This window comes from Streptomyces luteoverticillatus (genome assembly GCF_003970715.1).
Taxonomy (GTDB): domain Bacteria; phylum Actinomycetota; class Actinomycetes; order Streptomycetales; family Streptomycetaceae; genus Streptomyces; species Streptomyces abikoensis.
The window spans coordinates 113,289-170,959 of record NZ_CP034587.1; the positions used below are offsets into that span (position 1 = coordinate 113,289).

Genomic DNA, 57,671 nt, shown 5'->3' on the forward strand with positions numbered 1-57,671 from the left:
GCCCGACACGGCCATGCCCTTCGCGTTCCCCCCGCCCACACCGCCCACACCGTCGACGCCGCCTGGCGAAGCCGTCGAGGGAACGCGCACCCCGGCTCCACAGCCGCCCACCCCACCCCCCGGCGACGCCGTCAAAGGGACGCGCACCCCGCACCCCGGCCGCCCGCCACGCCCCCCGCCCCTCCCCCGCCGGACGCCTTCGCCGTCGCGCGGGAAGTGGCCCTGCGGCACGCCGGGCTGCTGGCCGAGGCCGTGCTCCCCGCGTTGGAGCCGGTGCGGCGGACGCGCCGGGTCCGTCCCCGGCCGCAGTGGCCGCCGCGGGCCGAGCCGCCGCCGGACGGTGGGGCGTGGGGAAGCACCGTCCCCCGATGAACGACCGCCGCCCGACGACCGACCCCGGAGTGTCCGTCCATGGCCGACCAGCCGTTCGCCGTCAGTTCCCACTTCCAGTTGTCCATCGGCATCCACGCCCTCGGTTCGTTCACGGCGTGCGAGGGGCTGGGCTGTGCCATGGAGGTGGAGGAGCGGGTGGAGGGCGGGACGAACGGGCACGTGTGGCAGCTGCCGACGCGGCTGCGCTACACCAACGTCGTGCTCAGCAGGCCGCTGACGCGGGAGACCGTGCTCGTGTGGGCGTGGATGCAGCAGCAGATGGTCGAGCCCATGCGGCTTCCCGGGCAGCTCGTGGCGCTCGGCCCGGACCGGAGACCGCTCGTGCGGTGGCTGCTCGACGGGGTGCTGCCGGTGCGCTGGAGCGGTCCGGGGTTCGACGTCGAGCAGTCCCAAGCGGCCCGCGAAACCTTGGAGATCGCCCACAACGGGTTCCTCGGCATCACCGTCTGACGACAGGTCGGCCAAGCCCGGTCGGAGAGGAACGCATGCTGTCCGAGTTGCTCGGCGGCGCACCCGTGCGCGCCGCCCTCGTGATCTACGATCCCCCGACGGGTGCGGGGACCTCCCCGGGGCCCGAGCGCGGCCGGGTCAAGCTGCAGTTCAACCCGGAGCGGGTGCGGGTCGGCAAGCAGGCCGTCTGGGACCGCAGCCGGGCGCCGTCCAACGGGGAGGCGGCGCGGGCGCAGTTCGTGGGGGCGCAGCCGCGGACGATGACGCTGGACGTGTTCCTGGACGCCTCCGGTCCGGGCCCGAGCGTGCAGGACCAGGTGGAGAAGCTGCTCGACTGCTGTGCTCCGACCGCGCGGAGCACGGCGTCGAAGCCGGCTTCCGCACCATGGGTGCGGCTGGCGTGGGGGCATGCGCGGACGACGGCGTTTCTCGCCCTGGTGACGCGGGTGGACGCGGAGTACACGCGGTTCGGGCACGACGGGACGCCGTTGCGCGCCCAGTGCGCCGTCTCCCTGGAGGAGGTCGGGGGGACGGTGCCCCGGCAGAATCCGACGTCGGGCGGTGACGGGCCGGTGGGCACGCACCTGGTGGTCGCCGGGGACAGTCTGGCGGGGCTGGCCTGGCAGGCGTACGGGGATCCGGGGCGGTGGCGGGAGATCGCGCAGGCGAACGACGTCGACGATCCGGCCCGGGTGCCGGTGGGCACGGTGCTGGTGCTGCCGGTGCTGGAGGAGCGTGTAGCGGGGGGTGCCGGGTGACGGAGAGGCTGTACGCGGCGGAGCCCATCGTGGCCTTCCGCTCGCCCCTGCGGGAGGAGTGGGCCGACCAGTTGGTCGAGGCGCGGGTGGAGACGGCGGTGGGGGTGCCGGCCGGGGCGACACTGCGGTTCCGGGATCCCGCGCACCGGCTGCTGGCCTCGGCCGGGATCGCGGTGGGGGTGCCGGTGACCGTTTCGGTGGCCGTGGCGCGGCGCCGGACCCGGGTGGGGATCTTCGACGGTGAGGTCACGGCGCTGGAGACCGAGGTGGACTCGGACGGGACGTTCACGACCGTGCGGGCCACGGACCGGGGGCAGCGGCTGGCGCGGGGGCGGCGGGTGGCCGCGTACGTGGACACCACGGTGGCCGAGGTGGTCGGGCAGGCCGTGGCCCGGCACGGGCTGAAGGCGGGCCGCGTCGACGCGGAGCGCACCCGGATCCCGTATCTGGCCCAGCCCAACCTGACGGACTGGGAGTTGCTGCGTCATCTCGCCGACCAGCGGGGGCTGCGGCTGTCGGTCGAGGGGGACACCGTCCATATAAGCCGCCCGGCGGCGGCGGGCGGCGCGCCCGCGCCGGGTACGGGGGCGGATCGCAGTCCGTTCGTCCTGGAGCTCGGGGAGAACCTGCTGGCGTTGCGTGCCTCGGTGTCGTCCGAGGGGCAGGTGGCGGGGGTGGAGGTGCGCGGGTGGGATCCGGCCGGCAAGGCCGCGGTGTCGGCGCGGGCCGGGGCCGGGGACAGCTCGCGGCTGCGGCTGGGGGTCACGCCCGCGCGGCTGGGCACGGCGTTCCCGGGCGCGGCGCCGGATCTGCTCGTCGCCGGCCGGGGTTACACCACCGCCGGGCAGGTGGACGTGGCGGCGCACGCGCTGGCGCAGGAGGCGGCGGCCGGGATGGCGGCGCTGTCCGCCGAGGTGGCGGGAACGCCCGAGCTCGCGGCGGGGGTGCCGGTGACGCTGGCCGGGGTGGGTGAGCCGTTCGCCGGCAAGTACACGCTCACCTCCTGCCGCCACACCTTCGACGGTGACCACGGCTACCGGACGGAGGTGGGGGTCGGCCCGTTGCCGCCGCCCGTCGTGCCGTATCCGCCGGCGCTGTCCTCGTTGGGGGTGGCGGTGGGGATCGTCACGGACATCAAGGAACCGGGGCAGGGCGAGCGCGGTGCCGTACGGCTGCGTCTGCCGTGGCTGTCGCAGGACTATGTGACCGATTGGGCGCGTACCGTGCAGTGGGGTGGTGCCGGTGGTGGTGGGGTCTTCCCCGTGGAGGCCGGGGACGAGGTGCTCGTCGGCTTCGAGCACGGGCGGCTCGACCGGCCGTACGTCCTCGGTGGGCTGTACAACGGCGTCGACTCCCCCACCGACCACGGTCTTCCCTTGGTGGACTCGGGCACCGGGCGCGCCAACAGGCGTTCGCTCGCGTCCCGTTCGGGTGATCTCATGGAGCTCCTCAGCGCCGCCGACGGCCCCCAGGGCGTGCGGCTGCGGACGGGTGACGGGAAGCTGACCACTCATCTCGACCGCAAGGACAGCACCATCGTCCTGACGGCGGGCGAGGGCGGCAGAACGCTGCGGGTCTCGCTGGACGCGCGCGGCGAGGGCACCGTCACCGTCGACGCGGGCACGGGCGGCAGCCTGGTTCTCAAGGCGGGGACCGTCACCGTCACGGCCGACGACGGCAAGGGCGGCGGCGGGCTCACGCTCAAGGGGGCCACCGTGAACGTCACCAGCACCGGGCAGCTCTCGCTGGACGGGCAGCGGACCGGCATCACCGGCGACACCGTCGACATCAACTGACCTCCAACCTCGTAGCGGGAGGGTGACCGTGGACATCATCGGCGCGGGGTGGGCGTTCCCCGCCGTCATCACCGGTACGGGACGCGTGGGCCTGGCGCGCGGGGCCGAGGACGTGGAGCAGGCGATGCGCATCGTCCTGTCCACCGCGCCGGGCGAGCGGCCGATGCGGCCGGAGTTCGGCTGCGGCGTCCACGCCCTGGTCTTCGACCCGCTCGACGCCACCACCGTCGCCCGCGCCGACGCGGAGGTCCGCCGCGCCCTCGACCGGTGGGAGCCGCGCGTCGAGGTCGACGACCTGCTGTTCAGCATGGACACGACGGACGTCGGAGTGCTCTACATCGACATCCGCTACCGGTTGCGCGCCACCAACGAACCCCGCAACCTCGTCTTCCCCTTCTACACCCTGCCCGGCGACTCCCCGGTGGAGTGACCCTGTCATGGCCGACCCGTCCGTTCCCCCCGCGCCGGACCCGTCCGGTGTTCCCGTCCCCGACCTGGACGACCTGCGGTTCCAGCCGCTGGTGGACGCCGCCAAACGCGCCCTACCGCGGCGGGTGCCCGAGTGGACCGACCACAACGTCTCCGATCCCGGCATCACCCTCATCGAGGCGTGTGCCGAGCGGACCGACCAACTGCTCTACCGCGTCCATCGCATGACGGGCCGCCAGCGGTTCGCTCTGCTGCGCCTCATGGGCATCACTCCCCTTCCCGCGTCGCCGACGCGGATCGTGGTCGCGTTCACCCGGACCGACGGGTCGACCGGGCGGCGCGAGATCCCGGCGGGCACCGTGGTGCGCACCGAGGGCGAGGAGCCGGTCGTGCTGGCGACCGTGGCGCCGCTCGTCCTGGAGGGGGCGCGAACCACGGGGGCGGTGGAGGCGGACGAGCGGCTCGTGCGGGTCACCGAGGTGCTGGGCGTCGCCGACGGCCGTCCCGCCGGGCGTTTCCCGACACGCCACCGTCCTTGGCGGCCGGGCGCCCCGGTGGCGGAACCGCCGTTCGGGCCGCCGATGACCGTTCGTGTGGGGGGCGTCGAGTGGCGGGCGGTTCCGACGTTCGCCGGAGCGGGGCCGGACGACCGGGCGCACTGGTGGGACGACGCCTCGTGCGAGGTGGTCTTCGGGCCGCTGGTTCCCGCCGAGGGCGGCGCGCGGCAGCATGGGAAGGTGCCGCCGGAAGGCGCGCGGATCGGCGCGGAGTACGACGTGTTCCGGGGCCGGGAGGGCGGGGTCCAGGCCGGCGCGCCCCTGGCGGTGGCCCAGCCCGATCTGACGGCCGTCGTCGAGGCAGTCGTCGCCGCGTCCGAGGAGGCCGAGGACTGGCGGCGGGCGCTGGAACGCGCGGGCCTCGGGCTGGCGCCGCCGCGCCGCGCGGTCACGGCCGCCGACCACGAGCGGATCATCGACGAGCACGTACCGGGGCTGGCCCGGGTCCGGGTCACGGCGCTCACCCGCCCCACCGACTCCCGCGTGCCGACGGCCCTGCAGGCACCGCCCCGCCCTCCCGACGTCCTCACCAGCGCCGTCGCGGCCCGCGACCCGCTGCGGGCCGTGCACTACTACGACGACAGCGGCGTCATCACCCCGCGCGCCCTGCCCTTGGAGCAGCAGGGCGGGCCCGCCGGTGACGGCGACGAGGTGCCCGGTCCCGTGCGGGACGCGCAGTGCCTCGACGCGATGATCCGCACGGACGAGACGGCGCCCAGGCTCTGGTTCTACCGGGACCAGTGCCTCTGGGACGGGAACGACCGGTCGTCACGGCCCGTCAAGGAGGAGTTCCCCGGACTGCCCGGTAGTGCCGACGACCCGGCGCACTCGTTCTGGGCGGACCTCGACGCGGTCGCCCTGCTCGCCGATCCACAACGCGATGACGGCGCGGATGACGACGCGTACGAACTGTTCTTCTTCAAGGGCGAGACGTTCTACCACCGCGCCTACACCTACTCCGACCGGTCCTTCGTCCCGCGGGCGGAGAGCCGGGGTGTGACGTCCCTGATCTCCGAGTCCTTCCCCGGCCTCTCGCCGGAGTGCCAGGAGCAGCCGGATGCCGTGGTCGTCGTCGGCGGGGTCTTCTACTTCGTCAAGGGGACGCGGACCGAGCCCGCCGTGTGGCGCCGCGAGGACGAGCCGCTCCACGTCCTCCTCGTCCCGCACGTCACCGGTGACCCCACCGTCCGCCCACCGGACGGTGCCTTCGGCATCCCACCGCAAACCTTGGCCTCCGTGGTGGGCGTCGTCGACGCCTCCCGGCTGCTGGGCGAACGGCTGCGCGTCGGCGAACCCCGCTACCACTCCTTCGGCGTCGAGGCGACCGTACGCCCGTGGAGCAGCACGCGGGCGGACGTCGACGAGGCCCGGACAGCGGCCGAAGGCGCTCTGCGCCGCTTCTTCCACCCCACGGCCGGCGGGCCGGACGGGCGGGGCTGGCCGTGGGGGCGGCGGGTGCACGCGGGCGACGTCTTCGACGTCCTGGAGAAGGTGCCGCGGCTGCGGGGCACGACCGATGTGGCCCTCATCGACGACGGCGGGCGGCCGGTGACCTCCGTCGAGGTGTCCGACGGCGGCCTGGTCCTTCTGGAAGACGTCACCCTGCGCATCGCCCCCACGGACGGCTGACCCACGAACCCGACGACCGATCAGGAGAACCGTGACCGTGCCGACTTCCCCGACCCGTCCGCTGCCCCTGCCCGCCGTCTACGGCCACGACACCGTCGCGCAGGCGTTCGCGGCCGCGATCGGCGAGGTCATGGCGCCCGCCGAGGAGCGTCTCGACGACCTCGACGCGGTACTCGACCCGTGGCGCGCGCCGCCCGCCTTCCTCGACTGGCTGATCCGGATCAGCGGGGCCCGCGTCGAGCCGGGCTGGGACGAGATCCGGCGGCGCCGGGCCGTCGACCTCGCGGCCCGCCTGGCGGCGTATCGCGGGACGCCGTACGGGCTGGGGCTGGAGGCCCGGGAGATCCTGCGCTGGGTGCCGCCGGACTTCACGCTCGTCGTCGACGACCCGGGGCGCGTCTTCACCGACTCCGACCCCGCTCCCGGCGCCGGGCGCATGCTGACCGTCACCCTGACCGCCCCCGCCGGGCAGGACCGGCGGGCGCTGGAGAGCCGGCTCACGCGCCTGGTCCAGGCGCACTGCCCGGCGCATCTGCCCTTCAAGGCCGTCGTCACCATCGCCGGCTCCTGACGGAAAGGTCGCTCACGGATGAGTCTGCCGACACCCGAGTACGACGGGCGGACCCGCGACGAGATCGTCGCCGCGGCCGTCGCCGGCGTGCGCGGGAGGGTGGGTACCTGGACCGGGCAGGACCTGACGGACCCCGGCCGGGGCCTGATCGAGACGTGCGCCGACATGGTCATGGCCGTGCGCGACCGGCTCGATCTGGCCGCCGACCAGCGCCGGCTCCAGGTGCTGCGCCTGCTGGGCGTGCGGCCGTACAGGGCCGCGCCCGCGCGGACGGAGGCCGTCCTGCAACTCGCCGCGCCGTCGCCGGAACCGGTGGTGGTACCGGCGGGCCAGGAGGTGGCGACCCGGCCGGTGGGGGACGAGGAGCCGGTCGTCTTCACCACGCTGACGGACGCGGTGCTCAACCCGTGCGTCCTCGTCGCGGCCGGTGACTTCACGGAGGAGCGGGTGGCCGACGGCGCCCTGCGGGGGAGGCTGACCGCCTTCGGCTCCTCGGTGACGGTGGAGCCCGGCGAGGCCGCCTTCCCGGGGCCCGCCTTCCACCTCAACCTGCCCTACCTCGGCGACTTCCCCCCGCCCGGGGACGTCCCGGCGAGCGGGGCCCCGGGGCTGATCGGCGCAGGTCGGGGCGGCTCCTCCTACGCCTTGGCCGTCCTCTCGGTGCCGGTGCCGAGCACGCGGGTGACCCTGGACGTCGAGCTGGGCCGGGCCCCGTTCGGCCGCGGGGTCGTCCCGGGCCGCTGGGAGGCATGGCAGGGCACGCACTGGACCAGTTGCCGGGTGGCCACGGACACGGTGACCTCCCGCGACGCCCCGGGCCGGGTCTCCCTCGACGTGCCGCCCGCCCACGCGCCCGCGCAGCTCCTGCTCCAGAGGCCGGACGGGCAGGGCGGCTTCTTCGTCCAACGGCTGCGGGACGTCGGGCTGATCCGCTACCGCACCGAACCCGGGCAGAGCGCGCTGACGCGCGTCGCGCTCCAGCCGGTGCTCGTCGTCTCCGTCCCGGTCGTCCAGGCGCGGCTGGTGCGCGACGAGACGCTGGGTACCGCGACGGGCGCCCCCGGCGAGCGCCTTCGCTTCGCGCACCCGCCGCTCCCCCGCAGCACCGACCCCCTCGTGGTGGAAGCGGCGCTCGACGGCCGGGTGGTCCAGTGGACCCACGTCGCCTCGCTCGCGGGGTCCGGGCCCGACGACCGGCACTTCACGCTGGATCCACGCACCGGGGAGGCCGTCTTCGCTCCCGTCGTGGTCGGCGCCCGGGGGCCGCGCCGGCACGGGGCGCCGCTGCCGGCGGGAGCGGCCGTACGGATCCGCCGCTATCTGACGGGCGGCGGCGCCCGGGGCAACGTGCCCGCGCGCACCCTCACGGTGCTGCGCACTCCGCTGCCGTACGTCTCCTCCGTGACCAATCCCGCGCCGGCCGTCGGCGGCACGGAGGGCGAGTCCGCCGAGGCCTGCGCGACACGGCTGCCCCTGGGCTCTCCGCTGCCGGAACGGGCGGTCGTCCCCGGCGACTACGAGCAGCTCGCCCTGGCCGCGTCGGCGGGCATGGCCCGTATCCACCACCTCCGTGACGTCCCCCATGACGCGCTCGACCCCGCCCGCAACTACCTGCCGTGGATACCCGCGAAAACGGACGTCAGCCTCACTCTGGCGGCCGGCACGGAGCGGGTTCCCGCCGGGCTGCAAGTCACGACGGCCGACGGCAAGACGGTCTTCACGACCACCGAGGACGCCGAACGCCTCCCCCGGAAGCCGCCGGTGCGGCGTCGCTGCGGCTCACCGCCGGGGCCACCACGGCCGTCGGCATGTTCACCGCCGAGAACTACCGAGCGGAGTTCTCCGGGCCGTTCAAGGACGGTGGCGGGCTGGTCCTCGCGCTGGTGGAGATCGAGAAGACGCACGATCCACGCCATCTCACGCTCTGGGTGGCAGTGGACGAGGACCGGGCGCCGCTGGACCGTCTCGCGGTATCGGTGTTCGCGCCGAGGAAGGAGACGCCGTGGTGGGACACCTCCGCCCCGCTCGCGTACGCCTCCACACCCGCGCGCGAGATCACCGTGGCGGGTGGCGGGGAGGTCTCCGCCCATCCCGTGTCCTTGAGCGGATCGGCACGGTGGCAGGCCGCCGTCGAGCGCGGGGCACTGGCCACGACGGCGCGGAACGCCGTGGAAGCGCTGGGATCCGGGTTCCCGACGGAGGATGCATCGTGCTGGATCGCCGTCCAGATCCTCGACCCCAAGGGCACACACGACACGACGTACACGGTCTACGCCGACTCCGGAAGCGCAGGCAGCGTCCGCGCGGAGCAGTACGAGGAACTCGACGAGGGCAAGCGGCCGTTCCCGTCGTCCACCGGTGACCCCGAACAGGTCTTTCCGTTGCTGTACGCCCCGGTGTGCGGGCCGCTCCCGACGGTCCATGTGGGGGCGGAGGGCTGGACGACCGTCACCTCGTTCGAGAAGTCCGGCCCGAACGACAAGCATGTGGTCATCAACGCCAGCACGGGCCAGGTCCACTTCGGCCCCAAGGTGACGGGGGGCTCCTCGACAGCCGGGCAGCACGGTGCCATTCCGCCCGAGGGCGCCGTCATCACGGCCCACGGCACGTACAGGGCGACACTCGGCGCGGCCGCCAACGGGCTGGACCCGGGTGAGATCCGCCGCTTGAAGGAGCCGGACGAGCGTGTCGTCGGCGTGCGCAACACCTCCGCCTCGCACGACGGCAGGAACGGCTACACCGACACCAGTGGTGGCAGCACCCAGGCCGGGGTCACGCTGATGGTCGTCCCCTTCGTCACCACGGACGAACGCGGCTGGTTCCCGTACCACATGCTCACACCCACCCGGGACGCCTGCGACACCTTGCGCCGGGCGCTGCGGGCCTGCCAGCCGGAGGGGGTGCCGGTGTGGCTGGTGCGGCCCGTCTACCACGGCATCCGGTTCAACGCCCGTGTCGTGCCCGCCGACTACCGCACCGCCGAAGAGCGCGCGGAGCTGCGCGTGGCCGCCGAGCGCGCCCTCTACCGGTACTTCAGCCCCGTCGGCGGCGGCCGGGACGGAACCGGGTGGCCGCTGGGGCGCCCGGTCCACGTGGGTGAGGCGTTCCGCGTCCTGGAGGGCGTGCCGGGGGTGGGCCGGGTGGCCACCGTGGAAATGGTCCCGGTGGATCCGGTGACCGGCGTGGAGTCGCCTCCCGTCGACCGGATCGACTGCGGACCGCGCGAGACCGTCTATTCCGTCGAACACCGAGTCACCATCGCGGAGGTGCCCTCGTGAGTGGCCGCAACGGCGAGAACGGCGACACGGGGCCGGTGCCCCGGCTGGTGGCCCCGGACTGGGGCGGGGACGCCCTGGTCGTGGCCGGCCTCGCCGTACCGGACCGTCCCGGGATCACCACCGTGCCGGTGGAGGGCAATCCCCGTGCGGTGGCCGTCAGCGCCGACGGCACCCGCGCCTACACCGCGAACCATGACGCCGGAACGCTGTCCGTGGTGGACCTCGGGTCCCCGGGCCTCCCGGTGCTGCGTACCGTCGACGCCGGGAAGAACCCGTGCGCCGTGGTCGCCGGGCTGACCGGAGACCAGGTCTGCGTGGCCGCCTGGGCGGGCGACCAGGTCAGGGTGTTCGACAAGGAGGGGCTGTCGCCCGTTCCGCTGCCGGTGGGTGCCGGTCCGTGCGCGGTGGCGGCGGCCCCGGGCGGGCAGGCGAGCCTGGTCTGTGTGGTCAACGAGACGGATGCCACGGTGTCCGTGGTGGACGTGAGCACGGCCGGGTCGCCGTCCGTGGCCGCGACGGTCCACGTACCGGGGGCCACCGGGGCGATCGTGGTGGCACGCAGCGGGCGCTTCGCGTACGTCGCGAGCCGGGGCGAGGGCACGGCCGACGGCTGGGTGACGGTACTGGACCTCGACGCGCACGGCCGGGCCCTCGGCGCGCCCGTGCCCGTGGGGGCCGAGCCGAGGGCGCTGGCGCTCGGCCCCGGGGGCGACCGGCTGTGCGTGGCGAACTACGGCTCCGCGACGGTGTCCTTGGCCACCGTGGACCCGGGCACCGGACAGGTCGGAACCCCGCGTCCCGTCTCTGTCGGCCCTCACCCGGTCGCCGTCGACTTCGCCCCGGACGGAACCTCGGTCCTCGTCGTGGGCCAGACCTCGGGCACCCTGACCGCCATCCGCGTGGACACCCTGGCCGCCACGCACCTGGGCACCCCCGTCGGCGCAGTGCCGGCCGGGGTGGTCCACGGCCCGGAGGGGGCTTTCGCGTACGTCGGCGACCAGGCCACCGGCGACCTCGTCACCGTACGTACCGCACCCCGCGAGACCGACGAAATCCCGACGGGCGCGGGCTCGAAGCCAGTGAATGTCGCTGTGTCACCGGACGGCGCATGGGCCTATGCCGCCGACTCGGCGTCGGACAAGGTGGCGGTGCTCGATCTCGATACCCGCCGGCCCGGCACTCCCGTCGCCCTCGGCGCGCCTCACCAGCCGTGGGACGTCGCCATCGCCCCCGACCGGACGTTCGCCTGTGCCACCAGTCCCGGCTCGTCCTCCCTGCTCCTGCTCACCCCGGCCCCAGGGGAGACACTCACCCTCGACGGCGCGGTCACGGTGACGCCGATCGCCCTCGCGCCCGGCGCGAGTCCGTACGGCGTGGCCGTCACCCCGGACGGGCGGTACGCGGTGACCGCCGACTCCGGTACGGCCACGGTCTCCCTCGTCGACCCCAAGGGCGGCCGGTACACGATAGCGGCCCAGGCCGTCGACTGCCAGCAGCCCACCGGAGCCGCACTGTCCCCGGACGGGAGGACGTTGTACATCGCCGACTTCGCCAGGACCCCGGAGAACCAGCAAGGCGGCAAAATCGCTGTCCTGTCCCGGACCGGCCCGGGGCAGTGGCAACCGCTGGATCCCATCGACGCGACGGCGGGGCGGCTCTCGGGCCCGCACGAACCGGCCCTGTCGGCCGACGGGCTACGGTTGTGCGTCGCCAACTACCAGAACGGCACGGTCTCCGTCCTCCAGCGGGCGACGGTGGACGACGCCTGGGCCTTCCACATGGCCGTGGCCAAGACGCCCACAGCCATGCAGCGCCCCTATGGACTCGCTCTGACATCCGACGGCGGCACGCTCTACGTCTCCAACGCCGCCGGGCAGAGGGCCACGGTGGAGGTCTTCGACATCTCCACGAACCCTGCGCAATACAGGCGGACGATCACAGTCGAGAACAATGTCCCGATCCCTCCCGGCCTCGCCCTCTCCCCGGACGGACAGTACCTCTACGCGGCCGTCTCGAAGACCTGGATGAGCGACAACAACGCCTTGGGCACGGTGTACGGCACCGAACTGGCGAAGAACGATCAGCAGATGGCCATCGTGGCCACATCACCCCACCAGCCCGTCGACAGGCCCACCGGGCTCGCCTGCCGGGACGACCGGACCCTGTACGTCGTCAACCAAGGCCGCGATGAGGCCCCCACACGCGAAGCGTCTCTCGCCGTCCTCACGCTCGACGGGACACGGCTGGCGGTACAGGAGTCCAAGACCCTGCCGCTCGACAAGGCCGCCATGCCCTACTCGATCGCGGCCGCTGACGACGGCACCGCGTACATCGCCGATTTCACCAGCCGGACGGTCACCGTCCTCACTTCCGGAGTGACACCCGTTCCGGTGGGCAGCCAGGGATCCTCCAGCCCGTGGGACGTCGCCGTCACCGACGACGGCGCCTACGCGTGCGCCAGCGACCGCGCCGCCGGAGCCGTCCACTGCGTACGCCTGGCAGGCGACCATGAGGTGGTCTCGCTGGCCGTGGGCCGGGATCCCATGGGCGTGGCCTGCGCCCCGGGCGGTGCCCGGGCCTTCGTCGCCGACCACGGGGACGACAGCGTCACGGTCATCGCCCTGTCCGGAGCGGCGGGGGCGCCCGAAGTCGTGGCCACATGGCGTCATCCGCTGATCGTCGGGCCCGAATCGGTGTCGGTGTCGGCGGACGGCGCCCTGCTCTTCGTCACCAGCGAGAACAACGGAGCGTTCCTCATGCTCGACACCGCCACCGGAACCCCCCTCTTCACCGTGCCGGCCGGCCGGGCACTCGCCGGGAGCGCACCGGATCCACACCTCGCGACACCTCGGGTGTATCTCGCCGACGCCGAGGGCTCGGCCGTGTCCGTGGCCGACACCACGGCGCTCGGCCTCGTCGGCCCGACGAAGGCGGCCTTCGACCTGCGGCAGGCCCGGCGATGATCCAGCTGGTCGACCACGCCCTGAAGGCACGCATCCGGCAGGACATGACCTGCCTGCCCCCCGATTTCACGATCACCTTCCAGCCGCCCGGCCGCGAGAACGGGCTCGGCGAGACATCCGGTTCCGAGGCGGTCGGCGTCTATCTGTACGACATCCGCGAGGACCTGGACCGGCGGCAGACCGGCACGGTCTACAGGTACGAGGGGCTGCCCCTGGGCCCGCTGGGGATGCTGCGTTTCAAGCAGGCGCAGTTCGACCCGCCCCGGTACGCCCGGCTGTCGTACCTGGTGGCCGCGTGGGCGCCGGACGCGCTCATCGCCCACAACATGCTCGGCGACCTCCTCGTGGGCTTCGCCCGCGACCGGGAGCTGCCCGTGCGGCTTCCCCCGGAGCTGGAGGAGATGGAGCTGACGACGCTGCTGGACGTGGGACACCCGCCGACGGAGGACCGTGCCCTGACCGAACTGTGGAGCGCCGTCGGGCACACGCTCGTCCCCACCGTGAACGTGACCGTGACCATCCCCCTGCTGTCGTTCGTCCCGGAGTCCTATACCCACTGGGTGACCGAACCCCCGGTCGTCAACGAGGACATCAAGCCCGGTCCGGCGCCGGGGGACACGCGGTGACCGCGCCCACGGCACGTCCCTCGCGCGCGCCCGTGCCCGTCCCCGGGGACTGGCTCCTGGCCAGGCTGGCGGTCGTCGAGGCCACCGTCCGACGAGCCATCGCCTGGCGCACGGGCGAGGATCCCACGGCCGCCGAGGGCGCGCTCCCCGAGCTCGAGGAGGCGCCCTTCGACCCGTTGCGCGGGCTCTATGTCTCGGACGACATGGCCCCGCACCTCCTCGACGCACCCACCGGTCCCCTGCCGGCCGAGGCCTTCGAGGACGCTCTGGCCGCCTCGGTGCGTGCCCGGGAGGACGCGGCGACGGCCACGGGCGCGCCACCGCCCCTGCGCCGTCTCGCCGACGGGTTCGGTCTGGACGAACTCGCCACCCAGGTCCTGCTGATCGCGCTCGCTCCCGACGTCGACGCCCGGTTCGAGCGCTGCTACGGCTACCTCAACGACGACATCACCTGTCGGCACGCCACCATCGGCCTCGCGCTGACGCTGTGCGGCGTCCCGGCAGCGTCCGCGACCGCCCGCCGGCTGTTCTCCCCCGACGCGCCCCTGCGGGCCGGTGGGTTGCTGGAGGTCGTCGACGCCTCGCGCCCGTATCCGACACGGGGGCTGCGCGTCCCCGACCGTGTCACCGCGCATCTGCTGGGCGACGACGGCATGCTGGCCGCGCCACCGGCCCTGCCCCCTTTGGGGAATGGCCCCCTGGCCGAGGCGGTACGGCACGTCGACCGGCTGCTCACGCGCCCGTGGCCCGTGTATCTGCGCGACAGCGTCGACGGCACCGCCACGGCCATCGCCCGGGCGGCCCTGGCCGCGTCGGGCCGTCAGGGCCTCCATGTGGCCCTTGAGGACCCCGAGCACGCGGAGCCGTCGGCGGCCGAGGCCGTCCGGGCCGCGCTGCTCGAGGCGCGGCTGCGCGGCGACGGGCTGGTCATCGGCCCTCTCGGCTCGCACGACGACCGGTGGACACGCGCCCTGCTCGCGCCCCTCGCCGACGTGCCCGTCCCCCTCGTGCTCACCGGAAACCGGCCGTGGGACGCCCGTTGGACGCGCACGCCTCCCGTCCTGGCCGACTGCCCGCCGCTGACGCGCGCCGAACGCGCCGCGCTGTGGCGCCACGAGCTCTCCTCCCCCGTCCGGGCACCGGACCCGACGGCCGACGACCACGCCACGGCCGACCCGGCGGCGGGCGACGCCGCCGTGGCGGCCGGCACCCGGTACCGGGCGGGCCCCGCCCGGATCCACGCCGTCGCGGCCGCCGCCCGCCGGCAGGCCGCCGCGCGGGGCGTGCCCGTGGACGCCGCCGCCGTCCGGGAAGCGGCCCGTCGCTGGAGCGGTGGCGCGCTCGGCCGGCTCGCCCGGCCCGTACGACCCGCCGTCACCTGGGACGACCTGGTGCTGCCCGAACGGCCCCACGAGCAGTTGCGCGATCTCGTCCGGCGCGTCCGCCACCGCGACCGCGTCCTGGGGCAGTGGCGGATGCGGCCGGGCGGCGGGCGGGGACGCGGCGTCGGCGCCCTGTTCAGCGGCGGGTCCGGGACCGGCAAGACCCTGGCCGCCGAGGTCGTGGCCGCCGAACTCGGTCTCGACCTCCACGTCGTCGACCTGGCCGGCGTCGTCGACAAGTACATCGGGGAGACCGAGAAACACCTGGAGCGGATCTTCACGGCCGCCGACGCGGACGAGGCCGTCCTGCTCTTCGACGAGGCCGACGCCGTCTTCGGCAAGCGCACCCCCGCCCAGGACGCCCACGACCGCTACGCCAACACCAGCACGTCCTACCTGCTCCAGCGCCTGGAGTCCTTCGACGGGCTCGCCCTGCTCACCACCAACATGCACGGCAACATCGACGCGGCGTTCCTGCGCCGTCTCGACCTCGTCGTCCACTTCCCCGCTCCCGACGAGGCCCTGCGCCGGGCTCTGTGGGAGCGGTGTCTGGGCCCGGCCGTGCCACGGGACCGGGACGTCGGCCCGGCCGGGCTCGCGACGCTCGCCTCGGCCTTCGACCTGTCCGGCGGTGCCATCCGCTGCTGCGCCGTCACCGCCGCCTACCGTGCCGCCGACGCCGACCGGCCCGTGGCCATGGCGGACCTGCTGGCGGCCGTCCGCGAGGAGTACGCCAAGCTCGGCCGCTACGTGGACGAGTCGGCCTTTGCCCAGGAGGTGCGCTCGTGAGCCCGGCGCCGTCGCACGCACCGACCGCCGTCACTCGCGCGGAGGCGGCCGCCCCGGCCGCCGCCGAACCGGTGCCGGACACGGCCGCCACCCTGGCGGAGCGGCTGCGGAACCTCCAGCAGGAGGCCGGCAACGCCGCCGTCGCCCACGCCCTGACCGGCCCCGCCGGGCGGCGCACGGCCGGACAGCGCACGGCCGGGGCGCCGTTCGGCCATCGCCGGGCGCTGGCCGCGCCGGGCTGGCACCAGGCGGCCGAGCTGTACGAGCAGCGGCTGGGGGCGGCGCTGGCCGCCGCGCCGGAGGTGGGCCGTGCCGCCCGGACCGCCGTGCTGCGGCTCCACGAAGTGCTGAGCCGGGGGTTCACCCCGGACGCGGCGGCGGGCGCGTTCCTCAAGGACGACCCGCACAGCGCGGGCCAGGTGGGCATCGAGGGCGACCCCGGGGAACGGCTCCTCCAGTGGACCGCGCCGGACTCGTCGGCCACCGTCCGTGAACTGGTCACCGCCTTCTACAACGCCGCGTACTACAAGCACGGCCCGCAACCCCGCCCCTTCCCCGACGAGCGCGAAGTGTCGCTCAAGACCCTGTTGCACCGCGTGGTCCTCGGCGGGGACCTGCGGCTGGCCCGCGAGCTCGGCCTGGACACCGAGGCCCTCGACGCCCAGCGCGCCCATCTGGCCGGCACCGCGCGCGGCCTCCTCAGCCGTCTCCCGCACCCGCTGCGGCGGCAGTTCGCCGACGACGTCTTCGCTCTGGGGAACCTCACTGTGCAACAGGGCGCCGGCACGACCCTGTCGATGGGTCGCAGCCAGCGCCGCCGCACGGAGCGCCCGGACCCCTCGACCGGCCCGGGCAAGCGCACGCTGCGCGACTACCGCGACCTGCGCGTGCCGCTGAGCGAGGCCGAGACCGCCCACGCCCGCCGCAGCACCACCGACCTGTCCGTCGAGGGCCTCGACGACGACCTCGCTCCCCGGCGGCACACGGTCACTCCCGAGGCGCTCTGGGCCGCGATGACCGGGCCGGGCGAGGAAGGGCCGGAGTTCCCGCTGCCCTGGGCCTCCGGGGAGGCGGTCTTCGCCATGAGCCCCGACGACGGCTGGTACCGCAAGCACCACGAACGCGGCGCTCCCCTGGTGGCGGGCATATCGGGGACGACCACCCGGATGCTCAGCGCCTTCCACTGGCTGCGGGCCGTACCGGGCGCCGGCACCGGGGGCGGGAGCGCGTCGGAGCTGTCGGAGCGCGGGTTCTTCCTCGCCGTCGCCGCGTGGATGCTGACCGGGCGCGACCATTCGCTGTACGAGATCCTGCGGGGCGCCAAGGCCGCCGGACTGCCCGCGCTCGCGGGGCTGACGGCGTCGTCGAAGGACGTCGCCCGGATGTACCGGGACTTCGACGCGTTCGTCAGGGACACCCTGCCGACGGCCGTGCTGCCGGAGTTGCCGTACGCGGCTGGGTACGAGGAGAAGGCGCTCGCCGCCCCCGAGGACGGCGGCATGGTCACCGTGGACGACCGCACGGTGGCCGGGGCGCGCCGCAAGCGCCGCGCCCTCCTCCGGCGGCGTCCGGGCGCCGAGCTGACCGACTGGCTGGCCGGGCAGGGTCTGACGGGGGCGGAGGCGGACGCGGAGAGGTCCCGGCTGGGGGCCGGGCTCCGCCTCCCGTACCTGCTGGCGCTGGCCCAGTACACCGGGAGCAACCACCAACTCGTCAACCGCGTTCTGGCGGCTCCCGGGGCCCTGGGCGCGGCGGGGGTGCACCGGCTGGTCGACGAGATGATCTCCCTGCTGGCACAGGGCGAGGCGGTCGAGGTGCCGTACGCCACGTGGCGGGACGCGGAGCTCCAGCGGCTGATCGACGACTACCGGGCACCGGGGCTGTCCGACGCGGAGCGCTCGGTGCGGCTGGAGGCCGTCCGGGGGCGGATGCACGGCCTCGCGGGGACGTTGCGGGCCGAGGCCAAGTCGCATGCCGACATGCTCGTCGAAGCGCTGGACAAGCTGCCGCCGGTCAAGGGCGTGGTGTACCGGGCGGGCTGGGAGCTGGTGCCCCGCACACGCATGACGTTCAGCGGCTTCACCAGCACCAGCCGCAGCCGGGAGGAGGCGGAGAAGTTCCTGCCGCTCCAGCATCCGCCCACCGGCGGCCGCCGGGTGCTCTACTGCCTGGAGCTGACCGGGCACAGCGGCAGGGACATCGCCTACTTCTCCAGGGAGCCGGACGAACAGGAGGTGCTGCTCCTGCCGAAGGCGGCCTTCACGGTGAACATGCGCGACCGAGGCGAGGGCACGATGGTCGGTGGCCGGCACATGCGCTACGACTTCGTCTGGGCAACGGAAGTCGCGGGCTCCTGACCGGCCTCATATCACAGGCCGAGCCGACGGACCAGAAGACTTGTCACGTGGGCCCCTGTCTGGTGATCGTTGGATCTCCCGGATTTCAGCGAGGAGGGGGATCACGCATGCCGCAGAACGTTCCGTTGGACATTCCTTTCGAGGTACGGATCAGCCCGGATGTCGAGGCCGCGAGCGCCCGTCACATGAAGTGGCTGAAGGCGGAAGGTTTCATCACCAGCGCGTCCAATGCCGAGCGGTACCTGACGTGGGCGGTGGCGGAGCTCGCCGGCCGCTTTCACCCCGACGCGTTCGGGGACGACCTGGAACTGGGCATCCAAGGGCAGACGTTCTACTTCTTCTTCGACGACCTCTTCGACAGCCACCTGGGCAGGGATCCGCTCGCCGCCTACGAGATCTGCCAGGAGATGGCCGCGCTCGCCCGGCAAAACCCGGACGCGCCCTCGGTCAGGCCCACCTTCCCGCTCGCCCGGCTGTGGCTCGACCACTGGGAGCGGCTGCGGCAGGGCATGTCGCCGGCCTGGCGGGAGCGCGCCGCACGCCACTGGGAGCAGTACTTCCTCACCTATGTCACCGAGGCGGTCAACCGCAGGGCCGGGCTCGTCCTGGACATGAACCGGTACCTGGCGTTACGGCGGCTGGCGATAGGCGTCGAGGGCGTCCTGGACACCACCGAACGCTGCGGGGGTTTCGAAGCGCCCCCGGAGGTGCACGAGAGCACCCTCGTCCAGGAGATCCGCGAGATCACCGCGGAGGTGGTCATCCTGACCAACGACCTCCACTCGCTGGAGAAGGACGTGGCCAACGGGGAACCGGACAACGCGGTCCTACTCCTCCGCCGCGAACACGACTGCTCGCAGGAGGAAGCCATCGGCCTGCTGCGGGAGATGGTCCACCAGCGTGTCGACCGCTTCCGGCGACTCGCCGACCGGACACATGAGTTGTGCGCCTCCCTGGGGCTGTCCCCGCGGCAGCGCGACAGCACTCACCGCTTCCTGGAGGCGAACCGGGCCTGTATGCGCGGGAACTACGACTGGAGCCGGGCCACCGACCGTTACAGCCGGGTCGGGGTGGGCTTCGTCCAGCGGTCCCCGCGCATAGAGGACACCATCGCCGCTCTCAGGGATCTGTAGGGAATAGCGCGTTATCCGGCTGTCACGGGGCGTACACGGAGGCAGGTGAGGGTCGCCGTTCCGGGGTACTTGTTCCCCACCGTGTCACTGCCGCCGGGATTGCTCGCCGGGCCGACCACGGTGAGGATCAGCTCGAGCGGGCCGCCGTCGACGACGACTTCCGTCGCGCCGTGGGCGGTCCTTGCGTACTTGGCGCGGTTCTGTGCGGGAACCTTCAGCTGAACGTTGCCGGTTCCCGCCTGGGGAAAGGTCAGGGTCGAATAGCTGACGGGAATGACCATGGTCTCGATGTCGTTCGGCACGCAGGCGGTGGCCCCTTCGACGCGGAAGCCCGCGGTGCCTTTCGGGATGGGGACGACCAGGGAAGGCGGAACGAGCGCGGCCGGGGGTGTCAGGGTCAGGGTGACGGTGTCACCCTGCCTGACCACGGTCTTCTGCATGGTTCCGTCAGCTTGTCGCGCCGGGCTGTCCGGCGATCTGGGTGATGGTGAAGTGGACGAACTCGGCCGGGCGCACCGGCGCGACGCCGATGTCGCAGACCACCTTCCCGGCGTCGATCGTGGCCGAGGTGTTGTTCGTTCGGTCGCAGATCACATAGAACGCCTCGTCCGGCGTCCGCCCGAGCAACGCGCCCTGACGCCACTGATCGGTCAGGAAACTCACGACCGAATGCCCCAGCGTCGCCCACAGCCGGTCGTCATTGGGCTCGAACACCGCCCACGTCGTCGACTGCCGGATGGAATCGGAGAGGAAGGAGACGAGGCGGCGCACGTTGAGATACCGCCAGTCCCGGCTGCTGGAGCGGGTCCGCGCACCCCAGACGAGGAGTCCTCGGCCGGGGAAGACACGGAGGCAGTTGACGCCCTTCTCGTTGAGTTCGCCGTTCTGGTCGTCGGTCAGCAGGGTGGGGATGCCGAGGACGCCCCGGAGGTTCTGGTTGGCGGGGGCCTTGAACACCCCGCGTTCCGCATCCGTACGCGCCCACACGCCCGTGAGATGACCCGACGGCGGCACCATGCGCCGCACCCCGTCCACACCCGGAACCTCCACCCACGGGTAGTACAACGCCGTGAACGCCGCGTCGTCCGAGTCGGGTGTGGCGAGGGTGCCGACGAAGTCCTTGAGCGGTTCGACGAGTTGGCCGGGTGGCGCGTCGACGACCGCGAGCCGGTTGCGCAGCTGGGTGCAGTGTGCGAGCACCTTGTCGATCAGTCCCTTGCCGGTCGGCAGGTCCGGCGCCGGCGGGGTTTCGGTTTCGGTGGCGGCGACGGTCATGTCCCAGAGGCTGGGCACGGCGACCATGGTGACGTCCGGCACGGTCTCCAGCCCGCCCAGGCCCGTGCGCGCCTCCGCGTCCCCGGCGAGACCGGAGCCGGTCACCGGGGTGTCCGGGTTGAGGAAGCCGACGACGTAGCAGGTCGTACCGCCGTTGGCGAAGAACCCGTACACCGCCTCGGCGAGGGTGAGGCACCGCTGGAGTACCTGGACCTTCTTGTGTTCCCCGGCGGACAGGGGTGGGTTGTCCTTCTGTTTCTTCAGGAGGGCGGCCAGTTCGTCGCTCAGTTCCTTGATGTTGTAGCGGTCGACGAATTCCTGCCATCCCCGGACGGTCTGGGGGATCACGCGCTCGTCGGCGGTGAAGGGCGGGGTCGTCCGCTGCGGGGGCGCCACATCGGGCAGCTTGGTGTAGCCGAGGAAGGCCGGGGTGGAGGTGCCCACTCCCACGATCATGCGGACGCCGCTGGACTTCTCGGTGACGTAGACGCCTGGGGGCTGGGGCCTGGTCGCCATCGTTGCTGTTCCTCCCGGCTAGTCGACGGTGATGTCCTCGTAGGTGATGGTGACCTGTTCCGTGGCGGTGCCGGAGTTGGCCGCCCCGAGCTGGGGTCCTTCCCAGCGGGAGGCCCAGGCGTTGGTGAGGTGGATGCGGCGCACCGTCTGCTTCTGGGCGTCCTTGAGGGCGATGGTGATGTTCTGCCGGGCGCTGTCGAGGTCGGCGTTGACCAGGGTGGTCTTGATCCAGTCGGTGAACGCGGTGCTCTTGTCCATGCCCGAGTGATGGTGACCTCGCCGGTCTTCCGGGCGCCCGGCTGTTTGCGCACGATGAGCTCGCCGGTGGCGGACACCTGGCGGGTCTCGACGACGTCCTGTTCCAGGGTCAGTCCGGAGACGTCCTGGACGGTCTCCACCTGGAACTTGCCGAGTTCGATGGCGAAGGTGTTGCTGCTGAAGGTGTCACCGGTCAGCATGTGCGTGTGCCTCCCCGCGCTCAGGTGGTGCCGCCGCCGGGCTGTCCGGCGATCTGGGTGATGGTGAAGTGGACGAACTCGGCCGGGCGCACCGGCGCGACGCCGATGTCGCAGACCACCTTCCCGGCGTCGATCGTGGCCGAGGTGTTGTTCGTCCGGTCGCAGATCACATAGAACGCCTCGTCCGGCGTCCGCCCGAGCAACGCGCCCTGACGCCACTGATCGGTCAGAAAACTCACCACCGAATGGCCCAGCGTCGCCCACAGCCGGTCGTCATTGGGCTCGAACACCGCCCATGTGGACGACTGCCGGATCGAGTCCGACAGGAACGACACGAGACGGCGCACGTTGAGATACCGCCAGTCCCGGCTGCTCGACCGGGTCCGCGCACCCCATACGAGCAGTCCCCGGTCGGGGAAGACACGGAGGCAGTTGACGCCCTTGTCGTTGAGTTCACCATGGCGTTGGTCGGTGAGCAGGGTGGGCAGGGAGATCACGCCGCGGAGGTTCTGGTTGGCGGGGGCCTTGAACACCCCGCGTTCCGTGTCCGTACGCGCCCACACACCCGCCAGGTGACCCGACGGCGGCACCGTGCGCCGTACCCCGTCCACGCCCGGAACCTCCACCCAGGGGTAGTACAACGCCGTGAACGCGGCATCGTCCGTGTCCGGGCCCGGCAGCCGGGTGAGGAATTGCGGTACGGCGTTGGGCGCGGTGGCCGGGGGCGGCTCGCAGAGGGTGAGCCGGTTGCGCATGGTGGCGCAGTGGCCGATCACCTTGCCGAGGATCGTCGCGGCCGTCTCGGGGGACGTGCCCCCGTGCCACAGGTCGGGTACGGCGACCATGTTCACGTCGGGGACGCTCTTCAGTCCGGCCAGGCCGGTGCGTTCGTCGGCGTCGCCGTCGACTTCGCTCGCGAGGTCCTTGGTGGGGTCGAGGCGGAGGATGTAGCAGGAGCTTCCTCCGTTGGCGAAGAACCCGTAGACGGCTTCGTGGAGGCAGATGGCCCCCGCTTGCTCGAATACCGTTTTCAGGAAGGTGAGTTCGTCCTGGCGGCGACGGAGGGAGGCCAGGTGGTCGCCTGCCGCGATCCACTGGGCGTAGTCCTCGGGAGGGCGGTCGACACCTTCTGGGCCACGGCTTCGACCTCTCGCCTCGCCTCTTCGCTGACGGGCTCGCCCGCCCAGTCGGCCGTCCGCACGGCGACGAGTTTGTCGAATTCATCCGGGGTGACGACCGGCTCGTTTCCGGTGGTGGCCAGGTCCCGGAGGGTGGCTTCTTCGGACCGGAGGGTCGCGGTCGCCTCCTCGATGGCCGCCGGCATACCGTCCAGCGCCCGCTCGACTTCCTCCCGCCCCATCGGGGAGCGGAAGTGGAAGGTGTCCACGAACTCGGACCAACTGCGCACCAGCGTCGGTGGTGTGGACGCCGCCGGGCCGCCCACCGTGTAGCCGAGGAACGCGGGGGTGGACGTACCCACCCCGGTGATCGTCCGGACTCCGCCCGAACGCTCCGTGACGAAGACTCCGGGTGCCAAGGGACGCGCAACCATGCCCTGTTTGCCCCTCTCTTCGGGGAATGCGTGCCTGCAGCGAACCATTACCGTCGCAGATCACGCATGCGAAGAGGGGAAGCTACGTCAGATTGCGTAGCGCCACGGATTGCTCACAAGATGTGAACAAGCCAACCCGCGTTCGTCCTTCGCCGCCGGGGTCCGGCGGCGAAGGACGCTGCGGGTTTCAGGAGAGGCGGCCGCCGTAGTCGGGCAGCTTGAAGCCCTTCTCGAAGTAGCCGCCTTCGAAGTCGGTGGGCCGGTTGCCGATGTTGGCGGTGATCGTGTAGCCGTCCCGGGTGAGCTCCTCCCGGCAGCGCGCCTTGCCCTCGCCCTTCTCCTCGCCGTGCTCGCGCGTGCATATGGCGTCCACCGGGTAGCCGGCGTCCTCCAGTTGCTGCCGCGCGGACGACGAGGAGCTGCGGGCGGTGACGAACAGCACGGACACGTTGTGCTCGTGCGCCCAGCGGGCCACCTTGAGGACCGGCTTGTTGGCCTGGCCCTCGTGGTAGTACGTCTCCAGCGCGGTGTTGTCGATGTCCAGCACGATGGCCGGGTTGTCGCCGCCCTTGGCGACGCGGTCCCGCAGCCACGGGATCGCGGGGGCGACCGCCTTGTCCACATCGCTCTGCCACGTCTGGTAGCCGGGCACTCCCCGGCCCGAAGCGGCCTCCGCCGTGGTGGCGGTGCTCAGCACCCCGGCCGGCAGTGCGACGGCGGCGAGCGCCGCGAGAGCGGCGACGCGAGACTTCCTGACGAACACGATCCTGTTCCTTCCGATGGCCGGATACGCCCGTCGGAAAGATCAACACCGTGGGAAGACGCTCAGCCCACCGCGAGGTGTCGCGGACATGAAGAGATCAGGAGCCGGCGTCTCCGGTTCCTCGTGAGAGCCGGTGCCGGGCTCGCGGTTCTCAGGCCTCGCGCTTGGCGCTCTCGATGACCACGTCGTCCTTCGGGACGTCCTGGTGGAAACCGCGGGTACCGGTCCGGACGGCCTTGATGTTGTCGACGACGTCCTGGCCCTCGACGACCTGGCCGAATACGGCGTAACCCCAGCCGTTCGGGGACTTCGAGGTGAAGTTCAGGAAGTCGTTGTCGTTGACGTTGATGAAGAACTGCGCGGTCGCCGAGTGCGGGTCGTTCGTACGGGCCATGGCCACGGTGTACATCGTGTTCTTGAGGCCGTTGTCCGCCTCGTTGTCGATGGGCGCGTCCGTCGGCTTCTGGTCCATGCCGGGCTTGAAGCCGCCACCCTGGACCATGAAGCCGGGGATGACCCGGTGGAAGATCGTGCCGTCGTAGTGGCCCGCGTCCACGTAGGCGAGGAAGTTCTCGACGGTCTTGGGCGCCTTCTCCTCGTTGAGCTCCAGGACGATGTCACCGTGGTTGGTCTTCAGCCGGACCTTGGCCATGATGTGCTCCATATGTTCAGTGCGCTTGTTTACGCGTTTCAAGCAGAAACGATCACAGTCTGTCACACGTGGGCTGCCGCGCAGCAGCGCTCCGGGCGTTCGCTCGCGTGTCCACTGTTCATGGAGTGACCGTTTCGGCTGCGCGGCCCTTCATGCTCACGGCACCCTGGAGGGCATGGCAGAGCTGGACGGGGAGAACGTCCCCGCGTACCGCAAGATCCGGATCGCGGTTCCGGAAGAGCCCGTCGCGTCGCTCGCGGACGTCGAGGCCTGGCGGGCCCGGGAGACGTATCCGGACATCCTCCTGGACGGTCACCCCGTCTTCGGTGTGGCGAAGGAACGGATGGAGGGCGGCTGGGAGCTGGTCTCCTCGCTCTCGTCCCTGGAGCCGCAGGAGGCCCGTGACTCCATGGGCTCGGTGTTCCGTCTCGCGGCGCGCACGGCCCAGGAGGCCGGCGACCCGGCCGGCCACGACGCGTACATGAGCGCGGCGGAGCGCATGGACCGGGAGGCGGTCGACGAGGTGGCCGTGCGGGGCGTCCGCTACCGGGTGGTGCGGGCGGAGCGCTTCCTGCGCGGCGGGCCGCAGGGCCCCGAGCCGCCCCGGCCCACCGACGCCGACCCCACCGAGCCGGGCGATTCCCACCGGGCCCCGGACCCCGCGGACGGGTTCGTCATCGATCCGTTCACCGCGACGGGGATGTCGGAGGGCATCCTCAAGATGGAGCTGCTCTCCCTCGTCCGGAAGGAGGGCACGGTGCCCGAGGCCGTCCGCGACGACTCGGTGCGCGCCACGGAGACCCACCCGGGAGGGGTGCTGCTGCCCGCGGTCTTCGGAACGGCGGAGTACACGGACGGGCGCTGGCGGCCGGACTCGGCGAGCGCGTCCACCACCCCGCAGGGGGCGCGGGACACCCTGGCCTTGAAGCTTCGCGTCATGATCCCCTGGCAGCGGGACCTCACTCCCGAGGAACGCGCCCCCTACACCGCCGCGGCGGACCGGCTGGACGCGGCGCGGTGCGACGAGCTCGAGGTCCTCTCCCTGCGGTGCAGGGTCGTGCGCATGGAACGCCTGGTGCGCATCGGCCCGGACGGCCCCGAGGGCCCGCGCCCGTCCGACCTGGACTCCACACCGCCCGTGAAGGTGCAGGACGAGCGGCTCCGGGCGCAGGGGGCCGACACCGACAACGAGGACGCGCCCATCGAACTCGACGCGCCCACCCAGCGGCTGGCCGACCTCTTCCACGAGGAGGAGGCCCGCCGCAAGGCCCGGCGCCCCCGCGAGCGCTAGCGCTCCGCTCGGGGCGCTAGCGTCCCTGCCGGAAGCGCTCGCCCACGATCCCCGGGTCGGTCTCCCACCAGGGGCGGGTGGCCTCGGGGACGGGCACGTGACCGGGTGCCGCCGAATCCGCCGTCGTCGCCGCCTCCGCGTCGAGGCGCCGGTCGAGCTCGGCGGTCCTGACGCGGTCGGCGCGCACCCATTCGACGAAGACCGCGATGAGGAACGGCAGCCCCACGAGCTCGGCGATGCCGAGCATCAGCCCGCCGCCCAGCACCTGGTCGCGGTCCGGTCCGGGTCCCCAGCCCGGCTGGTGAGCCGCGTACCAGCCGGCCGCGATCCGTGTGCCGCCGGTCATCACGAGGATGCCGGGGATCGCGTCCACGAGGCCGTCGACGAAGACGAACAGGGCCCGCAGCGGGTGGGTGCACCAGGCGGGCAGGAGCTCCTCGCGGCTGAGCATGGGCAGCACGAACAGGCACCCGGTCAGCAGCAGCTGGAGGTACAGCAGGGAGTGCACCGCCCCGTCGCGCAGCGCCGTCCCGAAGTACGGGGTGAAGTAGACCGACAGCTCCGACGCGAGCACGAGGACCGTGCTGATCACGGGGAACGTCAGGACGCGGAGCACCCGCCCGCGCAGGACCCGGCCCAGGCGGTCGGCGGCCCGCTCGGGCAGTGCCAGGCGCGCCAGCGCGAGCGGGTCGCCGAGCGCGAGGCCGAGCGGGGCGACGAGGTCGAGGAGGATGTTCTGCACGGCGGCGGGCCAGAACAGCACCCGGCCGTAGACGGCGAGCGAGGACATCGTCGCCACGGCGATCGTGCCCAGGCCGAGCACCGCGAAGGCGCCGGTGCGGACGGCCGGCCGGCGGTGCCCGCGCCGCCGGGCCCGGAGCACGCCCCACCCGTAGAGCCCGCCCAGCAGCACGACGGCGGCGATCCCGAACGGGTCGGCCTGCCAGGTGCCGGCCCATCGGCCGGGGGTCGGTTCCGGTAGCGCGAGGGCCGTGGGACCGGTTGCGAGGAGACTGCTTGCCATTGCCACGAGGGGTCAGCGTAGGACCCGCCCGTGACCGATCTTCGGGCGGGTTCGGGGCGTTTACTCCCCTTTGCGATTCGCGGAGGAGTGCTTTACCACCCATACATTTCACCGGGATTGATGCGTGCGCGGGGACCTCCGGTCTACGCTCGTCGGGTTGCTCGGCGAGGGAGGCCGTACCGGGTGTTCCGGGTGCGGCGGCTCCGTGATCGGCGCGCGCTCTTCGCAGCGGTTCGTGGAGCTCCGTCCCGGGCCGGGTGACCAATGCCCAGCAGTCCACGAGTCGAACGAGGAGTGCAGAAATGGCTGAGGTGAAGCTGGCCGCGGAGTCGCGGACCGCTTTCGGCAAGGGCGCCGCCCGCCGGATCCGTCGCGAGAACAAGGTGCCGGGTGTCGTCTACGGTCACGGCGCCGAACCCCAGCACGTGACGGTCGACGGTCACGCGCTGATGATGGCCCTGAAGACCCCGAACGTCCTGATAGACCTGGAAATCGACGGGAAACGCGAACTCGTCATACCCAAGGCCGTGGACCGCGATCCCCTCAAGGGATTCCTCGTCCACATCGACCTGCTGGCCGTGCGCAGGGGCGAGCGGGTCACCGTCGAGCTGCCGATCCACACCGAGGGCGCCCTGGCCCCGGGCGGCAATCTGCTGGAGCACCTGCTGAACGCCCTGCCGGTGGAGGCCGAGGCCACCCACATACCCGAGTCGGTCACGGTGTCCGTGGCGGACCTGGACGCGGGGCACACCGTGCACGCCCGTGACATCCCGCTGCCGGCGGGGGTGTCGCTGGCGATCGACGGGGACGCGTCGGTGCTCCAGGTCGTGACCACCCAGGTGGAGGAGCCCGGCGAGGACGACGAGGCCGCGGAGCTGTAGGCCGGTCCGGCGTCCGGCCGTCGTCCCGTTCCCTTCGCGGAACGGGACGACGGCCGTGGTCAGGCCTGCTGACCGAGCTCGTACCACCGCTGGAACCTGCCGCCGGCCGTCACCAGCTCGGCGAAGGTGCCCTGCTCGACGATGTGGCCCTGGTCCATGACGACGATCAGGTCCGCGACCCGGGCGTTGGCCGGGCGGTGCGTCACCACGACCGTGATCCGGTCCGGGGCGATGGTCCGGACGAGCCGGAACATGTCGTGCTCGCCCTGGGCGTCCATCTGCGAGGTCGGCTCGTCCAGTACGACGACGTCGGGCTCACGGTAGAGCACCCGGCCGCAGGCGACCCGCTGCCACTGGCCGCCCGAGAGCGAGACGCCGCCCCACAGCTCGCGGGCCAGCAGGGTGTCGAGGCCGTCGGGCAGCTCCTCGGCCGCTTCGCGCATGCCGACGGCGTCGACGACCTTCCACACCCGGTCGTCGCCGGACGTGACCGGCTGGCCGAGGGTGATGTTCTCCCGCGCGGACAGCGGCCAGTACCCGAACTGCTGGGTGACCACCCCCGTGTGCTCCCAGACCCGGCGCAGGTCCATCTCCGCCAGGTCCGCCCCGTCCCAGAGCACCCGGCCCTTGTCGGCGGTGTACAGGCCGCACAGCAACCGGGTCAGCGTCGACTTGCCCGAGCCGTTCTCCCCCAGGACGGCCACCACCTGCCCCCGGCGCAGGGTGAGCGACACCCCGTCGACCGCGGGCCGGGTCTTGTTGGGGTAGGTGAACGACACGTCCTCGACCCGGATGGTCTCCGGCCGGTCGGGCACCACGACCGTCCCGTGGGACGGGTAGTGCTCGCGGCTGGAGGTGATGAACCGCTTCCAGTCGCCGAGGAAGAGGCTGGAGTGGAAGAGGGACGCGGCGTAGTGCACGGCGTTGGTGAGGTTGCCCAGTGCCGCGCGCACGGCGAGGACGGCCGTCGCGGCGATCGCGAGCGACATCCGCCCGGTGATCGTCAGCCAGGCCAGCGTGGCCCACGCCAGGGTCAGGCACACCCCGCCGGCGCACGCCGAGAGCAGGTTGATCCGCAGCGCGCGGGCGGCTCCGGTCAGCGACCGGGCGTCCATCCGGCCGGTGATCGTGCGGTACCAGAACATCAGGTACGGGGCCATGCTGTTGCCGCGCACCTCGTCCGCGAGCTGAGTGGTGGTCAGGTACCAGCGCATCATGCCCTTGACGTTGCGGCCGCTGCTGTTGGCGTGGTGCGTCCGGTGCTCGATCCTCGCCTCGGCCATCGCCCCTGTGCCCGACGGGGCCACGGCGAGCACGAGGACCGGCAGCATCAGCGGGTGGAGGACCGTGAGCACGCCGAAGGCGGCCACGAGCTTGATCAGCGCCGACATGAAGGACTGCACGTCGTAGATCAGGCGGTCGCAGCGGAGCGACCCCGCCTCGGCTGCCTCGTGCTCCTCGGCGAATCCCGGCTCGTTGAACGCGGCGAGCTCCACGGACACCATCGCGTCGACGACGGCGATGTCCGCGGCGGTCATCAGCCGTGGTCTGAGGCGGCCCACGGACCAGGACGCCAGCCCGTGGGCGACGCGGCCGATGCCGGCGGCGACCGCGATGGCCAGCAGCGCGGGCAGCGCGGCGTGGACGCGGCCGGCGACGGTGCCGGTGCCGAGGATGTGCGTCATCGCCCGTGACGTGGCCGTCAGGGCCACGGCGGAGCAGATGCCGTAGGTGAGCTGGGCGCCCACCATGACGATCACGTCGCGGCGGTCGATGCGCCAGGCCATGCGGAACACCTGCGCGAGGACCGCCGGGATGGACGCCGACAGGCGCCATACGCCGGCGTGGTCGAACGCCGATGTCGCCCACTGCGCCTTCCGGCGGGGCTCCACCGGCTCGGGGAACGGTAGCCTGTGGGACTGAGCCTGTTTATGGTCTCCCGGACTCTCCATGGGGTTTCCCTCCCTTGGTCGGTAAAGGGCACCGGGTTCAAGGCACCCAGTGCTCAACCGGCGTGCCGGGGAAGGGGTTCGGCTCTCGCCGCCCATGAATGGGGGAAGTCAGGGGCGCCCGGGTGGCCGGAAGAGCGCGTGGTGTGCGCGACGGGCGCCTTGTGACGATCGGCTGCTTCCTCACCTCCCCCGCCGGCCGGCGGCAAGTGCCGCGCAGGCCACCGCCGTCACCGCCCCGGCGGCCATGAGGCCCCGGTGGGACCGCGAGGACATCACGGACCACCGCGACCGGGAGGACAGCAGGGAGCCGGTGCTCAGCCAGGAGCCGACCGAGGCGACCGACAGGGCGCTGCCGACCGAGCCGACGGACAGGATCGATCCCGCCGAGCCGATCGAGAGCACCGAGCCCACCGAACCGATCGACAGGATCGAGTCCCGTGACCACAGGGACCATCGTGAGTTCGCGTCATGTTTGGACATGCGTCGATCGTAAGGCGCCCGCCCCGACTGCCGTTACGTGTTGGGACCGTTGGGGTTGCCCGGCAGCGGGGGTGTGAAGGTCACCTTCCCGTCCTTCAAGGCGGCCCGGACCTCGCGGGTGCCGCCCGACGGGCAGCACATGGGATCCGTGGTCGTGAAGACGGGGTAGGAGATGGTGACCGTCCTCCCGTCCTGTTTCACGATCGTGGACTCGTTGACTCCGGGAGAGTCGTAGCCCACGTAGGCGTTGCCCTGGAAGAAGAAGACGCTGACGCAGCGGCCGTCGACGCTTCCCGTGCAGTGGCCGTGAACGGCACGGAAGGGGCCGCGGAGGGCCTTCAGGACGCCGGGCTCGTCGTCGGGCGTGTAGCCCAGGCGCTTGATGCGTTGGGCGGCGGCGGCCGCGTCGAACGGTCCGTCGGCGGCCGCCGACGGCGAGGGGCGCCCGGCCGAGGGGTCCCACAGGGTGACCGACCGGGTCGGGCCCGGCGGGCCGTCCGGGTTCTTCGACGACGAGCACGAGGTGGACGTGGCCACCAGGAGGAGGCACAGGGCCGCCACGGCGCCTACCCGCGATCGCATGCCCTCACCCCCAGCAGGTTGCGCTCCAGGAGTCCGTAGCGCACCGTTCCCATGTCGCCGGTCGTGATGTCGCGCGTGACGCGCGAGCACAGGCCCGTGGCCCAGGCGTCCGGGGACGCCTGTTCGAGGCGAAATCTCACGTCGAGGTCCTTGCCGGTGGTCAGGAGCATCCGCTCGCCGTCGGGTGAGGGGACGACCGCCCGCACCTGGGCGGCCGCGGGGGTACGGGTCCGGGCGATCAGCCCGTCGGGGCCCCACAGTTCGAAGGCCCCTTTCCGCATGCTGACCACCTGGGGGGAATGAGCCAGGAAGACCGTGGTGCGGGAGGGGGCGGCGGGGATGCCGATCAGCTTCCGTCCGGTCTCCGTGTCACGGACCTCCGTCTCCCCGTCCTGGCTGACCAGCATGAGGCGTGTGCCGTCGGCGCTGAACCGCACGGCCCGGTACCAGTCGAGCAGTGGTGCCGTGAAGTCGGGGACGATCACTTTGACGCGGCGTCGGTTCTCCAGGTCCCAGATCTCGACGCCCCGGCGGTCGGGGGTGGTCACAGCTGCCTGCCCGGAGCGTGGGTGCACGGCCATGGTCGTCGAGTAGTCGCGCCGGTCGACGGGGGCGTTCCCCGTGAAGAGCAGTGGTCGCCCGACCTCCTCGCCGGTCGCGGTGTCCCACCGGGAGACCGAACCGCCCGCCAGCGCCGCCAGGTGGCCCCGCGCGTCGAATCCCATGCCCTTGACCTCGCCCGCGCGCGGCGGGGTATCGGCGGGCAGGTCGACGCGCAGCTGACGCAGCACGTGAAGTCCGGGCACGCTGTAGAGCGTGACCGTCGGATCCTCCACGTCGCTCACGGCCAGGACCTTCTCGGCGGGGTCGAAGGCCACGCGCCCCGGAACCCCGCCCTTCGACGTGCCGTCGGTGGCGGTACGGCGCCCTGTCGCCGGATCCCACAACGTGATCGTGCCGCCGTCCACGCCCACCGTGACCAGATAACGGCCCGACGGGGAGAACTGGGCCGCTTCCGCGTCGCCCTGTCTGCCCTCGGGGGGCGAGCCGCTGGTCCAGTCGACCGTGCCGAGAGAGCCCGGCGCCGGTGCGGTCATGGCCAGGGTCTCCGCGCCCCGGGCGCGGACGATCCTCCGGCTGCCGTTGGACAGGGCGTACCGGGTGTAGCGGCCGCCCGAGGCCTCGTCCTCGTCGAACTGCGACAGTTGGCGGCCGGTGTGCGCGTCGAAGACGACGACCGTGCCGTTCCGCCGTGCCAGCACCACCTGGTCGGACACACCGGCCAGTTCGGTGGTGGTGTCGCACGGGATGGTGCGGGCGAGGTGCTCGTCGGTCGTGCCGTCGACCGGGTCCGTCAGGTGCCATCGGCCGTCCACGCACTGGGAGACGACCGGGTGGGGGCCGCTGAGGAAGGACACCACGGGGTGCCCCGGGCCCTCCTCCGGACCCTTCTTCGGCACGACACGGCCGTCGCGCGCGTCCCACACGTGATAGTCGTCCCCGATGTGGGAGGCCACGATGTGCTCACCGCTCGCGTCGAAGGCGAACTCCCTGGCCTCCCCCTCGGTTCCGGTGGGTGCCCGCAGCGTCACCGCAGGGGCCGTGGGCCGGTCGAGATCCCACACCTGGGCCGTGTCGTCCAGCGGAGGGTGCGACACGAGCCGGTGCCCCGTGCGGTCGAAACGCAGCTGATCGGGCCGTTGGCCCGTGTCGGCGGTGCTCGCCGCGCCGCGCAGGGTCAGCAGCGCCTTGCGGCCGGGGACGTCCCACACCACGACGCGGTTGCCGTCGCCCCCGAGCGCGAGCCGGGTGCCGTCGGGGCTCACCGCCACGGCCGAGACGCCGTCCATGTCCGCCAGCCGTGAGATGCCGCCCGACGCCGCCACGCGCCAGACCGTGAGCCGGCCGGCGCCGGTGCGGACGGCGATCACCTGCCCCGAGTCGTCGAGCGCCGTCTCGGCGACCGTTCCGCTCGTGGGCAGCACCGCGTCGTAGCGGGCGTCGGCCAGGTAGCGGTCGAAGAGGTTGTCGCGGGCCTGCTGGGTGGAGGCCGTGCGCCAGGCCGCGACGGACAGCAGGGCCGAGGTCTCCAGCCGGGAGCCGGCCTGGCGTTGCGCCTCCTGCACGAGCCCGCCCGAGAGCTCCGCCGCCCGGCTGTCCCGCACGGAGACGAGACCGGCGCCGGCGACGCCCGTCATCGCCGTGACGACGGCCGCCGCCGCGAGGGCCGCGCGGAACCGGCGTCGCCGCCGCCATTCCGCGCTCGCCCGGATGTAGGCGCGCTCGGCCTCGGGGATGTCGTCCTGCCGCTCGCGCAGCCGCTTCTCCGCCGCGCTCAGCTCCGAGCCGCGCATCAGCAGCGCCCGGTCGTGTTCGCTGAGCTCCCAGCGGCTCAGCCGCGCCCGGAGGTGCTCCTGCCAGGTGCGGAAGTCCCGGTCGGCGTCGACCCAGGACCGCAGGGTGGGCCAGTGCTCCAGCACCGCCTCGTGGGCGAGGGCGACCGTCTCCACGCCGTCGGAGGCGTGGTCGAGGTGGACGAGCCGCTGGGTGGCCAGGAACTGGGCGGCCTCCCAGCACGCCGGGTGGAGTTCGGGGCGGCGCGCGGTGCGTCCGGTGTCGACGGGGTTGTCGGCGGCGCCGTCGCCCGGGCGGACGAGCTGGACGAACAGCCGCCGCACCTCGTCCCGCATGTCGCCCAGCCGCTCCTTGACGGCCCGTTCGGCGTGGGTCGCGAGGGCCCCGGCGACCCGGCCGGTCTCCTCGTAGGCCGCGTGCGTCAGCACCCCCTTGACCTGGCGCTCCCACAGGAGGGTGAGGGCGAACTCCAGGAGGGGCAGGGCCCCGGGTCCGCTTCCGGTGTCCGCCAGCAGGCGCTCCGCCAGCCGGTCCTCGAACCGCACGGCGCCGTGGAAGGCGTCGACGGGCGCCAGCACCACCTCGCGCAACTGCTCGCCGGCCAGCTTGTTGACGAGGAAGGCCGACGTGTCGCAGGCGCGCTCGAGCGCCGGGAACCGGCGCATGGCCTTGAGGAAGTCCAGCCTCAGGGTGAACACCAGGCGGACGAGCGGACCGCCGTCCGCGGTGCGCCACTCGGTCATCCGCAGGGCGTGCTCGACCAGCGCGTCCGCCTCGTCCGGAGGGCAGCGGAAGAGCACCTCGAACTGGTCGACGAAGAGGAGGAGCTGCGAGGTTCCGGCGCGGCCGACCGCTTCCGTGACCACGGGAGCGGCCGCCCCGTCCCGTAACCGCCGCGCCAGCCGGTCCAGGCGCTCCCCCACATCGCCCGGGGCGTTCTCCTCGCCGGGGAGGGCGTCGATCAGCGGGAGCAGCGCCGAGGCCAGCATGTGCTCGGCGCGCACGGCCGGGTCGGGGACGAGCGTCACCGCGCTGTAGTCGCCGCGCCGGCGCAGCGCGGGCAGGAGCCCCGCCTGGACGAGGGAGGACTTGCCGACCCCGGACGCCCCGATCACCGGGACGACCCCGGACGTGGTGACCGCCTCGGTCAGCTCCTCGATCTGGGCGGAACGCCCGAAGTAGTGCGCGGCGTCCTGTTCCCGGAAGGGCATGAGCCCCCGGAAGGGGGAGGGCGGCGAGGCGTGGCGGGCGAGCTCCGGGTGGACCTCCAGGAGAGCGTCGAGGGTGATGGCGTAGGCCGCCCGGCCCACGAACCGCCGGTCGGTGGCGACGACCATGCCGACGACGCCCTTGAGCCGGTCGTCCCACAGGGGTGTGCCGCTGAATCCCTGGAGGATCTCGCAGGCGCCGGTGCTCTCGATCTGCACCCAGCCCCGGCCGCGGTCGTCGACGATCGTGCCGAGCGACCACACTCCCTCGTCGTCGCCGGCGGGGAAGCCGAACGCCGTGAACGGGTGGTCGCGCACCGAGTCCACGTCCAGCAGCCGTACGGGCTCCGCGCCGGTGGGCGGGTCCTCGGCGAGGGACAGGACGGCGATGTCCCCGGTGCCGTCGTCGGCGACCGGGACGTGCCGCAGCAGGGACGCGGTCCGCCGGCGGGGCGTCCGGCCGGCGAGCGGGAAGTCCAGCTCGACGGTGAGCCCCGGGGGCAGGGGGGCGGACTCGGGCTCCCCCGCTATCGCGGATATGACGTGTCCGCAGGTCAGCACGGTGCGCGGGGCGGCAAGGAAGCCCGCCCCGAGGGGAGCGCCGCCGTCCGACCACAGCCGGGCGATGCCGGGGTTCGGCACGGGTCCGGGCATGGGTGGTTCTCTTTTCTTCCGGCTGTTCTTCCGGCTGTGGTCAGCCGACGACCACGGCCGACGTGCCGTTGGTGGCCGGGCCGTTGGCGGCGGTTCCGTTGGTGACTGTGCCGTTGGCGGTGACCGCCCTGGTGACCGGCGGCGCGTCGGGGCGCTGTCCGTCCCATTCCAGGGTGAGCGTCAGGGACGCCTCGCCTGCGGTCTTGGCGAGGAAGACGCCGGTCTCCCCCGAGAGTTTCAGCCCCAGTTCAAGGGTGATCTTGTTCGGCTGGCGGGGGAAGTCGGTGAGCCTGCCGACGACCGCGTGCGCGGCCTCCCGCACGCTGTCCAGCCCCCGCTCCAGGGTCTCCGCGGCGTGCGCGACGGTCCCGCCGCCGCGGGCGACCCTGACGACCGCCTGCGGGTCCTCGTCGATCTCGACGAGCACGGATCCGCCGCTCTCCAGTGGCACTCTCAGTAAGTTGGGCACCGGCCGCTCCCCCTCCGTCGCTCCGCCGATCGGAACGTGCGGGCACTCTAGCGACCGGTGGTGCCCGGGGGTCGGTGTTCGCCGAAGCCTCACTCGTCAGTGCGGTGCGAGTGGTAAGGGGAGGTGTCGCGCGGCGCGCGCGGGCGGGCGAGGAAGATTCCGAGGAGGACGACGAGGAGGCCGACGCCCAGTTTGACCGCCAGGCTCCACAGCGTCTCGCGCAGGTGGGCGTCGTGCCGGTTCGCGTAGATGTAGAAAGCGGCGGCGCAAAGGAGGACGAGTGCGACGGCGGCCAGTCTCAGACCCAGCCGCCGTGCGTCCCGGGTCAGCAGCGCGGCCGCCGACCAGCCCGCCAGCAGGAGGAACACCCCGGCGAGGGTGAAGGCCACGGGAAGGCCCGGGACGAACAGGGACACCGCCAGCAGGACGCCTCCGGTGACCACCGCGAGGTCCACCACGCGGTGGCCGAACCTGCCCGGACGGGCGAGGAAATGGACCATGGCCCACACCGCGAGGGAGTAACCGCGGAGGGCGCTGAGCACCGCGCCGACCGCCTTGACCCGGGGCGCGCCAACGGCGCTCGCCGCGACGGCGGCGCTCTGCGCGGCGGTCTCGGCGAAGAGGTCGCCGCCCGCCTCCTGCGCGACCCGCTGGCCGCCGATGGCCCCGGCGCTCTTCCACAGTCGCCACAGCGTCTCCGCCCGCATCGGCCGGCCGGCCGTGCCGGACGCCTCCGCGTCGTACTGGGTGAGCCATCGCGTGCTGTCCTCGGGACGCCCGTCGCCTTCCGTGCGGACCGCGTCCGCCAGCAGGTGGAGTTCCTGCCGGAGGATGCCCGTCTGGAGGGCGTGGGTGACCGCCTCCACGCAGAGGCCGAGCCGGGGATCGTCCTCGGGGCCGCGGCCCGTGGGTGTGGGTGCGGGACGGATGGGAACGAGCTGTTCCGTCACCAGGCCCCGGCACGCGGAGGCGTACTCCTCCTGCCAGATCCGCTCCAGCCACGCCCGGTCGGCCGGGTCGCGCGCGTCGACGGCGCAGGTGCGCAGCGCGTCGACGAGCCGGTGGGCCGCGCCGTCGGCGTCGGTGTCCGTCGCCCAGACCTGCCGCAGCCGCTCGACGGACATCAGCGTGCGCGTCAGGTGGGCGGCGCCGTCCATGCGCCCGTGGATCCAGTCGTTGACGCGCCAGGAAGCGCGGTAGAAGGCGCCGAAGTGGTGCAGTTGTCTGCCCGTGAGCAGGCCGGGGTCACGGGAGGAGACCTGGATCAGTTCGACTTCCTGCTCCAGTCCGCGTTGGGTGTCGCCGTACGCCTCTTGGACGACTTCGAGGCGGAGCATGCGGTCGAGGACGTCCCGGGTGTCCAGGACGTCCCGGGTGGAGTGGAGCAGGTAGTCGGTGAGCGCCTTGAGGTGGGTGCGTTCGGTTCCGTCGGGGTCGACGACGGTCTCCCCGTCTCCGGGTCCGGAGACGTGGGACAGTGCGTCCTCGCAGCTCACGAGGGCGTCTGCCAGGGCGGTCACCTGGGCGTACCGCCGCGCGTGCCGTGCCGCGTAGCCCTCCGCGCCGGGGTCCGGCGGTCCGTCCCAGTCGGTGAGGGCCTGGCGCAGCCAGTCCTCGAGGCGCCGGGTGCCGGCCGGCGTCGCCTTGCCGAGCTCGTCGTACGTCGCGGGTGGCAGGCCGGCGCCGGCGCGGGTCCAGTGGTCCGCCAGCTCGTGCCAGTCCGCCTCGATCTCCTCGAACACGGTGTTCGCCCGGCGGCGTGCCTCGATGACGGCGTGGCGTTCCGGCGAGCCCATGGGCGCCAGCCAGATGGCTCGTTTGAGGACGTCGGCGGCGATGTCGCGCAGTCCCTGGACGGCGGTCTGCCCCCAGTCCCAGTCGGCGCCGGTACGGCCGATGGCCTCGTCGACGGAGTCCCCTCGCGGGATGAACGACTCCGGTCGCGCGCGCCGGTCCCGCAGGACCGCGCGGAGGCGGTCGGCGATCTCCCGTTCGCTCCACCGGCCGTCCGTCTCGGCGGGCTGCCCGGCGGTCAGCCAGGCGCCTAGGGTGTCGGCGGCGTGCTCGATCCGGGTCTCGAGGTAGCCCTGCCATGCCGCTTCCGAGAGCTGTCGCGCCGCCCCGGTCAGGGCGTACGCGAACCGGGCGCGGGCCCGGCGCCGGTGCCGGGTGTCCTCGTTGCGGGCCTGGATCTCGGTGAGCTCGCGGGAGACCGAGTCGGTGGAGCGCAGCCGGGTCAGCACGCCGAGGAGGACGTCGGGCGCGCGGGGGGCCGGCGGCGCCCCGGTGGGTGCCGGGGCGGGAGTCGGCGGTGGTGCTTCCGACGGGTCGGGCACGACGTAGGCGAGGAGCCGGCGGACCTGTGACTGCGCGGTCTGCCGGTAGACGGCCTCAAGGGCGGGGCGGACGGGTTTGTTGAGCAGGATCCCGCCGTCGACGACGAACTGCGAGAGACGGAAGTTCGCGTGCCCGGCCGTCGAGGGCCAGGGGCCGTCGGCCGGGCCCGCGTCGACGTCCACCCACTGCGGCGCGAACGCGGCGGGGAAGGAGGAGGTGCAGCGTGCCGCGACGGCGAGCCGGTCGATCACCCCGTCGTCCTGGAGGTCGGCGGCGTGGTCCGTGGCTCCAGGCCGCGAGGCGAACCGGAAGCGGGCGTCGTGGTCGACTTCGGTGATGCGCACGCCCGTGTCGTCGCAGAAGGAGCTGTGCCGCCCGCGCCACAGCGTGCCGGTGAGGATGAGCTCGACGGGCCGTCGGCCGGCCTGCCCGTCGTCGGTACCGGGCCGGGCCGGGGAGGTCGCGACGTCGCGGAGGGCGTTGCGGAGCTCGTCGAGGAAGTAGTCCCCTCGCAGGAGGGAGACGGGTTGCCGTTGGAGCGGGCTCTGCAGCAGTTTGCCCAGCGCGCCCTTGTCCCGCCACAGGCCGCACAGGGGCGTGATGTCCTTCTCGCGGGCGAGGCCGAGTGCGAGGAAGGCGCCGTTGAGCCCGCCGGCGGAGGTCCCGGCGATGACGTCCACGCGCGCGTCGGCGCGCAGCACGTCGAGCAGCGGCCGGTAGACCGGCTCGTCCCAGCGGCGGGCCATCGCGAGGTGGTGCAGTTCGACGGCGACCCCGCCGATCCAGACGGCCAGGCTCACCCCGCCGTTCATGACCACGGCCAGCCGGATGTCCTGCCGGTCGATGTCGTCGGTCTCCACCACTTCTCTTCAGCTCCCTGCCGCTCGACCGGCCGCCGCCGCCTCCAGCTGAACACGGCGCCTCGCCGATCGCCCGTACGTCGGCCGTGTCGCGACGCCGACCGCACCCGCACGGCTGGTCGTCAAACGGTTCCGGGAGCGGTCGCCGCCAGCGCCTGGGCTTCCGCGTAGGACAGGGACGTGAGGTCCGTCGGCCGGCCGTCGCGGATCGCGGTCGCCGTGGCCACGGCCGTGGTCAGGGCCCTGCGGTAGAGCAGCGAGCCCAGGCTCACCCGGCGCACGCCCAGGGCGGCCAGGTCGGCGAGCGTGGGGCCGGTGGGCGCATAGAGGATGTTCAGCGGGACGGTCAGGGTCGCCGTCAGGGCGGCGATGCCGTCCGGGTCCGAGAGCCCCGGGACGAACACCCCGTCCGCTCCGGCCTGTTCGTAGACCGCGAGGCGTGCCGCGGTCTCGTCCTCCTGGTGTCCGAGCCAGTGGGTGTCGGTGCGGGCGTTCACGAACAGCGCGGGTGCGGCGGCCTTGACGGCGGCGATCTTCGCGGCGTGCAGTTCGACGGGGGCGAGGGTGCCGTCCGGGCGGCCGTCCTCCAGGTTGATTCCGGCGGCGCCCGCCGCGTGGAGGCCGCGGGCGAGCTCGGCGACGTCCTCCGGGTCGTCGCTGAAGCCCCCTTCGGCGTCCACGGAGAACAGGAAGGAGTCCTGTCCGAGCCGGCGGGCCAGCGCCAGGGTCGCTTCGGCGGTCGCGGCAGCCCCGTCCGGCAGGCCGGCGGCCGCGGCCACGCCGAGGCTCGTGGTGCCGATCGCCGGGAAGCCCTCCGCCGCCAGGGCGGCCGCCGAGGCGTGGTCCCAGGCGTTGGGCAGGAGCAGCGGGACCGGCTGGTGGTGCAGGCGCGCGAAGGCGGTCAGCGGGCGGCGGCGCGGGCCGTTCGCGAGGGGCACGTCGTCGCTGCCGGAGGGGTCGGCGAGGGCCGCCCGGATGTCGGCGTAGCGGTCGAATTCATGCGTCGTGCGTGCCGTCGCGCGTGCCGTCGTCCGCGGCGTATTCCTCGTCGTGTCCGTCATGGTCTCGACGCTAGGGCCGGAACGGTTCGGCGTTCCCCGAACCGTTCCTGCGGCATCCTGACGTCATGATCCCGCTCGCCGAGACCGCCGCTCTGTTCGCCGACCGCACCCGGGCCGCCTTCTGCCAGGCCCTTCTCGACGGACGTGCCTGGACGGCGGGTGAACTCGCCACGTACGCGGGGGTGCGCCCCTCCACCGCCAGCGAGCAGATCTCCCGCCTCGTCGAGGGCGGTGTGCTGACCGAGGACCGCCAGGGCCGGCATCGCTACGTCCGGCTGGCCGGCCCGGAGGTGGCCGGTCTGATCGAGGCCCTCAGCTCGTACGCCCCGGCCACCGGGGCCGCTCCGGCCGGCGCCGGCCCTCGCAATCTGCGGGAGTCGGTGCGGATGGGCGCCGAGGCCCGGGCCCGCACCTGTTACGACCATCTGGCGGGGCGGCTCGGCGTCGCCCTGGCGGACGCGATGGTCGCCCGGGGTCTGGTCGCGGTCGATTCAGGGTTGTCCGTCACCCCGGAGGGGCGGGTGTGGCTCGCGGACGCCCTGGGCTTCGAGCAGCCCTCGGGTGCCCGGCGGCCCTTGGTGCGCGGTTGCCTGGACTGGACGGAGCGGCGCCACCATCTCGGCGGGGCGCTGGGCGCGGCCCTGTGTGCCGCCGCGCTGGAACGCCGGTGGGTGCGGCGGGTCGGCTCGGGGCGCGCCGTGAAGGTGACGCCGGAAGGGACGGAGGTGTTCCAGGAGTTGCTGGGGACGACGGTCTAGGGCCGTCACCGGGGCGGGGCGTCGGCGGTTCGCGCGGCGACGACGGCCACCGTGGCGCAGCTCATCGTGAAGGTGCCGCCCATCGCGTCGATGGCCGCCCCGGCGGCCTCCAGCACCTCGGCCAGTTCGCCGGGCGGGAGCCGGGTGAAGACGCCCTGAGTGGGCATCAGGTCCAGCCACGCGTCACGGGTGCACGTCCACTCCCAGGCGTACTGCCACTGCTCCGCGTCACCGAACGCGCCCGTGTCCCGGATCGCGTCGGCGGCCTTGGTGGCGAGCGCCCGGTATCCGTCCAAGGCGCTCCGGGCTCCCGGCCGGAAGTCGAACGGCGCGTCGGGCAGCACCCGTCGAGCGGCCTCCGCGATCGCTTCGGCCACGGCGGGCGGGAGCTCGGGAACGTTCCAGAACAGCGCCAATCGGCCGCCGGGCCGCAGCACGCGCGCGGCCTTGGCCGCCCCCGCGACCGGGTCGATCCAGTGCCAGGCCTGCCCTGCGACGACGGCGTCGAACTCCCGCCCGGCGGGGTCCCAGTCCTCGAACGTCGCCACCTCGACCTCGGCGCCGAACCGCCGCGCCACGTCCGCCATGCGCGCGTCGGGTTCGACGCCGAGCACCGCGCAGCCGGCCGCCTGGAACTGCCGGGCGACGATTCCCGTGCCGCAGCCGACGTCGAGGACGTCGGGAGTCCCGGCGCCGGGGCAGGCGGCGACGATCCGCTCCACCATGGCCCGGGGGTAGCGGGGCCGGGCACGGTCGTAACGCTCGGCGTCCACGCCGAACGACTCCGCCACGAGCCGGAGTTGGTGAGGGCCGGGCTGGGAGGAACGTATAGTGGGCATGCGCCCACTATGAGTGGGCGCATGCCCACTCGTCAACGGTCGTCGACGGTCGAAGGAGGACGCACGGCATGCCGACAGGGGTGGCCCTGCCCGACGCGCGACAGCAGCTGTTCGACGCGGCCGAGCGCATCCTGCTGCGGGACGGGCCGAACGCGCTGACCAGCCGGGCGGTCACCGCCGAGGCCGGCTGCGCCAAGGGGGTGCTGCACCGGCACTTCGCCGACTTCGACGCCTTCCTCGCCGAGCTCGTACGGGACCGCATCGCCCGGATCGACGAACAGACGGGCACCCTGCGCGCGTCCGCCGGGACGGGCACCGTCACCGGCAACCTGGCCGGCGCGCTGACGGAGCTGTTCGAGTCGGTCGCCGTGGCGATCGTCGCCCTCGTCACCTTCCGGGACGAGCTGCGTGCCCGGCTGCGTCAGGCCGGATCGGCCGGTATTCCGCTCCTCACGGAGGCCACGGCCATGATCGCCTCGTATCTGACGGCCGAGCGCGAGGCGGGCCGCGTCGCCGCCGACGCCGACGTCGGCACGCTCGCCCCCACCCTGATCGGCGCCGCGCATCTGCTGTTCGCCGACCGGGAGAGCGCGCCGCCGGCCCCCGAAGCCGTCCGCAGGACCGTGGCCACGGTCGTGGCGGGCGCGGTACGGGAATCGTGATGACGAACGGCCCGGCAGCGGAGACTTCCTGCCGGGCCGTTCGTCATGTCACCGCGAAGGGCGGTGGACGGCGGGTCAGATCGCGGTGCGCGCGGCCGCCGAGGCGAAGCCGAGCCAGGTGTGCCGGTTGCCCGCCCAGCACCAGCCGGCCTTCGGCGCGTCGCGCCTGTCCCGGCCGTCCCGGCCCGTCCCGTTGCTGATCCACAGGGCAGGGGTGCGCGCGTCCAGCCGCCCGTCGGCCTTGCGCAGGCGGGAACCGATGGTCATGAAGCAATGGCCCCGTTCCAGTGCCGCCGGCTGCTGGATGACCCAGTGGACTCCCTCCGCGAGGAGCAGCGGGGTCCGGTCGTCCTCGACGAGGGCGGGCAGCGCCTCGTCGGGGCTCCAGTTCGCCATGTGATCGCCGCGGTCGAGGCCCTCCAGCACGTAGACCGGCGCGTCGGGGACGAGGACACCTTCGATGGGCGAGAACTGATCGATGTCGGTCATGTCCTCCACGACGAAGCCCGGCTTCCCCCGGTGCCGGAGGAACGGCACCAGAGCCGACGCCGGGACCCGTTCCGGGTGGATCACGAGCAGGCCGTCGCGGGCTCCCGACGCGGCGGCCGCGGAGCGCAGTTCGTCGGCGTGGAATCCGCCGAGTCGGTGCAGTCCGAGATCGATCAGGCGCTCCGCCTGATCGTTGATCGAGGGCAGAGCGAGCAGAGCGGCTGTCATACGACTCCCAGGGACGGCGAGAACCAGCAAGGTGACGGCTCGCCAACGCGGCGGAGCGCGGATGAATTCCCGCCCGGAAGCGTGCCGGAGCCGGAATGGCGCGCCGCGTGGTGCGCCTGGTGCGCGAGCCGCCTGGTCACCTTGCCGACGCGACGGCGACACCGGTAGACCTCTGGAGGACGGCCACAGGAAGGTCCCGCCATGCGCGAGCGCCAACCCGCCACGAGTGCCCGGTCCGCCGACGGGCAAGCCGCTTCCCGTGCCGCCCCGGCCACGCCCCGTCCCCTGCTGTCGCCGTCCTCGGCCGGCGTCCTCGCCCTGCAGCGCGCCGCGGGGAACGCGGCCGCCACCGGTTGACCATGCCGGATCTCGAGGACTTCCCCGAGTACCGCCCCGTCGGCGAGCGACAGGGTGCCGGGCTGCTGCTCCCGATCGACGACGGGAAGATGCCCCACGACCGGGCCCAGCGGAAGCACATCGAGCGCCTCGACAGGCTGCTGACCGACGCGTTCACGGAGGACGGGAACACCGGGACGCGCCGGGTCGGGAACGCCCGTGACGAGCTCAAGCGGTTCTGGGTGCGGCCGGGCGGCGTCGACTGGGAGGCGCTCCACGACCGGGTGCGGCGGGCGATGAACTACGCGGGGATGCCCGCCGTGCTCGCCGAGGTCTTCGGCACGGCCGAGGGCAGGGCCGCCCTGCCGGATGGCGGCGGCTTCCGCGTCCGGGGCTTCGGCGGCACGGCGGCACCGGCGGGCGCGGCGGCGGGACACCGCCGCAAGCCGCGCTCCGGAGGCTCCGGAAGCTCCGGAGCGAGGCGCGCGCGGTGATCAGGGCGGTCAGTCCGCCCGCCGCGCCGGCCGGTCCGCCGTGACCAGGTAGTAGTCGAGGATCCGCTGCTCGTAGGCCCGCAGGAAGTTCCGCGGCCAGGTGCCCGCGGCCCACTCCCGGCCCAGCCACCGGTCCCAGCCGGGCCAGACGTGCCGCCCGATCGACTCGGCGCGCACCCCCGTGAGCCCGGCCGTCGTGAACGCCTCCGTGAGCGCGGTCACCGGCCGCGCGATGTCCAGGCCGTTCGCGTACGTGTCGAGCAGCCCCGCCAGCTCTCCGGGCCGTCCCGGCGCGTCGTCCACGGTGAAGAAGCTCGCCACGGCCACCCGGCCGCCCGGCCGCAGCACCCGCGCCGTCTCGGCCGCGAAGGCCGTGAGATCCGGGAAGTGCTGGGCGGCCTCCACGCTGACGACCGTGCCGAACTCGTCGTCCTCGAACGGCATCCGTTCCGCCGCTCCCCGCACGAACCGCAGTCGCCCCGGCTCTCGGCGCAGCGTGCCGGCGTGCGCGCCGCGCGCCCGTTCCAGCTGCTGCGGGTGGATGTCCATGCCGGTGACGGCGGCCGGTCCGTACTCGCTCAGGGCCAGCGCGCAGCCCATCCCCAGCCCGCAGCCCACTTCCAGGACGTTGAGGTCGCCCAGCGGGCCGGCGGAGTCCAGGACGTGCCGGTAGAGGTCCTCCTGGCTGCGGACGCGTTCCGGGACGCCGAGCGGGACGGCCAGGTCGATGGCGCGCCAGTAGCCGAAGTTGATGAACCCTCCGGCGAAGATCTTCTCCTTGCCGAGATCCGCGGGACCGTACGTCTCCCGCACCACCGACCGCATCGCGGGACCTGACTGCCGAGAACCGTCTGCCACGAAGTGCCACCTCCTGGAACCGCACGCCGCCTTGCCGACGCGTCATGGCCGACATACCCATCCCGAAAATCGCGATGCGTACGGCGGCCCGCCTTGGTACCGTCCCCATCATGATCGCTTGCACTGGCCAGAACTGGTTCCTGAAGCCCCGCGCCGCCGCCTAGCGGCAGGCTGCGACAACATTCGACAGCTTCGCCGCACTCCGGTTCCCCGCCGGTGCGGTGCTCGACGCTGCCCGGCTCCGACGACGCCTCACACCTCGGAGCACGATTCATGAACGACCGAATCCATCACGACCACCGGAACCATCCCATCGAAGATCTGCGTGATCTCCTCCCGTCGGCCGAGCCGACGCTGACGGCCGCCCCCGCCGAACTGACCGAGTGGGTCACCCGTCACGCCTCCCGGCTGGCCGGCCTCGGCCCCGGCGCGGACCCGGGGGCCCCGCTCGACGACCTGGAGCCGCTGCGCGAACTCGTCGGCGACGCCCGCGTGGTCGCCCTCGGCGAGAACTCGCACCAGATCCGCGAGTTCGGCCTGCTGCGCCACCGCGTCCTGCGCTTCCTCGTCGAGGAACTGGGCTTCACCGCCTACGCCATGGAGTACGGCGCCGCCGAGGGCCGTGCCGTGGACGCCTGGGTCCAGGGCGGGCCGGGCGACATCGACGACCTCCTGGCCCCCACAGGAGGCGGCTCCGGGGGCCCCGGCGGCGACGGCAAGCGTGCCAGGCGGCTCGGCCTGCCCGTCGAGTGCCGCGACGCGCTGCGGTGGCTGCGTCGCCACAACGCCGGTGCCGCGCGGCCGGTCCGCTTCGTCGGCTGCGACATCCCGGCGGCGGGGGGTTCGCTCGCGCCCGTACTGGAACCGGTGGCCGCCTACCTGACCGCCGTGGATCCCGGGGCGCTGCGCTTCCTGCGCACCGCGCTGGAGATCTCCGAACCGATCGCGGGCGGCACGGTCATGGTGCCCGCCTACGCCAGGCTCGACCTCGCCCCGGCGGAGCAGGACCGGCTCACCGCCGCGCTCGCCCGGCTGCTGGGCCGGTTCGGGGACCTACGGGAGCTCTACACCGAGCGCGGCGGCCGCGCGGCCTACGAGACCGCGCTGTCGGACGTCCGCGCGGCGGTGACGACCGACATGGCCCAGCGGGCCATGGCCGAGGCGCTCGCGGGCTCGCCCGACGGCCCGGCATTCGCCGCCCGGGAACGCTATCTGGCCGACACGCTGCTCGAGTTCCTGGCGCGGTCGGGGCCCGACGTCCGTGTCGTCCTCGTCGGGCACAACGCGCACATCCAGCGTTCGGCCAACCGGGCCGACGGTCTCCTGGCGGTGACGACCATGGGCCATCTGCTCGCGAGGGCGCTCGGCGCCGACTACGTGCCCGTCGCGCTGACCGGCAACGGCGGTGAGACGGTGGAGAACGTGCCGGACCGGGGCCACCCGCTCGGGATGCGCTGGGGCCGGGCCGCCACCCCGGAGGCCGCGCCGGACAGCGTCGAGGCCCTGTTCGCGGGCGTGCCCGGGGAACCGGCCCTGGTGGACGCGCGGGCCCTGCGGGCGTTCGCGCGCCGCCGCGGGCTGCCGGAGCCTGTTCGTACGCGGCTGGACACCGCGTATTTGGAGATGCCGGTGCTGGAGGCATTCGACGGGATCGTCTGCGTCCCCGGCACCAACCTCAGCGCCGACACCCCGCAGTAGCGGACGGCGGGGCGGGCGGGTACCACCCCCGTGGGCACCCGCCCGCCCGGGAGCGCGCGGCTCACACGGGCACGGCTCACACGGGCGTCGGGAACGCGAAGCGCACGTCCGTCAACCGCTCCGACAGCTCCCACAGCCGACGGCCGGTCTCGGGATCGGCCGCGGCGTCGGACAGCCGCACCCGCGTCGGCGCTCCGCGCAGCTCGGCCGGGCCGTCGGGGCCGATGAACTGACCGCCCGTCACGCCCGGGTCGGTCGCGGCGTGGAGCTGCGGCATCGCGCCACGGGCCGGGGGCTGGGCGAGGAGGGGGTTGCCGATGCGTCCGAACACCACGCGCCACAGACCGACCGGCGCGCTCGTCTGCAGGTTGGTGGCGGTGTAGCCGGGGTGGGCGAGCACGCTGCGCACGGGGCTGCCGGCTTCGGTGAGCCGCCGGTGGAGTTCCCAGCCGAAGACGGCGTTGGCGAACTTCGACTGGTTGTAGAAGCCCATGGGCGAGTAGCGGCGTTCGCCCGTGAGGTCGTCGAAGTACAGGCGTCCCTTGCGGTGGTTGACCGAGCTCACCGTGACCACGCGGGGCGCGTCCCCGGCGCTCAGCAGGTCGAGGAGCAGGCCGGTGAGGGCGAAGTGGCCGAGGTGGTTGCAGGCGAACTGGAGCTCGTGTCCCTGCGCGCTGAGGGTGCGGGGCGGGGCCATCACACCGGCGTTGTTGATGAGGACGTCGAGTTTCGGGTGGTCGGCGCGCATCCGGTCGGCGAAGGCGCGGACGGAGTCCAGGTCGGCGAGGTCGAGGTGGCGCACCTCCAGGCTGGCGCCCGGTCGCGTGGCCTCGATGTCCGCGGCCGCGCGACGGCCCTTGGCCTCGTCGCGTACGGCGAGGACGACGTGCGCGCCCTGGTGGGCGAGGGCCCGGCTGGTGGCCAGGCCGAGGCCGCTGTTGGCTCCGGTGACGACGAACACCCGCCGGGCCCGGCCCGGGGGTTGTTCGGTGGTCGAGTGTTGTAGCCCTGTCATGCGGCACACATTGCCCTTCGTGTCACCGAGTGTCAACCATGAAACTGGATGCCATTGATGGCATGGCGCTACGATGTATCCGTGAGCTCCCGCCCCGAAGTGACCATGGCCCAGCGCAAACGTCAGCTCGTCGCCGACGAGCTGACCGAAGCGGCGCTGCAACTGCTCGCCCTCAAGGGCTTCGACACCGTCACCATCGACGAGATCGCGGCGTCGGCCGGCGTCTCCAAGCGGACGTTCTTCCGGTACTTCGCCTCCAAGGAAGACGTCGTCGTCCAGTTCCTCGCCGGCATGGGAGCGGACATGCGCGCCCAGCTCGCGGAGCGCGCCACCGGGGAGCCGCCCTCAGCGGCGCTGCGGCGTGCCGTCTGGGTCGCCATGGCGGCCTGCGCCGACCACTCGGACCGGGCGCTGCGCGTGGTCCAGCTGATCCTGCGCACCCCCGCCCTCCACGCGCGTTTCCTGGAGCACCAGGCCCGGTGGCGCGACGACCTCGCCGAGGAGCTGACGCACCGCCGGGAGTCCGGCCGCGAGGACGATCTGTACCCGCGCATGGCCGCCGGGATGGCGCTCACCGCCTTCGACGCCGTGCTCCACCGGTGGAGTGACAGCGACGGGGCCGAGGATCCGGCCGGGCTGATCGACCAGGCCTTCGCCGTCATCGCCCCGGCCCTGGACGCCGGCTGAACGCGGCCGTCCGGCTTCCGGCTCCCGACGGCACCGGGACGTACTGCTTGCGGAAGGCGTAGCCGCCCTTACGCTCGTATACGACGTGAGGAGCCTCCCATGAGCACGCCCCGGGACTTGTTGATCACCGCCCTGGAGGTGGCGCCCGGCCACCCCGTGGATCGGGGCGAGATGTCGCTCGCGCTGGCGGGAGCCGAGGTGGTCGACCTGCTGGCCGCCGGGGTCGTCACCCTGGACGACGACCGGATCGTCCCCGGCTTCGGGGCGGCCGTGACCGATCGTCTGCTGGATCAGGCCGCGGCGGCGCTCGTCCGCGAGGCTCCGTACGAGACGGTGAGCGACTGGCTGTGGCGCCGGGGCCGCGAGCTGGCCCCGGCCCATCTGGCCGCCCTGGAGGCGGAAGGAGTGCTCACGCGGCAGCGGAGCCACTGGAAGCCCTTCCAGGGCGGCCGGAGGGTGCTGACGGATTCGCTCGACCGTCGGCTGGCGAAGGAGCGCTGGGAGTCGGACGAGCCGGTCCTCGTCGCCCTCGCGACAGCCGTGGGCATCCGCGAGCAGGAGACCGAGGACGCCCCGGGCGTGCCCGACGAGGCGGTGGAGACCGTCCTCGCGGCGCTCAATGACGCGTTGATCGAGCTGGAGGGCGTCAGGCAACGGCGAGCCATCGAGCAGGCCGCCTTCGACAACATCTGGCGAGGGCAGTAACGGCGGCCTGCCCCCGGCTGGTCAGGGAGTCCCGGTCCCCACCGAGGGAAGGTAGCGCGGTGCCCGCCAGGCGTTCAGCCGGTGCTCCACCGCCGCCCCCAGGGCCAGCAGTCGGGCGTCCTGGTGGTCGCCGGCCGTCAGCAGCACTCCGACGGGCAGCTCGTTCACGAATCCGGCGGGCACCGACAGCGAGGGGTAGCCGGCCACGGCCGCCGGGGTGGAGGACGGGATGACGTCGTTGTCGCCCCGCGCGCAGTCGGTCGTCCAGGCGGGCGGGTTCGTCGGGGCGGCGATGGCGTCCAGCCGGTGGGCGGCCATGGTCTCGTCCACGGAGCGCCGGGACAGGCTCCTCAGCTCGGCACGCTGGGCCCTGTAAGCGGGGTCGGTGGTGGCGGGCGCGGCGAGGGCCTGTTCGAAGAGTTCCTGGCCGGCGAAGCACGTGCGCTCCCCCGGGTGGGTGCGGTTGAACTCGATCAGCGCGGCGAGGTCGCGCGGCCCCTCACGCGTGGCGAGGTAGGCGTTGATCTCCCGGCGGAACTCGCTCAGCAGCGCCGGGAACTCGAGCTCGGCGAGCCGCTGCTGGTACGGCGGCGTCACCTCGACGACCTCGGCTCCCGCGCCGCGCAGCCTTTCCGCCGTGCGGGTCATCAGGGCGTCCACCTCCGGCCCGAGCGAAGGCAGCCGCCACAGGCCGACGCGTTTGCCGCGCAGCCCGCCGGTACGCGTCGCCTCGTCCGGGAGCCCGAGGAGGGCGGCGTCACCACTGAGGACGGCGAGGGTCAGCGCCGCGTCCGTCACGTTGCGGGCCATGGGGCCCGCGGTGTCCTGCTCGGCCGAGATGGGCACCAGGCCCGCCTGGCTGACCAGTCCGAGGCTGGGTTTGTGGCCCACCACCCCGTTCATCCCGGCGGGGCAGACGATGGAGCCGTCGGTCTCGGTGCCAATGGCCACCTGCGCCAGCGAGGCGGCGAGCGCGGCGGCCGAACCGGCGGACGAGCCGCACGGGTTGCGGTCCAGTACGTACGGGTTGTGGGTCTGTCCGCCCACCGCCGACCACCCGGACGTCGGTTTCGCGGCGCGGAAGTTCGCCCACTCGGAGAGGTTGGTCTTGCCGAGGATGACCGCCCCCGCCTCCCGCAGCCTGGTCACCAGGGCGGCGTCGTCGCGCGGCGGACGTCCGGCCAGCGCCAGGGATCCGGCGGTGGTCGGCATGTCGCGGGTGTTCACATTGTCCTTGAGCAGGACGGGGATGCCGTCGAGCGGGCCACGGGTGTCACCCCGCCGGTGTCTGGCGTCGCTGGCGGCCGCCTGTCGGAGAGCATCCGGGTTGGTGCGCAGGACCGCGTTGATCCTGGGGTTGACGGTCTCTATGCGCCGCAGGTAGGCGGCGGTCAGCGCGGACGAGGTCAGCGCGCCCTCCGCCATGCGGGCCTGGAGCTCGGGGATCGTCACCGTGTCGAGGTCGACTCCCGGGAGCGGGGGTGGTTCGGCGGCGTCCGCGCGCGGATACGGCGTGCTTGTCAGGAGGAATCCCGCGACCAGCGCGGCGATCAGAGCGGTGGTGCTCCTTTTCGTCATGGGAGGTAGCCGACTACACGCCGGGATCCCGCCGCAAGGGGGCCGCGATACGGGCTTGAAGCTGCCGCAACGGCAGCTTCTACCGTTCTCGTCAAGGCCGGAGAACGACTCCGGCTCACCGGAAGCGTTCGTGGGGGCGACGGGATGGCCTGGCCGATTGCGGAGATCGCCCGGATGTCGGGGCTGACGGCCCGGACTCTGCGGCACTACGACGAGGTCGGTCTGCTGCGGCCCGCGTGGGTCGGGGCCAACGGCCGCCGTTACTACGAGGAACGCGAGCTGCTGCGTCTCCAGCAGATCCTCGTGCTGCGCGAACTGGGTGTGGGACTGGCCGAGATCGGCCGGATCCTGGCCGAGCAGGTCGACGAGGTGGTGGCCCTGCGCGACCACCACCGCCGGCTGCTCGCCGAGCGCGACCGGCTCGACGCCCTCGCCCGCACCGTCTCCCGCACGATCGCCGATCTGGAACAGTCCAGGAAGGACGGCACACCCATGACCATCAACCGACCGGAGAACCTGTTCGAGGGCCTGGTGCCCTCCCAGTACCAGGAGAGCCTGCGCGACTTTCCCGAGCACGCCGAAGCGGTCGCCCGCCACGTTTCCGGGATGAGCCTGCGCGACATCGAGGCCGGGCAGCGCGAGCGCACCGCGCAGATGATCCGGCTGGCCGAGCTGATGGCCGCCGGCCATCCGGCCGACGCGGAGCCCGTGCAGGCCGAGATCCGCGCCCAGTACCGGACCCTGACCGCACTGCGAGCCGTCTCCACCGACGAATACCGGGCCATGGGGCGCTCCTGCGTGGACACCGGGCCATGGGGCGCTCCTGCGTGGACAACGACGCCTGGCGCACCGCGTACGAGGCCATCGCACCGGGCCTCGCCGCGTACCAGCGGGACGCCGTCGAGGCCCATGCCGACCGGCTGGGCTGAGCCTCGCGTCCCCTGCCTGCCGGGGGGAGTGCGCTCGCGGTGATGCGACGGGCAGGGGACATCATGGTCGACTCCCTGCCGGTGGCGTCGGCTTGAGGGCAGACTGGACGGGAGCGCCAGGGTGCCGCGGCACGGGCCTCCCGTCCAGGGGCCCGTGCTGTCAACTCCTCCGAGGGGAGCCGTACATGAGCGAACACCGTCCCGCCCCATTCGTCTGCTACCCCACGGCGATCCTCGACGTGCTGGCGCGCGCCCCGGACCGGACCGCCCTGGTGGCGGCCGACGGGCGGCGCGTCACCGCCGGCGCGCTGCGCGACAGCACGTACCGGCTGGCGCGGGAGCTGGCCGGGCGGGGCGTCGGCCGTGGCGCGACCGTGTCCCTGCTCACCGGCAACACCCCGGAATCCCTCGTCGCGCGCTACGCGGCGCATCTCGCGGGCGCCCGGGTCGTCCACCTCTACGAGGGCATGGCCCCTTCGGTGCTCGCCCGGATCGCGCGCGTCGTGGACACCACACTGCTGCTCGTCGACGACAGCAGGCACGCGGCTGCCCGGGAGCTGCTGACCGTCGCCGGGCCGGACGGAATCCCCGCCGTGCTCGGCCTGGGCCCCAACCCGTTCGGCGAGGACGTCCTGGCGGCCGCCGCCCTGCGCGCACCAGTGCCGTTCGTCTCGGAGGTCGGGCCCGAGGACGACATGTCCATCGTGTTCACGGGTGGCACCACCGGCATCCCCAAGGGCGTCCGCTCCACTCACGGCCCGTACCGCCAGGGGCTGGAGCACCCGGTCCCCGACGCGGGCGACCCGCCCCGCTACCTCGCCTGCACCCCGCTCGCCCGGCTCTCCGGGCCGCTCACCGACAGCGCCCTGGTGCACGGCGGCCGTGCCGTCCTGCGGCGGGCCTTCGACCCGGGCGACGTCCTCGCGACGATCGAGCGCGAGCGGATCACCCACATGTGGCTCCTGCCGCCGCTGCTGCACCGGCTGCTCGACGACCCCGCCCTGACCAGGACCGATCTGTCGAGCCTGAGCCGGATCACCTACGGCGGCTCCCCCGCCTCGGCCGCCCGTCTGCGCCGGGCCATCGACGTCTTCGGGCCGATCCTCTACGGCTGGTACGGCCAGACGGAGGTCCCCGGCATCGCCGAGGCGCGCCCGCGCGACCACGCGGTGACCGGGCGCGGCGGCCGGATCACCACCGGCCGGCCACTGCCCTGGGTCGAAGTGGCCGTGCGCGACACCGCCGGCCGGACCCTCCCGGCGGGCGAGGAGGGCGAGGTACAGGTGCGGTCCCCGGGGATCATGCCCGGTTACTGGAAGCAGCCCGAGCTGACCGCCGGCGTCCTGCGGGACGGCTGGCTGCGCACCGGGGACATCGGCTATCTCGACGAGGACGGCTATCTGTTCGTCGTCGACCGCCTCAAGGACATCGTCATCGTGGTCGGCGGCCACGTCTACCCCACCGAGCTGGAGGAGCTGCTCCTGGCCCACCCCGCCGTCGCCCGCTGCGCGGTCTTCGGCACCCGGGACGCCGACGCCGCCGAGCACGTCCACGCCGCCGTCGTCCCCGCGCCCGGCCACTCCCCCGGCCTGGACGAGATCCGCGCCTTCGTCACCGCCCGCAAGGGCCCCATGTACGCGCCCGAGGCCCTCCACCTGCTGTCCGACATCCCGCTCACGTCAGCGGGCAAACCCGATAAGGCGCTGCTGCGCGCCACGCTGGGGTGTGACGCCACGGGTCGCCCGGGCCGGGGGAAGCCGCTTCGACTTCCCCCGGCGGCGTGCCTACGTAGGCGTGCCGATGAAGGCGTGTCTACGACGGCGTGCCTACGGGGCCATCTCGTAGGCGCCCGACAGCGCTTCGACACGCTCCCAGACGCGCGCCGAGCGGGCCGCGTCGACGACCGGGCGGCGGACCGCGCCGAGGGCCCACTCCTGCTGCTCCTCGGTGGCGGAGTCCTTGCCGTGCAGCTCGACGGCGTGGGCGGAGTAGTCGCGGACGAGTACGGCGAACAGCTCGTCCAGGACGTCCTCCTCGGTGCCGGTCAGGGCGGCCTGCTCGAGGATCAGCTGCCCGTGGACGACAAGGGCGAAGAGCTGGCCGACGGCCAGGAGCAGGTCGAGGTCGCGGCTCTGCTCCTTGTCGGGGGCGGCGGTGGTCACGAAGGCGCACAGGGCGTCGGCCTGCTCGCGGAAGCGGGCGACGTTCGGCAGGTGCGCGTAGCCGTCGTACGCGGTGCGCCAGTCGTGGAAGCGCACGGCGCTCAGGCCGCGGGCCGGTCCCTGCCGGAAGAGGAAGGCGTCGTCGGCCGCGTCGAGGCGTGTGGGGACGGGCGCGTACTCGGCCGGGTTCAGCAGGTGGTTGCCCATGAACTTGAGGATCAGCGCGAGGTTGACGTGGACCGTGCCCTCCAGCTTCGGCAGGCCGCGGATCTCGCTCGCGGCCTGGGCGAAGTAGGTGTCCTTCTCGAAGCCCTTGGCGGCGATCACGTCCCACATGAGGTCGATGACCTTCTCGCCCTCGGTCGTCACCTTCATCTTCGTCATGGGGTTGAAGAGCAGGTAGCGGCGGTCGTCGGGGCCGGCGGTGCGGAAGTAGTCGACGGCGCGGTCGCTGAAGAGCTTCATGCCGACGAGGCGGACGTAGGCGTCGGTCAGCTCGCGGCGCACGTGCGGGAAGGCGGTGACGGGACGGCCGTAGAGGACGCGGTTGTGGGCGTGGGTGACGGCCTCGTACATCGCGTGCTCGCAGATGCCGATGGAGGCGGTGCACAGGTTGAACTTGCCGACGTTGACGGTGTTGAGGGCGGCGTCGAAGGCGGCCTGCCCGGTGTGCAGGACGTCGGCGGCGGCGACGGGGTAGTTCTCCAGGCGGAACTCGCTGACGTACTTCGAGGAGTCGACCACGTTCTTGACGAGGTGGTACGCCTCGTGGCGGCTGTCGGCGGCGAAGAAGACGTAGCCCTCGGGGCCCTCGACGTCGGTGCGGCGGCCGAAGACGGAGACGAGGCCGGCGGCGTTGCCGTTGCCGATGTAGTACTTGGACCCGGTGGCCCGGAAGCCACCCTCGCCGTCGGGCTCCAGCAGCATGTCGGTCGAGTAGATGTCGGCGCCGTGGGTCTTCTCCGACAGGCCGAAGGCGAACACCTCGCCCTGCTCGAGCAGTTCGGCGGCACGGTCGCGGGCGGCGGCGTTGTCGCTCTGCCAGACCGGGCCGAGGCCGAGGATGGTGACCTGCCAGGCGTACCAGTAGTCGAGCCCGTAGAAGCCGAATATCTCGTTGAGGGCGGCGATACGGGCGGTGTCCCAGCGCTTGTCCGCGCTGTCGCCGGCGGCCGCGGCGGGGGTGAGGAAGGTCGCGAACAGGCCCTCCTTGGTGGAGAAGGCGAGGAAGTCGGACAGCCAGGCGCGGGAGCGGTAGTCCTCGATCAGCTTGCGCTTGCCGCGCGTCTCGAACCAGTCGACGGTGGCGCGCAGCAGCCTGCGGGTCTCGGGGTCGAAGTGCGCGGGGTCGTAGGTGCGCGGGTTGAAGAGAAGCGGGTCGGCCATGGCTGGTCGCCTTTCCGGCTGGGGTCGGGGGTGATGGACGGTGTGGGGTGCGCTGTCGGTGGGGGCGCTGACGGTGGGCGTGGCGTGCGGTCCTACGGGCCGGGGCGCTCGGCGGGCCGTGCCGCCTGGATGCGGCGGAGGGTGGCGAGCACGTCCTCCAGCCAGGCGAGCGTCATCCGCTCGTAGGCGATGCCGCCGCGCAGCACGACGTGCTGCAGCTCCTGCATGTCGTCCAGGTGCGCGGAGGCGTCGGGCCCGGTGAAATCGCGCGACTCCCCCGCGAGGTAGTGCGCCAGGCGTTCGGAGTGCAGCTGGTGGTAGCGCTCGACCTGGCGGATCAGGGCGGCCGGGTCGTCGAAGGCGGCACCCCGGATCTTCACCGCGAGGTCATGCCGGACGCTCTCGGGCTCGATGGGCTCATGGAGCCAGTCGGAGAGAGCGGCTTGCCCGGCAGCGGCGACCGAATAATGCTTCTTGTCCGGCTTGCCCTGCTGCGACACCTCGTGGACGTCGACCCAGCCATCCCCCTCCATCCGTTTGAGGACGCGGTAGATCTGCTGGTGGGTGGCGGTCCAGAAGTAGCCGATGGACCGGTCGAAGCGCCGGGCCAGCTCATAGCCGGAGCCCGGCTTCTCCAGCAGAGAGACGAGGATCGCGTGCTCGAGCGCCATACGCGGGATCCTCTATGCAACTCGTTTCATAGGCAAGTGGCCCGAGCACGGTGAGACACGGCTCACGCCCCCACGGCCTACGCCCCTCGCGCCAGGTACACCTGCTACCCGGCGTTGACCGCCTGCCCGGCCGGACGGGACGCCGGCTTGGTGACCGCGTCCGCTATGCGCAGCACCATTTCCATCTGGGAGGTGTCCCGGTGCGTGGGCGTCCAGGAGTACGCCACCCTCCGCTGGAGGTCCCGCGTCGCCACCACCGCCGAGTTGTACCCGTACCTCTCCCCCGTCTTGCCCCACAGCGTCACACCGTTCACCGTCACCGTCTGGAGGCCCATGCTGTAGGACGCCGGGGAGCCGTCCAACAACCGCACGTCGGCGCCCGGCAGCGTGAACATCTTGTCGAGCGTCGCCTTGGGCAGCAGCTTGCCGGGGGTGAACAGGGCCGTGATGAAGCGGTCCAGGTCGCCCGTCGTGGAGATCAGCTCGCCCTCGCCCCAGGCCTCGGACTGGTCGAACTCCGTGGCGTCCTTCAGCGTGCCGTCCGACATCGCCAGGTATCCGTGGACGTGCGGGCCGTGGATCTTCGGGTCATCACCCGGGAAGGAGGTGTGACGCAGACCCAGCGGACGCAGGACGCGCTCGCCTATCGCCTTGGCGTACGGCTTGCCCGTCGTCTTCTCGATGAGCATGGCCGCCAGGACGTAGTTCATGCCCCGGTACTCCTGCTTCGTGCCGGGCGTGAACTTCATGGGGCCGTCGGGCAGGGTGGCCACGATCCGCTTGGGCGTCCACCGGTCGTAGCGGTGTTCGAGGATCGCCTCCGGGGTGTCCCTCTTCGGGATGCCCGCGTGGCTCTCGTCCGGCAGGCCGCTGGTGTGGTTGAGGAGCTGCGAGACCTTGATGGGCGCGTAGCTCTTGGGGAGCAGGCCCGGCAGGTAGTCCTGGATCGGCTTGTCCAGGTCGATCCGGCCTTCCGCCGACAGCTGGAGCACCACCGTCGCGACGAAGACCTTCGTGATGCTGCCCGCCCGGAAGGTGTCGTCCGCCCGGACGGGCGCGCCCGTCCTGATGTCCGCCACGCCCGCCGTGCCGTACCACTGGCCGGCCCTGCCGCCGACTCTCAGCTGTGCGGCCGTGGCCTGCGGGTGGTCCAGGTCGGAGATGGCCGCGCGCAGGGCCGCCGTGTCGAGCGGCGGGACGACGGACGTCGCCGGCTCGGCCGCCGTGGAGAGGGCGGAGTGCGGCGTGGCCGCGAACGCGGCGGGGGTGGTGGCACCGGCTAGGAGAGCGGCGGACAGTGCGGCGCCCATGAGGGCCCGACGGGAGAGAAGGCTCGAAGTCATGAAGATCATGATTCCGGCGCCGGGCCCGGCCCGGCATCCGGTAACGCCCCTGAGCCACCCCTGACGCACCCCTGATCAAGGACCAGGGGCAATCAGCTCGAGTGCCGGACCGGCGTCGTAGAGCGCAGCGTCGTAGAGCGCAGCGTCGCGGTGGCGATGTCCAGGAAGTCCGGTACGGGGCCGGTGCGGCTGTCCTCCGGTACCGCGAGGCACGTCTCGACGGGCGGGGCGTCGGTGACCGTCAGGTAGACGAGGCGGGGCGAGAACCCGACGACGAGCCGCTGCTCGCCCCGATGGGCCTCGCGCACGCGCCGCAGCGCCACGTCCACCACCGTGGTGATCCTTGACGCCTCGTCATACAACTGTTTCCCCGCCGATGTCAGCTCGACGCTGCGCGTAGACCGCGTGAACAACGGACCCTGGGCCCCGGGCTCGCCGCCGAGCTCCTCCGTCGTGACTGGGACGTCATCGACACGGTCCGCGGCAGCCGGCGCACCGGCCTCCACGACCTGGCCGAAGCGTCGGGAGGGCGGCTGACCGTCGAGTCGCTGGAGATGACCGAGCCGGAGCAGGTCTCGGCGCTGCGCGACCGGCTGGCGCGGCGCACGCTCGACCTGCTCTTCGTCAACGCCGCCATCACACGCGGCGACCTCCCGATCGGTGAGGTCCCGACGGACATCTTCACCGAAGTCATGATCACCAACGCGCTCGGCCCGATGCGCGTCGTGGAGTCCCTCGGCCCGCTGGTCGCGCCGACCGGGACCATCGGCGTCATGTCCTCCGACCAGGGAAGCGTCTCCCTGAACACCGAGGGCGGACAGGACCTTTACCGGGCCAGCAAATCCGCGCTGAACCAGTTGATGCGCTGCTATGCCGCCCGCCACGTCGAGGACACGCGGACGCTGCTGCTCATGGACCCCGGCTGGGTCCGCACCGAACTCGGCGGGCCCGACGCCGATCTCAGCGTGGAGGAGAGCGTTCCGGGGGTGGCGGAGACGATCGAGCGCCAGCAGGGGAAGCCCGGCCTCCACTTCCTTGATCACAAGGGGCAGGTCGTGCCCTGGTAGCACCTCAGTCGACGCAAGGAATGCCGCCTTCCTTCACCGACTCGCCCGCGAAGCCGCCGCCCCGCGACGGAGAAGGGGACGGGACCGAGGGCGGAGAGGAGGGTGGGGACGAGGACGGGGACGGGGACGAGACCGACCCGCCGATCCTCTCCCGCACGAGGGCTCGGATCTTGTCCTGGTCGACGAGTTCCACCTCCTCGTTGTTGCGGGTGGCGGGCCCTTCCGTCGGCAAGGTGTTGAACTCGACGTTGCCGCCGGTGAGGTTGCCGGCCTGCCGGGCGAAGT

46 protein-coding genes and 4 pseudogenes (1 of these 50 only partly in view) are annotated in these 57,671 nt (G+C 72.8%); 25 read left to right on the plus strand and 25 right to left on the minus strand.

Going from position 1 to position 57,671, the window contains the following annotated elements:
• Positions 1-411: 411 nt before the first annotated feature.
• The 13 genes from EKH77_RS00540 to EKH77_RS00595 all read left to right on the plus strand — a co-directional run bounded on the left by EKH77_RS00540 (position 412) and on the right by EKH77_RS00595 (position 19,111).
• The gene (locus EKH77_RS00540; protein WP_126912469.1) at positions 412-843 is read left to right on the plus strand and encodes a phage tail protein; all 432 of its coding nucleotides are present in this window, start codon (positions 412-414) and stop codon (positions 841-843) included.
• A gap of 35 nt (positions 844-878) precedes the next feature.
• Entirely contained in the window at positions 879-1,601 is a 723-nt protein-coding gene (locus EKH77_RS32815) for a LysM peptidoglycan-binding domain-containing protein (protein ID WP_164737680.1), read from the plus strand.
• Positions 1,598-3,397 (plus strand): VgrG-related protein, encoded by a 1,800-nt coding sequence (locus EKH77_RS00545; RefSeq protein ID WP_164737681.1) that lies wholly within the window; start codon positions 1,598-1,600, stop codon positions 3,395-3,397. The genes EKH77_RS32815 and EKH77_RS00545 overlap by 4 nt, the downstream gene beginning before the upstream one ends.
• Positions 3,398-3,419: 22 nt before the next feature.
• Positions 3,420-3,827: a GPW/gp25 family protein gene (locus tag EKH77_RS00550; RefSeq protein ID WP_126912471.1), complete on the plus strand. Its 408-nt coding sequence runs from the start codon at positions 3,420-3,422 to the stop codon at positions 3,825-3,827.
• Positions 3,828-3,834: 7 nt separating this feature from the next.
• The gene (locus tag EKH77_RS00555) at positions 3,835-6,012 is read left to right on the plus strand and encodes a hypothetical protein (RefSeq protein ID WP_126912472.1); all 2,178 of its coding nucleotides are present in this window, start codon (positions 3,835-3,837) and stop codon (positions 6,010-6,012) included.
• 37 nt (positions 6,013-6,049) lie between these two features.
• Entirely contained in the window at positions 6,050-6,583 is a 534-nt protein-coding gene (locus EKH77_RS00560) for a phage tail protein (protein WP_126912473.1), read from the plus strand.
• A gap of 18 nt (positions 6,584-6,601) precedes the next feature.
• On the plus strand, positions 6,602-8,686 hold the full coding sequence (locus EKH77_RS00565; protein WP_126912474.1) for a putative baseplate assembly protein: 2,085 nt from the start codon (positions 6,602-6,604) through the stop codon (positions 8,684-8,686).
• On the plus strand, positions 8,683-9,861 hold the full coding sequence (locus EKH77_RS00570) for a hypothetical protein (protein WP_126912475.1): 1,179 nt from the start codon (positions 8,683-8,685) through the stop codon (positions 9,859-9,861). Before EKH77_RS00565 ends, EKH77_RS00570 begins: the two co-directional genes overlap by 4 nt.
• Positions 9,858-12,824, plus strand: a complete 2,967-nt coding sequence (locus EKH77_RS00575; RefSeq protein WP_126912476.1) for a beta-propeller fold lactonase family protein — start codon at positions 9,858-9,860, stop codon at positions 12,822-12,824. The genes EKH77_RS00570 and EKH77_RS00575 overlap by 4 nt, the downstream gene beginning before the upstream one ends.
• Positions 12,821-13,450 (plus strand): DUF4255 domain-containing protein, encoded by a 630-nt coding sequence (locus tag EKH77_RS00580; protein ID WP_164737682.1) that lies wholly within the window; start codon positions 12,821-12,823, stop codon positions 13,448-13,450. The genes EKH77_RS00575 and EKH77_RS00580 overlap by 4 nt, the downstream gene beginning before the upstream one ends.
• Positions 13,447-15,621, plus strand: coding sequence for an ATP-binding protein (locus EKH77_RS00585; RefSeq protein ID WP_126912478.1), 2,175 nt, complete (start codon positions 13,447-13,449; stop codon positions 15,619-15,621). Before EKH77_RS00580 ends, EKH77_RS00585 begins: the two co-directional genes overlap by 4 nt.
• Positions 15,618-17,978, plus strand: a complete 2,361-nt coding sequence (locus EKH77_RS00590; RefSeq protein WP_126912479.1) for a hypothetical protein — start codon at positions 15,618-15,620, stop codon at positions 17,976-17,978. The genes EKH77_RS00585 and EKH77_RS00590 overlap by 4 nt, the downstream gene beginning before the upstream one ends.
• Positions 17,979-18,085: 107 nt before the next feature.
• Positions 18,086-19,111: a terpene synthase family protein gene (locus EKH77_RS00595; RefSeq protein ID WP_126912480.1), complete on the plus strand. Its 1,026-nt coding sequence runs from the start codon at positions 18,086-18,088 to the stop codon at positions 19,109-19,111.
• An 11-nt stretch (positions 19,112-19,122) separates the two neighbouring features.
• Here the strand turns inward: EKH77_RS00595 and EKH77_RS00600 are convergent, their stop codons facing one another.
• The 7 genes and pseudogenes from EKH77_RS00600 to EKH77_RS00625 form a co-directional block, all read right to left on the minus strand.
• Positions 19,123-19,551, minus strand: coding sequence for a hypothetical protein (locus EKH77_RS00600; protein WP_126912481.1), 429 nt, complete (start codon positions 19,549-19,551; stop codon positions 19,123-19,125).
• Positions 19,552-19,558: 7 nt separating this feature from the next.
• Positions 19,559-20,902 (minus strand): phage tail sheath family protein, encoded by a 1,344-nt coding sequence (locus tag EKH77_RS00605; RefSeq protein ID WP_126912482.1) that lies wholly within the window; start codon positions 20,900-20,902, stop codon positions 19,559-19,561.
• Between the two features lie 18 nt (positions 20,903-20,920).
• A pseudogene (locus EKH77_RS34510) lies at positions 20,921-21,360 on the minus strand (phage tail protein).
• 20 nt (positions 21,361-21,380) lie between these two features.
• On the minus strand, positions 21,381-22,205 hold the full coding sequence (locus EKH77_RS00615; RefSeq protein ID WP_240667679.1) for a phage tail sheath family protein: 825 nt from the start codon (positions 22,203-22,205) through the stop codon (positions 21,381-21,383).
• 185 nt (positions 22,206-22,390) lie between these two features.
• A complete protein-coding gene (locus EKH77_RS32820; RefSeq protein WP_164737684.1) occupies positions 22,391-22,840 on the minus strand; it encodes a hypothetical protein in 450 nt (149 codons plus the stop codon).
• A 259-nt stretch (positions 22,841-23,099) separates the two neighbouring features.
• Positions 23,100-23,675: an HAD family acid phosphatase gene (locus EKH77_RS00620; protein WP_240667149.1), complete on the minus strand. Its 576-nt coding sequence runs from the start codon at positions 23,673-23,675 to the stop codon at positions 23,100-23,102.
• Positions 23,676-23,826: 151 nt separating this feature from the next.
• Positions 23,827-24,327, minus strand: a complete 501-nt coding sequence (locus EKH77_RS00625; protein ID WP_126917796.1) for a peptidylprolyl isomerase — start codon at positions 24,325-24,327, stop codon at positions 23,827-23,829.
• Between the two features lie 175 nt (positions 24,328-24,502).
• Here EKH77_RS00625 and EKH77_RS00630 point away from each other — a divergent pair, with 175 nt between their 5' ends.
• Positions 24,503-25,618: a DUF5954 family protein gene (locus EKH77_RS00630; protein WP_126912485.1), complete on the plus strand. Its 1,116-nt coding sequence runs from the start codon at positions 24,503-24,505 to the stop codon at positions 25,616-25,618.
• A gap of 16 nt (positions 25,619-25,634) precedes the next feature.
• Here the strand turns inward: EKH77_RS00630 and EKH77_RS00635 are convergent, their stop codons facing one another.
• Entirely contained in the window at positions 25,635-26,642 is a 1,008-nt protein-coding gene (locus EKH77_RS00635; RefSeq protein WP_126912486.1) for a cytochrome c oxidase assembly protein, read from the minus strand.
• A gap of 302 nt (positions 26,643-26,944) precedes the next feature.
• On the opposite strand from EKH77_RS00635, the gene EKH77_RS00640 reads away from it, so the two are divergent.
• Positions 26,945-27,523: a 50S ribosomal protein L25/general stress protein Ctc gene (locus EKH77_RS00640; protein WP_126912487.1), complete on the plus strand. Its 579-nt coding sequence runs from the start codon at positions 26,945-26,947 to the stop codon at positions 27,521-27,523.
• A 59-nt stretch (positions 27,524-27,582) separates the two neighbouring features.
• Here the strand turns inward: EKH77_RS00640 and EKH77_RS00645 are convergent, their stop codons facing one another.
• The 7 genes and pseudogenes from EKH77_RS00645 to EKH77_RS00675 form a co-directional block, all read right to left on the minus strand.
• Positions 27,583-29,475 carry an ABC transporter ATP-binding protein gene (locus EKH77_RS00645; protein WP_126912488.1) on the minus strand — a complete coding sequence of 631 codons (1,893 nt, stop codon included), beginning with the start codon at positions 29,473-29,475 and terminating at the stop codon, positions 27,583-27,585.
• A 180-nt stretch (positions 29,476-29,655) separates the two neighbouring features.
• Positions 29,656-29,955, minus strand: a complete 300-nt coding sequence (locus tag EKH77_RS00650) for a hypothetical protein (protein ID WP_126912489.1) — start codon at positions 29,953-29,955, stop codon at positions 29,656-29,658.
• Positions 29,956-29,988: 33 nt separating this feature from the next.
• Positions 29,989-30,537 carry an LppP/LprE family lipoprotein gene (locus EKH77_RS00655; protein WP_126912490.1) on the minus strand — a complete coding sequence of 183 codons (549 nt, stop codon included), beginning with the start codon at positions 30,535-30,537 and terminating at the stop codon, positions 29,989-29,991.
• Complete coding sequence (locus EKH77_RS00660) at positions 30,522-34,754, minus strand: trypsin-like peptidase domain-containing protein (RefSeq protein WP_126912491.1); 4,233 nt, start codon at positions 34,752-34,754, stop codon at positions 30,522-30,524. The genes EKH77_RS00655 and EKH77_RS00660 overlap by 16 nt, the downstream gene beginning before the upstream one ends.
• Before the next feature lie 40 nt (positions 34,755-34,794).
• Entirely contained in the window at positions 34,795-35,223 is a 429-nt protein-coding gene (locus tag EKH77_RS00665) for a CU044_2847 family protein (RefSeq protein WP_126912492.1), read from the minus strand.
• Between the two features lie 89 nt (positions 35,224-35,312).
• Positions 35,313-38,423 carry a patatin-like protein gene (locus EKH77_RS00670; RefSeq protein ID WP_126912493.1) on the minus strand — a complete coding sequence of 1,037 codons (3,111 nt, stop codon included), beginning with the start codon at positions 38,421-38,423 and terminating at the stop codon, positions 35,313-35,315.
• A 119-nt stretch (positions 38,424-38,542) separates the two neighbouring features.
• Positions 38,543-39,352: pseudogene (locus tag EKH77_RS00675) on the minus strand (isocitrate lyase/PEP mutase family protein); the annotation flags it as partial.
• Positions 39,353-39,546: 194 nt separating this feature from the next.
• Here EKH77_RS00675 and EKH77_RS00680 point away from each other — a divergent pair.
• Positions 39,547-40,239 (plus strand): ArsR/SmtB family transcription factor, encoded by a 693-nt coding sequence (locus EKH77_RS00680; RefSeq protein WP_126912494.1) that lies wholly within the window; start codon positions 39,547-39,549, stop codon positions 40,237-40,239.
• A gap of 5 nt (positions 40,240-40,244) precedes the next feature.
• Here the strand turns inward: EKH77_RS00680 and EKH77_RS00685 are convergent, their stop codons facing one another.
• Complete coding sequence (locus EKH77_RS00685) at positions 40,245-41,078, minus strand: class I SAM-dependent methyltransferase (protein WP_126912495.1); 834 nt, start codon at positions 41,076-41,078, stop codon at positions 40,245-40,247.
• A gap of 68 nt (positions 41,079-41,146) precedes the next feature.
• On the opposite strand from EKH77_RS00685, the gene EKH77_RS00690 reads away from it, so the two are divergent.
• On the plus strand, positions 41,147-41,740 hold the full coding sequence (locus tag EKH77_RS00690; protein WP_126912496.1) for a TetR/AcrR family transcriptional regulator: 594 nt from the start codon (positions 41,147-41,149) through the stop codon (positions 41,738-41,740).
• 75 nt (positions 41,741-41,815) lie between these two features.
• Here EKH77_RS00690 and EKH77_RS00695 read toward each other — a convergent pair whose 3' ends face one another.
• On the minus strand, positions 41,816-42,457 hold the full coding sequence (locus EKH77_RS00695) for a DUF5701 family protein (RefSeq protein WP_126912497.1): 642 nt from the start codon (positions 42,455-42,457) through the stop codon (positions 41,816-41,818).
• Positions 42,458-42,658: 201 nt separating this feature from the next.
• Here EKH77_RS00695 and EKH77_RS32825 point away from each other — a divergent pair, with 201 nt between their 5' ends.
• Positions 42,659-42,814, plus strand: coding sequence for a hypothetical protein (locus EKH77_RS32825; RefSeq protein ID WP_164737685.1), 156 nt, complete (start codon positions 42,659-42,661; stop codon positions 42,812-42,814).
• Between the two features lie 2 nt (positions 42,815-42,816).
• Positions 42,817-43,287 carry a hypothetical protein gene (locus EKH77_RS00700; RefSeq protein WP_126912498.1) on the plus strand — a complete coding sequence of 157 codons (471 nt, stop codon included), beginning with the start codon at positions 42,817-42,819 and terminating at the stop codon, positions 43,285-43,287.
• Positions 43,288-43,296: 9 nt separating this feature from the next.
• On the opposite strand, the gene EKH77_RS00705 is transcribed toward EKH77_RS00700, so the two are convergent.
• Entirely contained in the window at positions 43,297-44,145 is an 849-nt protein-coding gene (locus EKH77_RS00705; protein WP_240667152.1) for a class I SAM-dependent methyltransferase, read from the minus strand.
• Between the two features lie 273 nt (positions 44,146-44,418).
• Here EKH77_RS00705 and EKH77_RS00710 point away from each other — a divergent pair, with 273 nt between their 5' ends.
• Complete coding sequence (locus EKH77_RS00710; protein ID WP_126912499.1) at positions 44,419-45,843, plus strand: erythromycin esterase family protein; 1,425 nt, start codon at positions 44,419-44,421, stop codon at positions 45,841-45,843.
• A gap of 76 nt (positions 45,844-45,919) precedes the next feature.
• On the opposite strand, the gene EKH77_RS00715 is transcribed toward EKH77_RS00710, so the two are convergent.
• Positions 45,920-46,858: an oxidoreductase gene (locus EKH77_RS00715; RefSeq protein WP_126912500.1), complete on the minus strand. Its 939-nt coding sequence runs from the start codon at positions 46,856-46,858 to the stop codon at positions 45,920-45,922.
• A 57-nt stretch (positions 46,859-46,915) separates the two neighbouring features.
• On the opposite strand from EKH77_RS00715, the gene EKH77_RS00720 reads away from it, so the two are divergent.
• The gene (locus tag EKH77_RS00720; RefSeq protein WP_126912501.1) at positions 46,916-47,545 is read left to right on the plus strand and encodes a TetR family transcriptional regulator; all 630 of its coding nucleotides are present in this window, start codon (positions 46,916-46,918) and stop codon (positions 47,543-47,545) included.
• A 99-nt stretch (positions 47,546-47,644) separates the two neighbouring features.
• Positions 47,645-48,250 (plus strand): GOLPH3/VPS74 family protein, encoded by a 606-nt coding sequence (locus EKH77_RS00725; protein ID WP_126912502.1) that lies wholly within the window; start codon positions 47,645-47,647, stop codon positions 48,248-48,250.
• Between the two features lie 21 nt (positions 48,251-48,271).
• On the opposite strand, the gene EKH77_RS00730 is transcribed toward EKH77_RS00725, so the two are convergent.
• Positions 48,272-49,828 (minus strand): amidase, encoded by a 1,557-nt coding sequence (locus EKH77_RS00730; protein ID WP_126912503.1) that lies wholly within the window; start codon positions 49,826-49,828, stop codon positions 48,272-48,274.
• 144 nt (positions 49,829-49,972) lie between these two features.
• Here EKH77_RS00730 and EKH77_RS00735 point away from each other — a divergent pair.
• A pseudogene (locus tag EKH77_RS00735) lies at positions 49,973-50,757 on the plus strand (MerR family transcriptional regulator).
• Between the two features lie 185 nt (positions 50,758-50,942).
• Positions 50,943-52,436, plus strand: a pseudogene (locus EKH77_RS00740) (AMP-binding protein); the annotation flags it as partial.
• A gap of 147 nt (positions 52,437-52,583) precedes the next feature.
• On the opposite strand, the gene EKH77_RS00745 reads toward EKH77_RS00740, so the two are convergent.
• The 4 genes from EKH77_RS00745 to EKH77_RS00760 form a co-directional block, all read right to left on the minus strand.
• Positions 52,584-54,305: an acyl-CoA dehydrogenase family protein gene (locus tag EKH77_RS00745; protein WP_126912504.1), complete on the minus strand. Its 1,722-nt coding sequence runs from the start codon at positions 54,303-54,305 to the stop codon at positions 52,584-52,586.
• Between the two features lie 92 nt (positions 54,306-54,397).
• Positions 54,398-54,976: a PadR family transcriptional regulator gene (locus tag EKH77_RS00750; protein WP_126912505.1), complete on the minus strand. Its 579-nt coding sequence runs from the start codon at positions 54,974-54,976 to the stop codon at positions 54,398-54,400.
• Between the two features lie 104 nt (positions 54,977-55,080).
• The gene (locus tag EKH77_RS00755; protein WP_126912506.1) at positions 55,081-56,319 is read right to left on the minus strand and encodes a serine hydrolase domain-containing protein; all 1,239 of its coding nucleotides are present in this window, start codon (positions 56,317-56,319) and stop codon (positions 55,081-55,083) included.
• A gap of 92 nt (positions 56,320-56,411) precedes the next feature.
• Positions 56,412-56,651 (minus strand): hypothetical protein, encoded by a 240-nt coding sequence (locus tag EKH77_RS00760; RefSeq protein WP_240667153.1) that lies wholly within the window; start codon positions 56,649-56,651, stop codon positions 56,412-56,414.
• Positions 56,652-56,681: 30 nt separating this feature from the next.
• Here EKH77_RS00760 and EKH77_RS00765 point away from each other — a divergent pair, with 30 nt between their 5' ends.
• Positions 56,682-57,386: an SDR family oxidoreductase gene (locus EKH77_RS00765; RefSeq protein WP_126912507.1), complete on the plus strand. Its 705-nt coding sequence runs from the start codon at positions 56,682-56,684 to the stop codon at positions 57,384-57,386.
• 4 nt (positions 57,387-57,390) lie between these two features.
• Here EKH77_RS00765 and EKH77_RS00770 read toward each other — a convergent pair whose 3' ends face one another.
• Positions 57,391-57,671, minus strand: partial view of an LCP family protein gene (locus EKH77_RS00770; protein WP_206279784.1) — the 3' end only. 1,006 nt of this gene lie beyond the right edge of the window; only the last 281 of its 1,287 coding nucleotides appear in the window; its start codon lies beyond the right edge, outside the window; the stop codon is at positions 57,391-57,393.

Coding starts and splice junctions, on each gene's coding strand:
- EKH77_RS00645 (WP_126912488.1), bottom strand. CDS start 29,475: ATGGAGAGTCCGGGAGACCATAAACAGGCTCAGTCCCACAGGCTACCG.
- EKH77_RS00555 (WP_126912472.1), top strand. CDS start 3,835: ATGGCCGACCCGTCCGTTCCCCCCGCGCCGGACCCGTCCGGTGTTCCC.
- EKH77_RS32815 (WP_164737680.1), top strand. CDS start 879: ATGCTGTCCGAGTTGCTCGGCGGCGCACCCGTGCGCGCCGCCCTCGTG.
- EKH77_RS00655 (WP_126912490.1), bottom strand. CDS start 30,537: ATGCGATCGCGGGTAGGCGCCGTGGCGGCCCTGTGCCTCCTCCTGGTG.
- EKH77_RS00730 (WP_126912503.1), bottom strand. CDS start 49,828: ATGACGAAAAGGAGCACCACCGCTCTGATCGCCGCGCTGGTCGCGGGA.
- EKH77_RS00685 (WP_126912495.1), bottom strand. CDS start 41,078: ATGCCCACTATACGTTCCTCCCAGCCCGGCCCTCACCAACTCCGGCTC.
- EKH77_RS00695 (WP_126912497.1), bottom strand. CDS start 42,457: ATGACAGCCGCTCTGCTCGCTCTGCCCTCGATCAACGATCAGGCGGAG.
- EKH77_RS00635 (WP_126912486.1), bottom strand. CDS start 26,642: ATGGCAAGCAGTCTCCTCGCAACCGGTCCCACGGCCCTCGCGCTACCG.
- EKH77_RS00625 (WP_126917796.1), bottom strand. CDS start 24,327: ATGGCCAAGGTCCGGCTGAAGACCAACCACGGTGACATCGTCCTGGAG.
- EKH77_RS00605 (WP_126912482.1), bottom strand. CDS start 20,902: ATGGCGACCAGGCCCCAGCCCCCAGGCGTCTACGTCACCGAGAAGTCC.
- EKH77_RS00745 (WP_126912504.1), bottom strand. CDS start 54,305: ATGGCCGACCCGCTTCTCTTCAACCCGCGCACCTACGACCCCGCGCAC.
- EKH77_RS00600 (WP_126912481.1), bottom strand. CDS start 19,551: ATGCAGAAGACCGTGGTCAGGCAGGGTGACACCGTCACCCTGACCCTG.
- EKH77_RS00580 (WP_164737682.1), top strand. CDS start 12,821: ATGATCCAGCTGGTCGACCACGCCCTGAAGGCACGCATCCGGCAGGAC.
- EKH77_RS00615 (WP_240667679.1), bottom strand. CDS start 22,205: ATGGTCGCCGTACCCGACCTGTGGCACGGGGGCACGTCCCCCGAGACG.
- EKH77_RS00720 (WP_126912501.1), top strand. CDS start 46,916: ATGGCATGGCGCTACGATGTATCCGTGAGCTCCCGCCCCGAAGTGACC.
- EKH77_RS00565 (WP_126912474.1), top strand. CDS start 6,602: ATGAGTCTGCCGACACCCGAGTACGACGGGCGGACCCGCGACGAGATC.
- EKH77_RS00540 (WP_126912469.1), top strand. CDS start 412: ATGGCCGACCAGCCGTTCGCCGTCAGTTCCCACTTCCAGTTGTCCATC.
- EKH77_RS00650 (WP_126912489.1), bottom strand. CDS start 29,955: ATGTCCAAACATGACGCGAACTCACGATGGTCCCTGTGGTCACGGGAC.
- EKH77_RS00690 (WP_126912496.1), top strand. CDS start 41,147: ATGCCGACAGGGGTGGCCCTGCCCGACGCGCGACAGCAGCTGTTCGAC.
- EKH77_RS00640 (WP_126912487.1), top strand. CDS start 26,945: ATGGCTGAGGTGAAGCTGGCCGCGGAGTCGCGGACCGCTTTCGGCAAG.
- EKH77_RS00700 (WP_126912498.1), top strand. CDS start 42,817: ATGCCGGATCTCGAGGACTTCCCCGAGTACCGCCCCGTCGGCGAGCGA.
- EKH77_RS00710 (WP_126912499.1), top strand. CDS start 44,419: ATGAACGACCGAATCCATCACGACCACCGGAACCATCCCATCGAAGAT.
- EKH77_RS00715 (WP_126912500.1), bottom strand. CDS start 46,858: ATGACAGGGCTACAACACTCGACCACCGAACAACCCCCGGGCCGGGCC.
- EKH77_RS32825 (WP_164737685.1), top strand. CDS start 42,659: ATGCGCGAGCGCCAACCCGCCACGAGTGCCCGGTCCGCCGACGGGCAA.
- EKH77_RS00595 (WP_126912480.1), top strand. CDS start 18,086: ATGCCGCAGAACGTTCCGTTGGACATTCCTTTCGAGGTACGGATCAGC.
- EKH77_RS00750 (WP_126912505.1), bottom strand. CDS start 54,976: ATGGCGCTCGAGCACGCGATCCTCGTCTCTCTGCTGGAGAAGCCGGGC.
- EKH77_RS00725 (WP_126912502.1), top strand. CDS start 47,645: ATGAGCACGCCCCGGGACTTGTTGATCACCGCCCTGGAGGTGGCGCCC.
- EKH77_RS00680 (WP_126912494.1), top strand. CDS start 39,547: ATGATCCCGCTCGCCGAGACCGCCGCTCTGTTCGCCGACCGCACCCGG.
- EKH77_RS00660 (WP_126912491.1), bottom strand. CDS start 34,754: ATGCCCGGACCCGTGCCGAACCCCGGCATCGCCCGGCTGTGGTCGGAC.
- EKH77_RS00630 (WP_126912485.1), top strand. CDS start 24,503: ATGGCAGAGCTGGACGGGGAGAACGTCCCCGCGTACCGCAAGATCCGG.
- EKH77_RS00755 (WP_126912506.1), bottom strand. CDS start 56,319: ATGACTTCGAGCCTTCTCTCCCGTCGGGCCCTCATGGGCGCCGCACTG.